At 70.7% G+C, this 52,563-nt stretch carries 55 protein-coding genes and 1 pseudogene; 42 read left to right on the top strand and 14 right to left on the bottom strand.

The window, feature by feature from the left end; translation table 11 throughout:
- Positions 1-179: 179 nt before the first annotated feature.
- The gene (locus tag DDV73_RS11700) at positions 180-566 is read left to right on the top strand and encodes a VOC family protein (RefSeq protein ID WP_109507425.1); all 387 of its coding nucleotides are present in this window, start codon (positions 180-182) and stop codon (positions 564-566) included.
- On the opposite strand, the gene DDV73_RS11695 is transcribed toward DDV73_RS11700, so the two are convergent.
- Both DDV73_RS11695 and DDV73_RS11690 read right to left on the bottom strand, forming a co-directional pair.
- A complete protein-coding gene (locus DDV73_RS11695; protein ID WP_109507424.1) occupies positions 563-985 on the bottom strand; it encodes an SRPBCC family protein in 423 nt (140 codons plus the stop codon). The genes DDV73_RS11700 and DDV73_RS11695 overlap by 4 nt on opposite strands.
- Entirely contained in the window at positions 982-2,175 is a 1,194-nt protein-coding gene (locus DDV73_RS11690; protein WP_154402736.1) for a hypothetical protein, read from the bottom strand. Before DDV73_RS11690 ends, DDV73_RS11695 begins: the two co-directional genes overlap by 4 nt.
- A 107-nt stretch (positions 2,176-2,282) precedes the next feature.
- Between DDV73_RS11690 and DDV73_RS11685 the strand changes: the two genes are divergently transcribed.
- Together DDV73_RS11685 and DDV73_RS11680 are read left to right on the top strand one after the other, a co-directional pair.
- Positions 2,283-3,461, top strand: coding sequence for a sensor histidine kinase (locus DDV73_RS11685; protein WP_109507422.1), 1,179 nt, complete (start codon positions 2,283-2,285; stop codon positions 3,459-3,461).
- Entirely contained in the window at positions 3,458-4,126 is a 669-nt protein-coding gene (locus DDV73_RS11680; protein ID WP_109507434.1) for a response regulator transcription factor, read from the top strand. The genes DDV73_RS11685 and DDV73_RS11680 overlap by 4 nt, the downstream gene beginning before the upstream one ends.
- On the opposite strand, the gene DDV73_RS11675 is transcribed toward DDV73_RS11680, so the two are convergent.
- Positions 4,093-4,464, bottom strand: coding sequence for a hypothetical protein (locus DDV73_RS11675; RefSeq protein ID WP_154402735.1), 372 nt, complete (start codon positions 4,462-4,464; stop codon positions 4,093-4,095). The genes DDV73_RS11680 and DDV73_RS11675 overlap by 34 nt on opposite strands.
- A 276-nt stretch (positions 4,465-4,740) precedes the next feature.
- Between DDV73_RS11675 and ffh the strand changes: the two genes are divergently transcribed.
- Both ffh and DDV73_RS11665 read left to right on the top strand, forming a co-directional pair.
- A complete protein-coding gene (ffh, locus tag DDV73_RS11670) occupies positions 4,741-6,321 on the top strand; it encodes a signal recognition particle protein (protein WP_109507420.1) in 1,581 nt (526 codons plus the stop codon).
- A gap of 354 nt (positions 6,322-6,675) precedes the next feature.
- Positions 6,676-7,044 (top strand): hypothetical protein, encoded by a 369-nt coding sequence (locus DDV73_RS11665; protein WP_206050824.1) that lies wholly within the window; start codon positions 6,676-6,678, stop codon positions 7,042-7,044.
- A gap of 1 nt (position 7,045) precedes the next feature.
- Here the strand turns inward: DDV73_RS11665 and DDV73_RS11660 are convergent, their stop codons facing one another.
- Complete coding sequence (locus tag DDV73_RS11660) at positions 7,046-8,224, bottom strand: ROK family transcriptional regulator (protein ID WP_240617250.1); 1,179 nt, start codon at positions 8,222-8,224, stop codon at positions 7,046-7,048.
- A 182-nt stretch (positions 8,225-8,406) separates the two neighbouring features.
- Between DDV73_RS11660 and DDV73_RS11655 the strand changes: the two genes are divergently transcribed.
- From DDV73_RS11655 to DDV73_RS11645, 3 genes are all read left to right on the top strand, one after another.
- Complete coding sequence (locus DDV73_RS11655; protein ID WP_109507418.1) at positions 8,407-10,410, top strand: glycoside hydrolase family 3 protein; 2,004 nt, start codon at positions 8,407-8,409, stop codon at positions 10,408-10,410.
- 130 nt (positions 10,411-10,540) lie between these two features.
- Positions 10,541-11,152, top strand: coding sequence for a hypothetical protein (locus tag DDV73_RS11650; RefSeq protein ID WP_109507417.1), 612 nt, complete (start codon positions 10,541-10,543; stop codon positions 11,150-11,152).
- A 75-nt stretch (positions 11,153-11,227) separates the two neighbouring features.
- The gene (locus DDV73_RS11645; RefSeq protein WP_109507416.1) at positions 11,228-12,301 is read left to right on the top strand and encodes an amidohydrolase family protein; all 1,074 of its coding nucleotides are present in this window, start codon (positions 11,228-11,230) and stop codon (positions 12,299-12,301) included.
- A gap of 13 nt (positions 12,302-12,314) precedes the next feature.
- Here the strand turns inward: DDV73_RS11645 and DDV73_RS11640 are convergent, their stop codons facing one another.
- Both DDV73_RS11640 and DDV73_RS11635 read right to left on the bottom strand, forming a co-directional pair.
- Positions 12,315-12,734: a hypothetical protein gene (locus DDV73_RS11640; RefSeq protein ID WP_161962364.1), complete on the bottom strand. Its 420-nt coding sequence runs from the start codon at positions 12,732-12,734 to the stop codon at positions 12,315-12,317.
- A 145-nt stretch (positions 12,735-12,879) separates the two neighbouring features.
- The gene (locus tag DDV73_RS11635; protein ID WP_109507414.1) at positions 12,880-13,431 is read right to left on the bottom strand and encodes a hypothetical protein; all 552 of its coding nucleotides are present in this window, start codon (positions 13,429-13,431) and stop codon (positions 12,880-12,882) included.
- A gap of 193 nt (positions 13,432-13,624) precedes the next feature.
- On the opposite strand from DDV73_RS11635, the gene rpsP reads away from it, so the two are divergent.
- The 14 genes from rpsP (at position 13,625) to DDV73_RS11565 (ending at position 25,084) form a co-directional block, all read left to right on the top strand.
- Complete coding sequence (gene rpsP, locus DDV73_RS11630) at positions 13,625-14,176, top strand: 30S ribosomal protein S16 (protein ID WP_109507413.1); 552 nt, start codon at positions 13,625-13,627, stop codon at positions 14,174-14,176.
- 5 nt (positions 14,177-14,181) lie between these two features.
- Positions 14,182-14,421, top strand: a complete 240-nt coding sequence (locus tag DDV73_RS11625; RefSeq protein WP_109507412.1) for an RNA-binding protein — start codon at positions 14,182-14,184, stop codon at positions 14,419-14,421.
- Positions 14,422-14,591: 170 nt separating this feature from the next.
- Complete coding sequence (gene rimM, locus DDV73_RS11620) at positions 14,592-15,155, top strand: ribosome maturation factor RimM (protein WP_206050823.1); 564 nt, start codon at positions 14,592-14,594, stop codon at positions 15,153-15,155.
- Between the two features lie 2 nt (positions 15,156-15,157).
- Positions 15,158-16,324 carry a tRNA (guanosine(37)-N1)-methyltransferase TrmD gene (trmD, locus tag DDV73_RS29705; RefSeq protein ID WP_109507411.1) on the top strand — a complete coding sequence of 389 codons (1,167 nt, stop codon included), beginning with the start codon at positions 15,158-15,160 and terminating at the stop codon, positions 16,322-16,324.
- Positions 16,325-16,528: 204 nt separating this feature from the next.
- Positions 16,529-16,879, top strand: coding sequence for a 50S ribosomal protein L19 (gene rplS, locus DDV73_RS11610; RefSeq protein ID WP_109507410.1), 351 nt, complete (start codon positions 16,529-16,531; stop codon positions 16,877-16,879).
- 131 nt (positions 16,880-17,010) lie between these two features.
- Positions 17,011-17,727: a signal peptidase I gene (gene lepB / locus DDV73_RS11605; protein ID WP_240617249.1), complete on the top strand. Its 717-nt coding sequence runs from the start codon at positions 17,011-17,013 to the stop codon at positions 17,725-17,727.
- Between the two features lie 37 nt (positions 17,728-17,764).
- Positions 17,765-18,589 carry a signal peptidase I gene (gene lepB, locus DDV73_RS11600; RefSeq protein ID WP_240617248.1) on the top strand — a complete coding sequence of 275 codons (825 nt, stop codon included), beginning with the start codon at positions 17,765-17,767 and terminating at the stop codon, positions 18,587-18,589.
- The gene (locus DDV73_RS11595) at positions 18,586-19,296 is read left to right on the top strand and encodes a ribonuclease HII (RefSeq protein ID WP_109507409.1); all 711 of its coding nucleotides are present in this window, start codon (positions 18,586-18,588) and stop codon (positions 19,294-19,296) included. Before lepB (DDV73_RS11600) ends, DDV73_RS11595 begins: the two co-directional genes overlap by 4 nt.
- Positions 19,293-19,601, top strand: coding sequence for a DUF2469 domain-containing protein (locus tag DDV73_RS11590; protein ID WP_109507408.1), 309 nt, complete (start codon positions 19,293-19,295; stop codon positions 19,599-19,601). The genes DDV73_RS11595 and DDV73_RS11590 overlap by 4 nt, the downstream gene beginning before the upstream one ends.
- A 161-nt stretch (positions 19,602-19,762) precedes the next feature.
- Positions 19,763-20,122 carry a YraN family protein gene (locus DDV73_RS11585; protein ID WP_109507407.1) on the top strand — a complete coding sequence of 120 codons (360 nt, stop codon included), beginning with the start codon at positions 19,763-19,765 and terminating at the stop codon, positions 20,120-20,122.
- The gene (locus tag DDV73_RS11580; protein WP_109507406.1) at positions 20,122-21,714 is read left to right on the top strand and encodes a YifB family Mg chelatase-like AAA ATPase; all 1,593 of its coding nucleotides are present in this window, start codon (positions 20,122-20,124) and stop codon (positions 21,712-21,714) included. The genes DDV73_RS11585 and DDV73_RS11580 overlap by 1 nt, the downstream gene beginning before the upstream one ends.
- On the top strand, positions 21,711-22,913 hold the full coding sequence (gene dprA / locus DDV73_RS11575; protein WP_109507405.1) for a DNA-processing protein DprA: 1,203 nt from the start codon (positions 21,711-21,713) through the stop codon (positions 22,911-22,913). The genes DDV73_RS11580 and dprA overlap by 4 nt, the downstream gene beginning before the upstream one ends.
- Before the next feature lie 39 nt (positions 22,914-22,952).
- Positions 22,953-24,089, top strand: a complete 1,137-nt coding sequence (locus tag DDV73_RS11570) for a phospholipase D-like domain-containing protein (protein WP_109507404.1) — start codon at positions 22,953-22,955, stop codon at positions 24,087-24,089.
- Between the two features lie 26 nt (positions 24,090-24,115).
- The gene (locus tag DDV73_RS11565) at positions 24,116-25,084 is read left to right on the top strand and encodes a tyrosine recombinase XerC (RefSeq protein WP_109507403.1); all 969 of its coding nucleotides are present in this window, start codon (positions 24,116-24,118) and stop codon (positions 25,082-25,084) included.
- On the opposite strand, the gene DDV73_RS11560 is transcribed toward DDV73_RS11565, so the two are convergent.
- Positions 25,032-25,721: a M23 family metallopeptidase gene (locus tag DDV73_RS11560; RefSeq protein ID WP_109507402.1), complete on the bottom strand. Its 690-nt coding sequence runs from the start codon at positions 25,719-25,721 to the stop codon at positions 25,032-25,034. The two genes, DDV73_RS11565 and DDV73_RS11560, sit on opposite strands and share 53 nt — an antisense overlap.
- A 435-nt stretch (positions 25,722-26,156) precedes the next feature.
- Here DDV73_RS11560 and rpsB point away from each other — a divergent pair.
- The 9 genes and pseudogenes from rpsB to rlmN all read left to right on the top strand — a co-directional run.
- Positions 26,157-27,062: pseudogene (gene rpsB / locus DDV73_RS11555) on the top strand (30S ribosomal protein S2); the annotation flags it as partial.
- 219 nt (positions 27,063-27,281) lie between these two features.
- Positions 27,282-27,419, top strand: a complete 138-nt coding sequence (locus tag DDV73_RS29800) for a sunset domain-containing protein (protein WP_476703544.1) — start codon at positions 27,282-27,284, stop codon at positions 27,417-27,419.
- 95 nt (positions 27,420-27,514) lie between these two features.
- The gene (gene tsf, locus DDV73_RS11545) at positions 27,515-28,327 is read left to right on the top strand and encodes a translation elongation factor Ts (RefSeq protein ID WP_109507401.1); all 813 of its coding nucleotides are present in this window, start codon (positions 27,515-27,517) and stop codon (positions 28,325-28,327) included.
- Between the two features lie 104 nt (positions 28,328-28,431).
- Positions 28,432-29,178 carry a UMP kinase gene (gene pyrH / locus DDV73_RS11540; RefSeq protein ID WP_154402733.1) on the top strand — a complete coding sequence of 249 codons (747 nt, stop codon included), beginning with the start codon at positions 28,432-28,434 and terminating at the stop codon, positions 29,176-29,178.
- A 42-nt stretch (positions 29,179-29,220) separates the two neighbouring features.
- Entirely contained in the window at positions 29,221-29,775 is a 555-nt protein-coding gene (frr, locus tag DDV73_RS11535; protein WP_206050826.1) for a ribosome recycling factor, read from the top strand.
- 23 nt (positions 29,776-29,798) lie between these two features.
- On the top strand, positions 29,799-30,695 hold the full coding sequence (locus DDV73_RS11530) for a phosphatidate cytidylyltransferase (RefSeq protein WP_109507399.1): 897 nt from the start codon (positions 29,799-29,801) through the stop codon (positions 30,693-30,695).
- Positions 30,696-30,711: 16 nt separating this feature from the next.
- Positions 30,712-31,029 carry a hypothetical protein gene (locus DDV73_RS11525; RefSeq protein WP_109507398.1) on the top strand — a complete coding sequence of 106 codons (318 nt, stop codon included), beginning with the start codon at positions 30,712-30,714 and terminating at the stop codon, positions 31,027-31,029.
- Between the two features lie 53 nt (positions 31,030-31,082).
- On the top strand, positions 31,083-31,424 hold the full coding sequence (locus tag DDV73_RS11520; protein ID WP_109507397.1) for a hypothetical protein: 342 nt from the start codon (positions 31,083-31,085) through the stop codon (positions 31,422-31,424).
- Positions 31,425-31,457: 33 nt separating this feature from the next.
- Complete coding sequence (rlmN, locus tag DDV73_RS11515) at positions 31,458-32,612, top strand: dual-specificity RNA methyltransferase RlmN (RefSeq protein ID WP_109507396.1); 1,155 nt, start codon at positions 31,458-31,460, stop codon at positions 32,610-32,612.
- An 18-nt stretch (positions 32,613-32,630) separates the two neighbouring features.
- On the opposite strand, the gene DDV73_RS11510 is transcribed toward rlmN, so the two are convergent.
- Positions 32,631-33,392: a hypothetical protein gene (locus tag DDV73_RS11510; RefSeq protein WP_154402732.1), complete on the bottom strand. Its 762-nt coding sequence runs from the start codon at positions 33,390-33,392 to the stop codon at positions 32,631-32,633.
- 347 nt (positions 33,393-33,739) lie between these two features.
- Between DDV73_RS11510 and DDV73_RS11505 the strand changes: the two genes are divergently transcribed.
- A complete protein-coding gene (locus DDV73_RS11505; protein ID WP_109507394.1) occupies positions 33,740-34,927 on the top strand; it encodes a glycosyltransferase family 4 protein in 1,188 nt (395 codons plus the stop codon).
- Positions 34,924-36,297, top strand: coding sequence for a UDP-glucose dehydrogenase family protein (locus DDV73_RS11500; RefSeq protein WP_109507393.1), 1,374 nt, complete (start codon positions 34,924-34,926; stop codon positions 36,295-36,297). The genes DDV73_RS11505 and DDV73_RS11500 overlap by 4 nt, the downstream gene beginning before the upstream one ends.
- A 100-nt stretch (positions 36,298-36,397) precedes the next feature.
- Here the strand turns inward: DDV73_RS11500 and DDV73_RS11495 are convergent, their stop codons facing one another.
- Genes DDV73_RS11495 through DDV73_RS11480 form a run of 4 tightly spaced genes read right to left on the bottom strand, consistent with a single transcriptional unit; the run spans position 36,398 to position 39,710 of the window.
- On the bottom strand, positions 36,398-37,522 hold the full coding sequence (locus tag DDV73_RS11495; protein ID WP_109507392.1) for an LOG family protein: 1,125 nt from the start codon (positions 37,520-37,522) through the stop codon (positions 36,398-36,400).
- Between the two features lie 9 nt (positions 37,523-37,531).
- Positions 37,532-38,215, bottom strand: a complete 684-nt coding sequence (gene bluB / locus DDV73_RS11490; RefSeq protein ID WP_109507391.1) for a 5,6-dimethylbenzimidazole synthase — start codon at positions 38,213-38,215, stop codon at positions 37,532-37,534.
- Complete coding sequence (locus tag DDV73_RS11485) at positions 38,157-38,813, bottom strand: class I SAM-dependent methyltransferase (protein ID WP_240617247.1); 657 nt, start codon at positions 38,811-38,813, stop codon at positions 38,157-38,159. Before DDV73_RS11485 ends, bluB begins: the two co-directional genes overlap by 59 nt.
- Before the next feature lie 21 nt (positions 38,814-38,834).
- A complete protein-coding gene (locus DDV73_RS11480; RefSeq protein WP_109507390.1) occupies positions 38,835-39,710 on the bottom strand; it encodes a serine protein kinase RIO in 876 nt (291 codons plus the stop codon).
- A gap of 243 nt (positions 39,711-39,953) precedes the next feature.
- Here DDV73_RS11480 and DDV73_RS11475 point away from each other — a divergent pair, with 243 nt between their 5' ends.
- From DDV73_RS11475 to ispG, 7 genes are all read left to right on the top strand, one after another.
- On the top strand, positions 39,954-40,589 hold the full coding sequence (locus DDV73_RS11475; RefSeq protein WP_161962363.1) for an AMP-binding protein: 636 nt from the start codon (positions 39,954-39,956) through the stop codon (positions 40,587-40,589).
- On the top strand, positions 40,586-42,004 hold the full coding sequence (locus tag DDV73_RS11470; RefSeq protein WP_109507388.1) for a M1 family metallopeptidase: 1,419 nt from the start codon (positions 40,586-40,588) through the stop codon (positions 42,002-42,004). Before DDV73_RS11475 ends, DDV73_RS11470 begins: the two co-directional genes overlap by 4 nt.
- A gap of 51 nt (positions 42,005-42,055) precedes the next feature.
- Positions 42,056-43,477, top strand: coding sequence for a M1 family metallopeptidase (locus DDV73_RS11465; RefSeq protein WP_109507387.1), 1,422 nt, complete (start codon positions 42,056-42,058; stop codon positions 43,475-43,477).
- A gap of 165 nt (positions 43,478-43,642) precedes the next feature.
- Positions 43,643-44,377, top strand: coding sequence for a lysophospholipid acyltransferase family protein (locus DDV73_RS11460; protein ID WP_109507386.1), 735 nt, complete (start codon positions 43,643-43,645; stop codon positions 44,375-44,377).
- A gap of 53 nt (positions 44,378-44,430) precedes the next feature.
- Entirely contained in the window at positions 44,431-45,567 is a 1,137-nt protein-coding gene (locus DDV73_RS11455) for a 1-deoxy-D-xylulose-5-phosphate reductoisomerase (protein ID WP_240617246.1), read from the top strand.
- A complete protein-coding gene (locus DDV73_RS11450) occupies positions 45,564-46,913 on the top strand; it encodes a M50 family metallopeptidase (RefSeq protein WP_109507385.1) in 1,350 nt (449 codons plus the stop codon). Before DDV73_RS11455 ends, DDV73_RS11450 begins: the two co-directional genes overlap by 4 nt.
- 7 nt (positions 46,914-46,920) lie before the next feature.
- A complete protein-coding gene (gene ispG, locus DDV73_RS11445) occupies positions 46,921-48,072 on the top strand; it encodes a flavodoxin-dependent (E)-4-hydroxy-3-methylbut-2-enyl-diphosphate synthase (protein ID WP_109507384.1) in 1,152 nt (383 codons plus the stop codon).
- Here ispG and DDV73_RS11440 read toward each other — a convergent pair.
- Together DDV73_RS11440 and DDV73_RS11435 are read right to left on the bottom strand one after the other, a co-directional pair.
- On the bottom strand, positions 48,069-49,067 hold the full coding sequence (locus tag DDV73_RS11440; RefSeq protein WP_420818473.1) for a glycosyltransferase family 2 protein: 999 nt from the start codon (positions 49,065-49,067) through the stop codon (positions 48,069-48,071). The two genes, ispG and DDV73_RS11440, sit on opposite strands and share 4 nt — an antisense overlap.
- Positions 49,068-49,117: 50 nt before the next feature.
- Positions 49,118-50,410: a UDP-glucose dehydrogenase family protein gene (locus tag DDV73_RS11435; RefSeq protein ID WP_109507383.1), complete on the bottom strand. Its 1,293-nt coding sequence runs from the start codon at positions 50,408-50,410 to the stop codon at positions 49,118-49,120.
- Positions 50,411-50,531: 121 nt separating this feature from the next.
- Here DDV73_RS11435 and DDV73_RS11430 point away from each other — a divergent pair, with 121 nt between their 5' ends.
- Together DDV73_RS11430 and DDV73_RS11425 are read left to right on the top strand one after the other, a co-directional pair.
- Complete coding sequence (locus tag DDV73_RS11430; protein WP_109507382.1) at positions 50,532-51,368, top strand: CHAD domain-containing protein; 837 nt, start codon at positions 50,532-50,534, stop codon at positions 51,366-51,368.
- 44 nt (positions 51,369-51,412) lie between these two features.
- Positions 51,413-52,384 carry a hypothetical protein gene (locus DDV73_RS11425; RefSeq protein WP_154402731.1) on the top strand — a complete coding sequence of 324 codons (972 nt, stop codon included), beginning with the start codon at positions 51,413-51,415 and terminating at the stop codon, positions 52,382-52,384.
- Positions 52,385-52,563 lie beyond the last annotated feature (179 nt).

Raw genomic sequence — 52,563 nt, 5'->3', positions numbered from 1 at the left:
CGAACTCAACGACAGGCCCCGCAAACGCCTCGACTACGCTCGCCCCTCAGAGGCCATCCAAGACCTCTTGTTGCGTTGACCGCCCGAACTCGCCCAAGGTACCCAGTGAATCCGTCCCACCCCGTCGGAAACATCCAGCGGGTTGGGACAGTTTCGGACGGGGACTAGGGTCGATGGGCATGGGCATCGCGTTCAACCACACCATCGTCCAGGCTCGGGACAGGCGAGAGTCGGCCGAGTTCCTCAGTGACCTGTTCGGCCTCGCCGCGCCGTCGTCGTACGGGCCGTTCGCCGTCGTCGAGCTCGACCACGGCGCCAGCCTCGACTACGTCCAGGTCCCGTCCGGCACCGAGATCCACCCGCAGCACTACGCGTTCCTGGTCTCCGACGAGGACTTCGACGCGATCTACGGCCGGATCCGCGAGTCCGGGCTCGACCACTGGGCCGACCCGTTCCACAGCCAGCCGGGCGAGATCAACCACAACGACGGCGGCCGCGGCGTCTACTTCCCGGACCCGTGCGGCCACAACCTCGAGATCATCACCGTGCCGTACGGCGGGAACTAGCCGGCCTCGACGCGGCGCTTGAGCGCTCCCACCTCGGTGTCGATGTAGCCCCGGATCTTGCCGCCGAGCAGCGGCCGGAGCAGCGGACCGAGCAGCCCGCCGACCGAGAAGCCGAGCGTCACCGCGCTGCCACCCTCGCGCTCCTCGACGACATGGTCGGCGGTGAGTACGACGCCGATCTGACGCGCCTCCCAGGTGAACGAGCGGCCCGCGGCCAGCGCGGTCACGACGTACGTCGCGGCGCGCTGGCCGGGCTGGGTCACCTTCACTCGCGTACCTGTGGCGAGTGGGCCATCGGGCTCGACCAAGGTCATCGTCGGCGTCCACGCCGGCCACTGCTCCACGTCCGCGAGCACCGCCCAGACCCGGTCGATAGGTGCGTCGATGTCGATCCGGCTGGTCCAGTGGGGAGTGCTCACGCGGCCACGCTATCGACGCCGGCCGCCTCGCCGGCACCCGCTCCGCCCTGGCCACACTGACCGCACCGGCCGCGGTACCGCAGGTAGTAGGCGTACGCCGCGAGCATCAGCGCCGGGCCCCAGATCGGGAACGGCAGCGCCGCCACGATCAGCCAGTCCTCCGGCTTGCCCTCGTAGATGACCTGCTGCACCATCGACCGCCCGGCCACCGCCATCACCACGCCCACGGTGCCGGCGGTCAGCGTCGGGAACAGCACCGGCACCACGCGGCCGCCGAAGAACGGCATCCAGCTCGGGAAGATCCGGCCCCAGCGTCGCAGCAGCCCGATCGTGAGCGTCGCTCCGGCCAGGCCGGCGAGCCCGAGCAGGATGCCCATCACCCGGATCCCGGGCTCGGCGTCCAGCTCGGAGTCGGGCATCCCGATCGGCCAGTCCGTGAACCAGGTCAGCCGGATCAGCCCGTAGGGCAGCGCGCAGGCCGCCGCGAGCAGGGTGACCGGTGTCGCCCAGCGCGCGGCCGAAGGACCGCTCCCGTCGCCGCGTCCACAGGCCACGCACGCGCGCCGCACGGCGCGCCGCTCGGCGACGGCCGCCCAGGCCCAGGTCAGCCCGTGCGCGATCAGTACGGCGACGACCAGGTGCGAGAGCACGTTGTTCTTCAGGCCGGTGACGATGCCCGAGCCCAGGTTCCGCATCGCCTCGCCGTCGAACGCGCCGCTCAGCACCACGACCAGGGGGAGTGCGACCACGATCAGCCCGACCGCCATCCGGGCCGCTCGGCTCCGGTGGGCGCCCCAGGCGAGCGCGGCGACCAGCAGCACCGGGAACAGCAGCGCCATCAGGTAGCCGAGGATGATCAGTACGCCGATGTCGCCGGCGACCACGGTGAAGAGCAGAGCCTGGGCGATCCCGAACCAGATGAACTCGCGCCCGTGCGACCGGAGCGCCGCGAAGCCGGCCAGTGCGCAGCCGATCGCGATCGCGCCGGCCACCTCCTGCGGGATCAGCGTGAGCAGCGACAGGCCCTCGCGGTCGCCGTACCGCTCGAAGAACCAGAACGTGTCGCCCATCAGCCAGGACATGCCGAGCAGCGCGATCACCGTCGAGGAGACCGCGACAGCGATCCGGGACCGCGTGGGCGTCGGAGTCGATGAGGCGTAGATCAGAGGTGGAGGCGTTGATGTCGTCATGCCGCCAGCCTGTTCGCCCGCGCGGGTGGCCCGCCTCGCTCCGGAGGGTGAGCGGCCTCCCTCCTGCGAGGGATTCGTCGCGACAGCGGGCCTGACACGATGGAGCCGTGCTCAGCCGTATCGCCCGCCGCCTGCTCGGGTCCCGCGCCCTGCTGGGGCTGGCGTTCCTGATGCTGGGCGGGGCGCTGGCCACGGCGTTCGCACTGCTCACGATCGGCCTGCTGACGCCGCTGCTCGACCCGGTGCAGGACGTGCCTGCCGCGGTGTCCATGGTGGTCGGCGCCGTGATCGGGGTACTGCTGGTCGGGCTGGTTGGCGCACTGCCGGCGGTACGCCGGATCGAGGGCGTCGCGACCGAGTCGCTGCTGGGCGTCGCCTTCCCCGGTGGTACGCCGCGGGCCGCCGCTCGCTGGGACGACCGGTTCCGCAGCGTGGCGTGGCTGTGGGCGCACCTGGTCGCCGGCGCGACCTTCGTGTTCGGTGCCGCGGCGCTGCCGGTCTTCCTCGGTGACCTGCGCTGGTGGCTGTTCCCGGTCGGCCTGGTCGTGTCGGTCGTGGGCGGTGCCGCGCTGGTCGCCGGCCTCCGGCTGGTCGCGCTGCCGCTGCTCGGCGCCTCGGTCCACGAGCGGATCGCCGCCCTCGAGCGGCAGACCGCCGAGCTGGGCGCTCGCAACCGGATCGCCCGCGAGATCCACGACAGTGTCGGGCACGCGCTCAGCCTGGTCACCGTGCAGGCCGCCGCTGCGCGACGGGTGCAGACCCGCGACCCGGCATTCGTCGCCGACGCGCTCGCCGCCATCGAGGACGCCTCACGCCAGGCGGCCGCCGAGCTCGACCACGTCCTCGGCCTGCTCCGCGCCGACGAGGCGCCGCGGCACACCACGCCCGACCTGACGGCGCTCGGCGACCTGGTTGCCGCTACCCGGCGGGCCGGCCTCGACGTCACTCTCGACGACAAGCTGGGCGCGGAGGACGTCGCCGAGCTGTCGCCGGTCGCGTCGCGCGAGCTCTACCGGGTCGCCCAGGAGGGGCTCGCCAACGTGCTCCGGCACGGCTCCGGCCCGTGCCGGATCCGGCTCGGCCGCCGCAGCGCCGAGGTGGAGCTGGAGATCACCAACGAGATCGGTACGCCGACAACCCGGTCGGGCCGGCCGCGGCGCCGTACCGGCAGCGGGGTGGCCGGCATCGTGGACCGGGTGGAGGCGATCGGCGGCCGGGCGACCGTCGGCCCCGCCGACGGCGGCCGGTGGCAGCTGCGCGCCGTGCTCCCGTGGGTGGCCCGATGACCATCCGGGTGCTGCTCGTCGACGACGAGCTGCTGGTGCGCACCGGGCTACGGGCGACCCTCTCCTCCGAGCCGGGCATCGAGGTGGTCGGCGAGGCCGGCGACGGTGCCGAGGCGGTGTCCGAGGCGCGGCGGCTGCGACCCGATGTGGTGCTGATGGACGTCCGGATGCCGCGCGTGGACGGCATCTCGGCCACCCGCCTGGTGGTCGAGGGCAACGACAGCGACGGGCAGCCGCCGGCCGTGGTGGTGCTGACCACGTTCGAGAACGACGACTACGTGTACGACGCGCTGCTGGCCGGCGCGCGCGGCTTCCTGCTCAAGCGGGCGCCGGTCGAGGACCTGCTGGCCGCCGTACGGATGGCGGCCGAGGGCGACGCGCTGCTGTTCCCCGCCAAGTTGCGCGACCTGGTGTCGGCGCGAGACGGCCGCGCGGCCGAGCCGTCGGAGCGGCCGCCGCTGCCTCCGCTGTCGGAGCGCGAGGCGGACGTGCTGCGGGCGATGGCCCGCGGTCTCTCCAACGCCGAGATCGCCGCCGAGCTCTACGTCGGGGTGGAGACGGTTAAGACCCACGTCGGGTCGCTGCTGGCCAAGCTGCGGGTCCGCGACCGCACCCAGGCGGTGATCCGCGCCTACGAGTCGGGGTTCGTCGCGCCCGGGCTCTGACGCCTCAGGAGCACGGTTCGCGGCATCCCGTCCCGGCCGTTGAGCAGCGTGAACGGACCGTCGTCCGGGTCATCGTCCTTCGCCGGGCTGGGGGCCGCTTTCCGCTTCTGGTCCTTGATCTCCTGCGTCGCCCGGTAGCCGGCCGGGTGGAACAGCTCCACCAGCGGCCCGAGCGCGTCGCCGATCCCGCCCATGCCGTCGCGGCCGCCGGGCTTGCCGAGGCCGCGCTGGTAGCGCGCGACCGCCAACCCGGTCACCACCAGGATCAGCGTGACGCCGATCAGCGTGAACAGGTAGGGAGGAATCAGGTCCGGCACATTGGGTCCAACGTCCGGCACCCGCGAAAGGTTGCCTAAGCCCGGATGCGCCGATGGCCGCCTACTGCGCGCCACCATGCAGGCGCGCTGGCTGCGTTGGCGTCGCTCGACGGGCCGCCGGCCCGCCTTCGCTCCGCCGCCTTGCCATCACACCCGCCTGGCGGCGCGCAGCTCACGGCGTCCATCGGCGCATCCGGCCTTTCGTGGTCCCTGACCCGGCCCGGTTAGGCTGGAGCCTCTGTTCGACTGTCCTGCCCTGTCTTGATTCCTTAACTGTTTCCAATACGAGGACCGCCCTTGTTCGCCACACTCTCCGACCGTCTTGCCGACACCTTCAAGAACCTCCGCGGCAAGGGACGGTTGTCCGAGGCCGACATCGACGCGACCGCGCGCGAGATCCGGATCGCGCTGCTCGAGGCCGACGTCGCGCTGCCGGTGGTCAAGGAGTTCGTCGGCGCGATCAAGGAGCGGGCGCGCGGCGAAGAGGTCAGCCAGGCGCTGAACCCCGCCCAGCAGGTCCTCAAGATCGTCAACGAAGAGCTCGTCAACATCCTCGGCGGCGAGACCCGCCGGCTGCGGTTCGCCAAGACCGGACCGACCGTGATCATGCTCGCCGGCCTTCAGGGCGCCGGCAAGACCACGCTCGCCGCCAAGCTCGCCCGCTGGCTCAAGGAGCAGGACAAGACGCCCGTCCTGGTCGCTGCCGACCTACAGCGGCCCAACGCCGTCACTCAGCTCCAGGTCAACGGCGAGCGGGTCGGCGTACCCGTCTTCGCGCCGGCCCCCGGCAACGGCGTCGGCGACCCGGTGGCCGTGGCCCGGGAGTCGATCGCCCACGCCAAGCAGAAGCTGTACGACGTCGTCATCATCGACACCGCAGGCCGCCTCGGCGTCGACGCCGAGATGATGCAGCAGGCCGCGAACATCCGGGACGCGGTCAACCCCGACGAGGTGCTCTTCGTCGTCGACGCGATGATCGGTCAGGACGCAGTCAACACCGCGCTGGCCTTCGAAGAGGGCGTCGGGTACGACGGCGTCGTACTCACCAAGCTCGACGGCGACGCCCGCGGTGGTGCCGCGCTGTCGATCGCCTCGGTCACCGGCAAGCCGGTCATGTTCGCCTCAGCCGGCGAGAAGATGACCGACTTCGACCTGTTCCACCCAGACCGGATGGCCTCGCGCATCCTCGACCTGGGCGACATGCTCACCCTGATCGAGCAGGCCGAGAAGGCGTTCGACCAGGAGCAGGCGCTCAAGGCCGCCGAGAAGCTCACCGGCAAGGGCGGCGAGTTCACCCTCGACGACTTCCTGGCGCAGATGCAGCAGATCCGCAAGCTCGGCTCGCTCTCCAAGATCATGGGGATGCTCCCCGGGATGAGCCAGTTCCGGGACCAGATCGACAACTTCGACGAGCGCGAGATCGACCGGATCCAGGCGATCATCCAGTCGATGACGCCCAAGGAGCGGGCCAACCCGAAGCTCATCGACGGCTCCCGCCGCGCCCGGATCGCGAAGGGCTCGGGCCGCCAGGTCTCCGACGTCAACCAGCTGGTCGACCGGTTCTTCGAGGCCCGCAAGATGATGCAGCAGATGGCCCGCGGCGGCGGCATGCCGGGGATGCCCGGCATGCCCGGGATGCCGGGTGTCGGCGGTCCGGGTGGCGGCAAGCGGGCCAAGGCCAAGCAGCAGGCGAAGAAGGGGAAGGGCAAGCGGGTCTCCGGGAACCCCGCCAAGGCCGCCCAGCAGGCGAAGGCGCAGAAGGAGAAGGCAGCCTCGGCGGGCAGCAACCCGTTCGGTCAGCCCGCGAACGACGTCGACTTCGAGCAGGCGGCCAAGGAGTTCGAGCTGCCGCAGGACTTCTCGAAGTTCCTCAAGTAGTCAGGTGGATGAAGGGCCTAGGGCGCGGGCGGCCCGACCTCGGCCGTCCCCGGGCGCTGCGGCGGCGCGTCGCGCGCGTGGCCGTGACTCTTGGTTGCGCGCCGTCGGCGCGCGCCGCGGCCAAGCCGCTTGACGCCGCCCGCGAACGTCCGACGTCGAACCGCCCGCGCGGGGATGCCCCTTCGTGTCGGGGCGCCGGACGTCAGGCGGTCGGCATCGATAGCTCACGGCTTGGATGACGTCCCTCGGTGCGTCGTACGAGGCGCAACCGACAGGTGACGGATCGGATGACGTCCGTGCCGCTGCGCCTCCCAAACCCGCAGGACCTCCGGAGTGCCCACTAGCCTGAGCCACGTGTCCACAGTCCTCGTCGTCGATGCCGCCAACGTGGTCGGCAGCAACCCGGACGGGTGGTGGAAGGACCGGGCCGGTGCCGCGCGGCGGCTGCACGAGCGGCTGCTGGTCGCCGACCTGCCGCACGACGTCGTGGTCCTCGTCCTGGAGGGTCAGGCCAAGGGCGGTGTGCCGGCCGGGCGCGACAGTCACGTCCGGACCGTGCACGCGAAGAGGTCCGGCGACGACGCGATCGTGGCCGAGATCCGGCGCGCCGCCGACGCGGGAGACCGGGTCACCGCGGTGACCGCCGACCGGGGGCTGCGGGCGGCCGCGGAGGTCGCGGGCGCGACCGTGTTCAGCCCGTCCTGGCTGCTCGACCAGCTCTGACCTAGATCGCGCCGACCCTCGCTACGGCGAGCGCGACCGCGCCGACCACCTCGGCCCGGTCGCCGAGCTGGCCGGACACCACCCGGACCGCGGCCGCGGTCGCAGGCTGCGCATAGCGGTCCAGCGACGCCCGGATCCCCTCGACCATCGCGGGGGAGGAGCCGAGCGAGCCGCCCATCACGATCATCTCCGGGTTGAGGCTGTTGCACAGGTCGGCGAGGGCGCGGCCGATAGTGCGGCCGGCGTCGCTGAGCACCCGCCGTACGCCGGCGTCCCCGAGCAGGTCGAGCTCCAGCACCCGCTCGGTGGTCAGGTCGTCGTCGTACGCCGGCCGCAGCAGGCTGAGCAGCCGCGGCGCGGACGCCTCGGTCTCCAGGCATCCTCGGTTGCCGCAGCGGCAGACCCGGCCGTCCTCGTGCAGCTGGACGTGGCCGATCTCGCCGGCGATGCCGGTGGTGCCGCGGTGCAGTCGGCCGCCGAGGATGATGCCGGCGCCGAGCCCGCTGGCGACCTTCACATAGATCACGTCGCTGGTGCCGTGGCCGGCGCCGTGGTGGAGCTCGGCGAGCGCGCCGAGGTTGGCGTCGTTGTCGGCGACGACGGGGATCTTGAGCCGCCGCTCGAGCTCCTCGGACGGGACCAGGTCCCGCCAGCCGGGCAGGATCCCGGAGGAGATCTGGGCCGAGCGGCGGTCGATCGGCGCGGGTACGCACATGCCGACCGCCTGCAGGTCGGTCATCGGGATCTCGGCCTTCCGGGCCATCGCCCGGACCATCTTCGCGGCCTCGTCCAGCGCGCCCGCGCCGTGTGCGTCGACGTCGACCGCGGTCTCCGCCTCGGCGAGGATGGCGCCGGAGCGGTCGGCGACCGCGACCCGGACGTGCCGGTGGCCGACGTCCACACCGGCGACCCCACCGGACGGCGTGGCCAGCCGCACCAGCAGCGGCGGCCGCCCGCTGCCGCCCTTGTACGGCGTACCTCGGTCCTCGGTCTCGACGACATGGCCGGACTCGATCAGGTCGCGGACCAGGCTGGAGACCGTGGTCCGGGACAGGCCGGTGCCGCGCGCCAGGTCGGCCCGGCTCAGCGGGCCCTCGGTGGCTAGCAGGCCGGTGACCGCGCGTCGGTTGCCGGTGCGCAGCCGCTCCAGGGAGCCGCGTCGTTGGGTGCTACCGCTCACGTGAGGGAGGCTACGGCAATTCATCCGAGAAATGCACTAAAAACGCGCGCAGAGCGAATCTTTTGGCATTGACGCGACGAAATCGCGGCTCCTACGTTGAGCGGACGCGGCACCCGCGTGCCCCCGGCCGGCCACAACCTGATCGGGCCGGGGTCTCGAACCGTCAGGGAGGCCAGTCCTAGATGTCAGCCACCAAACCAGTCAGTCCACCTCGTCGGCGCGGGCGCCTAGCCGCGCTGGCGACCGTCACAGCCGGCGTACTCGCCGCCGCGCTCCTTCCCGCACAGACCTCCGCCCAGCCGAGCCAGGCCGACGAGGAGCGGGTTCCCGCCTACCGCGACGCCTCGCGGTCGGTCACGGTCCGCGTCGCCGACCTGCTCGGCCGGATGACGCTCGCCGAGAAGGTCGGGCAGATGACCCAGGCCGAGCGCCAAGACGTCGTCGGCGACCCGTCCGAGATCACCGAGCTGGGCCTGGGCAGCGTGCTGTCCGGCGGCGGCTCGGTGCCCACCCCGAACACGGCCGAGGCATGGGCCGACACGGTCGACACCTTCCAGCAGGCCGCGCTGGACACCCGCCTCGGCATTCCGCTGATCTATGGCGTGGACTCCGTGCACGGTCACGCCAACCTGTACGGCGCCACCGTGTTCCCGCACAACATCGGCCTCGGCGCCACCCGCAACCCGCGGCTGCTGGAGAAGATCGGCCACGCCACCGCGATCGAGACCCGGGCCAGCGGCCCGCAGTGGAACTTCTCGCCGTGCGTCTGCGTCGCCCGCGACGACCGGTGGGGCCGCACCTACGAGAGCTTCGGCGAGGACCCGAAGCTGGCCGCCTCCCTGGCCACCGTCATCGACGGCCTGCAGGGCGGCCGTGGCGACCTGAAGGACTCCGACCGGGTGCTCGCCACCGCGAAGCACTACGCCGGCGACGGCCTGACCGCCTGGGACACCGGTGAGGGCGACTACACCCTCGACCAGGGCATCACCCGGGTGAGCCGCCGCGACTTCGCCAAGCTCGCGCTGTCGCCGTACCCGGCCACGATCAAGCGGCACAAGGTCGGCTCGGTCATGCCGTCGTTCTCCAGTGTCGACTGGACCGACGACGGCCTCGGCAACCCGGTGAAGATGCACGCCCACAAGGAGCTGGTAACCGGCGAGCTGAAGGGCCGGATGGGCTTCGACGGCCTGGTGATCTCCGACTGGCGCGGCCTGCACCAGATCCCCGGCGACTTCGACGACCAGGTCGAGGCCTCGGTCAACGCGGGCCTGGACATGTTCATGGAGCCGTACTCCGGCAGCACCGTGGGCTACCCGCAGTTCATCGAGACCCTGATCGGGCTCGTCGAGGAGGGCCGGGTCTCGACGGCCCGCATCGACGACGCGGTGTCGCGGATCCTGAAGGTGAAGTTCGAGCTCGGCCTGTTCGAGAAGCCGTTCACCGACCGCAGCAACTTCGACGAGATCGGCAGCCGCGAGCACCGGGCCCTGGCCCGCAAGGCGGTGTCCGAGTCGCAGGTGCTGCTCAAGAACGCCGACCGCACGCTGCCGCTGAAGAGCAGGCACCGCCCGGTGTACGTCGCCGGCTCCAACGCCGACAACATCGGCAACCAGGCCGGTGGCTGGACGCTGACCTGGCAGGGCGGCTCGTACCACGAGCTCCCGGGTGACACCATCCTGGACGGCATCGAGGGCAACGCCAGTGACGTGACCTTCAGCGTCGACGCGTCAGCGCCGATGCCGCGCGGAGCGCACGGTGTCGTGGTGGTCGGCGAGACGCCGTACGCCGAGGGCTTCGGCGATGTGGGCGGGCCGCGCTGGGCCTGGGACCCAGGGGACAACGGCGTACCGCGGCCGGCGAAGACAATGGAACTGTCGGACGCCGACAAGGCCGCCATCCAGACGGTCTGCGACGCCGCGGCCAGCTGCACGGTCCTGGTGGTGTCCGGCCGGCCGATGATCATCGACCCGCCGCTGCTGAAGAAGATCGACGCGCTGGTCGCCTCGTGGCTGCCGGGCAGCGAAGGCACCGGTGTGGCCGACGTGCTGTTCGGGCGCCGCTCGTTCACCGGGAAGCTGCCGGTGACCTGGCCGCGCACGGTCGCCCAGGAGCCGATCAACATCGGTGACCGCAACTACGACCCGCTCTACCCGTTCGGCTGGGGGCTGCGTACATGGGGCCACTAGAGGGAGCTGCCGCCAGCACTCTGTGGGTCACTCTGTAGGTCACACGGAACTCTCAGGTGACCTACAGAGTGCTGGCAGGCTCGGCCGACACCATCGATGTCGTACTCGCTGACGTGACGAGAGGACAACGATGGACAAGAGCACAGTGATCCGCACCGCGATCGCCGCCGGAGTCGCCGCTGCCGGCCTGTCTGTGGGTGGGGTGGCACTGGCGGCGGCCGACGACGATGGCTCGCCCGAGTCGAAGCCGGAGGCGGGGGTCCGTCACGCGTTCCACGACGACTTCGCCGAGCGGCTGGCGGAGGAGCTCGGGGTCCCTGAGGAGGACGTCGAGGAGGCGCTCGACGAGGTGCGCGACGAGCTGGTGCCGAACGTGGACGACCTCAAGGAGCGGTTCGAGAAGCGCTTCGGGGACGGCGAGCGGCCGGACCGCGACGACTTCCCGGAGCCGCCGTCCGAGGAGGAGATGGAGCAGCACAAGCAGGAGTTCGAGAAGGCGCTCGCCGAGGCTCTCGGCATCTCCGAGGACGAGCTGAGCGACGCGTTCAAGGAGCTGCGCGAGGCCGCCGAGAGCGGGATCCGCGGGGACCTCGAGGAGCGGCTGGACAGCGCTGTCGAGGACGGCGACCTGACCGAGGCGGACAAGGAGTCGGTGCTCAAGGCGTACGACGCCGGCGTGATCGGCTTCCCCGGCTTCGGCAAGGTCTTCGGAGGCCCCGGGCTGCACTTCGACCACCGCTGAGGCGGTTGGAAGGAAGCGGCCGGCGTGGACGATGCCCCGCCGCGCCGGCCGCTGTTCAGCAGGTAGTTTCGGGGCATGCCCGCACAGAGGTTCCGTGGCCCGGTCCTGCCCGACGGTGAGACCCGTGACCTGTACGTCGTCGACGGCCGGGTCACCTACGAGAAGGCGGCCGGCGCCGAGCTGGTCGCGGAAGGCTGGATCGTGCCGGGCCTGGTCGACGCCCACTGCCACGTCGGCCTGGACGCGCACGGCGCCGTCGACGACGCGACCGCCGAGCAGCAGGCGCTGACCGACCGCGACGCCGGGGCGCTGCTGCTGCGCGACTGCGGCTCGGCCGCGGACACCGCCTGGATCCACGACCGCGAGGACCTGCCCCGGCTGATCAGGGCCGGCCGGCACATCGCCCGGACCAAGCGCTACATCCGCAACTTCGGCCACGAGATCGAGCCCGACGAGCTGTCGGCGTACGTCGCCCGCGAGGCCGAGCGCGGCGACGGCTGGGTCAAGCTGGTCGGCGACTGGATCTCGCGTGAGGAGGGCGACCTGGCGCCGTCGTTCCCGGCCGACGCCTTCGCGGACGCGATCCGGGTCGCCCACGAGCACGGCGCCCGGGTGACCGCGCACGTGTTCGGCGAGGCCGTGCTGCCAATGCTGATCGACGGCGGAATCGACTGCATCGAGCACGGCACCGGGCTGTCGATCGACCTGATCGAGTCAATGGTGGCGCAGTCAACCGCGCTGGTCCCGACCGTGCTGCAGCTCAACAACTTCCCGGGGTACGCCAAGGCCGGCGAGGAGAGGTTCCCGAAGTACGCCACCCACATGCGCGACCTGCACTCACGGCGCCGCGAGACGATCATGGCGGCGTACGACGCCGGCGTCGCGATGTTCGCCGGCACCGACGCGGGCGGCGTACTCGGCCACGGCAACATCGCCGGCGAGGTGCTGGAGCTCGCGGCGTACGGCATGCCGGCGGAGTACGCGCTGGGCGCCGCATCCTGGCGGGCCCGCGAGTGGCTCGGCTGGAACGCCGACCTCAGCGAGGGCGCGCCGGCCGACTTCGTGGTCTACGACCGTGACCCGCTCGCCGACCTCACCGTGCTGCACGAGCCGGCGCGGATCGTGCTGCGCGGCAACGTCGTCGGCTGAGCCGGATGCTCTTTCAGTCGAGGCCGGGCTGACGGAGTGGGCGCCGAGTGGCGTACCGGATCCCGGTGACGACGAGGATCAGCCCGCCGATTCCACCAAGCACCAGCGATCCGAAAATCGGAAACATCACCTTCAAGACGTCGATCGGACCGGCCGGTGGACCGATGCGCATCAGCGTTTCTGCTTCTCCAGTACAGGTGACTGTCAGGTCGCCGTCGCCTGAGTCGAAGCTCGCCAGCCCGCGCCACACGCCGTCGCCGTTGTCGACCGTCACCCGAACACCGAGCTCCTCCAGGTCGCGCGCGCTGCCGGTCCCGTCGATGACCGTGCAGTCAGGGTCGGAAGACGCGCTCTTGTCGACGAAGAGCATCCGTTTCTGGTGGGCGGGCGAGGTGACGGATACGGCTTCGCCGACGACGAACGTGCCGTCCACCTCGGACATGTTGTTCATCGTCCGGATCATTCCGACTGCGAGCACGGGAAGGGACAGCACGACCAAGGCACCACCGAGGACGAACCACCACTTGCTGGGCCGGCGTCGTACGGTCGGCTGCTGCGAGTCGCTCATCGCTAGGCCGCTAGGCCGACGCTCGCGGGCGGGTCAGATAGAGGACGGTGGTGACCAGCAGGATCAGGCCACCGATGGTGCCCAGGATCATCGGACCCACGATCGAGATCACCAGCCCGGCGGCGAAGCCGAAGCCGAGCGGCGCGCCGACGCGCATCTCGGTGCCGGGGTCGGTCGCCGTACAGGTGATGGTCAGGTCGCCGTCACCGGAGTCGAAGGAGGCGATCCCGCGCCAGTCGCCGCTGCTGTTGCCGACCGTGACCCGACCGGTGACGTCATCGAGGTCGCGCTCGGCGCCGCTGCCGTCGGTGACGGTGCAGGTCGGCTCGGTGGCCGTGCCGTCGGGCATGAACAGCATCCGCTTCTCGTCGGCGGGGGAGGTGACCGAGGCGGGCTGGCCGTCCGCGTCGAAGGTGCCGTCGGTCTTTGACGCGCCCATGATCGTCCAGATCAGGCCGCCGACGAAGACCGCCACGGCGAGCACCAGCAGCGCGCCGCCGACCACGAACCACCACTTGCTGGGACGGCGCTTCTGCGGGGTGGGCGGCGGCGGGTAGCTCATGGCTCTCCTCGGGTACGGCGCGGGCACGGGCGCGATTTCTGGGCCGCTGGCCGAGTCTGGCACAATGTCGCGCTGAGTCCTGCGCATTCGGACCCTCTCACCTGAATGCGCAGCGCCCATCGAGGAACCCCACCCGGACCCCACCTGGCAGCGGGCGCCTCACCACAACAACTTTCGAGGAGACACCACAAACGTGGCCGTCAAGATCCGTTTGAAGCGCCTGGGCAAGATCCGGGTGCCGCAGTACCGCATCGTCGTCGTCGACTCCCGCAAGAAGCGGGACGGCAAGGTGATCGAGGAGATCGGCAAGTACCACCCCAAGGAGGACCCGTCGTACATCGACGTCGTCTCCGACCGGGCGCAGTACTGGCTGGGTGTCGGCGCGCAGCCGACCGAGGCCGTCGAGGTCATCCTCAAGATCACCGGTGACTGGCAGAAGTTCAAGGGCGAGCCGGGCACCGAAGGCACCCTCAAGGTGGCCGAGCCGAAGCGCGACAAGCTCGAGATCTTCAACGAGGCGCTCAAGGAAGCCCACGGCGACGCCAAGGCCTCCGCCACGACGAAGAAGTCTTCCAAGAAGGCCGAGAAGACCGAGGAGGCGCCGGCTGAGGACAAGCCGGCCACCACCGCGAAGGCTTCGAAGAAGAAGGCCGACGATGAGAAGCCGGCCGAGGCTGCCGAGGAGACCCCGGCTGAGGCGCCCGCTGAGGCCGCCGAGGCTGCGACCGAGAGCGCCGAGGCCTGAGCGCGATGCTGGCCGACGCGTTGGAGCACCTGGTCCGCGGGGTCGTCGACAACCCGGACGACGTCACCGTCCGCGACAAGCAGCTGCGCCGCGGGTCGGTCCTCGAGGTCCGGGTGCACCCCGACGACCTCGGCAAGGTCATCGGCCGCGGCGGCCGCACCGCCACCGCGTTCCGCACGGTGATCTCCGCCCTCGCCGGCCGCGGCGGCGCCCGCGTCGACTTCGTCGACGTCGACCGCCGCTGACCCGTCGTACATCCAGTCAGGCGCGCCCCTCGGGGCGCGCCTGACTGCATTTCCGGCGACATCCCGGACAGGGTTAGTGGGCTCTTCCTGACGTTGTGGGGTGTTGCAACGGCCCACAACGTCAGGAATCCCCGGTCGGCCGGGGATTCCACCACGTCTACGCTGACCCCGTGGAGAGCATCGAGGTTGTGATCGGCCGGATAGGGAAGCCGCACGGGATCCGGGGCGAGGTCACCGTCGACGTCCGCACCGACGAGCCGGACCGCCGGTTCGCGGTCGGCTTGACGCTGCGCGCCGCGCCGCCGAAGGGCTCCCACAGCAGTCTCCGTGCCCTCACCGTCAAGGCCACCCGCTGGCACCAGTCGGTGCTGCTGGTCACGTTCGAGGAGCTCGCCGACCGCAATGCCGCCGAGGCCGCCCGCGGGATCGTCCTGCACGCCACCATCAGCGCCGACGAGTCGCCCGAGGATCCGGACGAGTACTACGACCACCAGCTGGTCGGGCTGGCGGCGTACGACGTCAGCGGTGACCACCTCGGTGAGGTCACCGCACTGGTCCACGGCGCGGCCCAGGACCTGCTGACCATCCGCACCCCGGACGGCCGGAACACGCTGGTGCCGTTCGTGGGCGCGCTGGTCCCGGAGGTCGACCTCGATGCGAGGCGGGTGGTGATCGCCGACCGGCCCGGCCTGGTCGCGCCGCACCCCGACGACGTACAGCCCGAGCAGGCCTAGCCATGCGGATCGACATCGTCTCGATCTTCCCCGACTACCTCGCGCCGCTGGAGCTGTCGCTGGCCGGCAAGGCCCGCGCGAAGGGGCTGCTGGAGATCCAGATCCACGACCTGCGCCAGTGGACCCACGACCGTCACCACACCGTCGACGACACGCCGTACGGCGGCGGCGCCGGGATGGTGATGAAGCCGGAGCCGTGGGGCGCGGCGTTCGACGCGTTGGAGATCGAGGGCGCCACGGTCGTGTTCACCACGCCGTCCGGCGAGCCGTTCACCCAGGACCTGGCTCGCGAGCTCAGCACCCGCGAGCGTCTGGTCTTCGCGTGCGGCCGCTACGAAGGCATCGACCAGCGGGTCGTCGAGCACGCACGTACCCGGGCCGAGGTCCGCGAGGTCTCGATCGGCGACTACGTGCTCAACGGGGGAGAGGTGGCCGCGCTCGCGATCACCGAGGCGGTGGTCCGGCTGATCCCGGGCTTCATGGGCAACCCGGAGTCGCTGGCCGAGGAGTCCCACGAGGACGGCCTGCTGGAGTACCCGTCGTACACCAAGCCACCCTCCTGGCGCGGCCTCGACGTGCCGGACGTGCTGACCGGCGGCAACCATGCCGCGATCGCCGCCTGGCGTCATGAGCAGTCGGTACGGCGGACCGCCGAGCGCCGCCCGGACCTGCTCCGGCCGGCGTCGGTCGTCGACCTGGGCGGGCTCGCCGCGCGCATCGAGCCAGCGTCGCCCGGCGACGCCGGCGAGCTGCTGACCCTGCAGCGCGCGTGCTGGATGCAGGAGCAGCTGGCCAACCCGGGAGTGAACGTCCCGGCGCTGCACGAGGACCTCGATGACGTCCGCGCGTGGCTGAAGGAGTGGACGACGTTCGTGGTGCGCGCCGACGGGCGGCTGGTCGGCGCGGTCCGCGGCCGGCGCGAGGGTGCCGACGGGACGACCTGGGATATCGGCCGAATCATGGTCGCCCCGGACCTGCAGGGCCACGGCCTCGGCCGGCTGCTGCTGGAGTACGTCGAGCGCGCGGCGCCGCCGGACGTCACGTCGTACGTGCTGTTCACCGGCGCCGGCAGCGAGCGCAACCAGCGGATGTACAAGAAGGCCGGCTACCGCCTGCGCCGCGACCTCCCGGCCCCGCACGGCGCCGTCGTCCTCACCAAGCGACGCTGACTCAATCCAAGGATTTCGAGACGTTCGCCTGCGTGTGGCAGACTTTCTCCTCGGCCCTGTCGCCACGACTGTCTGGAACCAAAATCCCGGAAGTTGTCGTGCGCACCTGCCACAGGGGGCGCGCCGTACGGCACTCCGACCGGGCCACCGAGACAATTCGATCACTACTCCGCGGCTGACCTGTGGCATTCGCGAGGAGCAGACATGACCAACGTCATTGCCGAGTTCGCCGCTGCCCAGAAGCGCGACGACATCCCGGACTTCCGCGCCGGCGACACCATCAAGGTCCACGTCAAGGTCGTCGAGGGCAGCCGCTCCCGCGTCCAGGTCTTCCAGGGCGTCGTGATCCGGATCCACGGCTCCGGCATCGGCCGCACCTTCACCGTCCGCAAGGTCTCCTTCGGCGTCGGTGTTGAGCGCACCTTCCCGATCAACTCCCCGATCTTCGAGACCATCGAGGTCGTCACCCGCGGTGACGTCCGTCGCGCGAAGCTCTATTACCTGCGCAACCTGCGCGGCAAGGCCGCCAAGATCAAGGAGCGCCGCGAGGCCTGAGTCAGGCCGCGCTCTGTCCGCGACTCCCGTACGCCGCTCGGTGGACGGGAGTCGCGTCATTTCAGGCCGGCAGCATCGGCGTACGACGTGTCCTCAGAGCGCGCTCAGGATCGCCACCTATCGTCTGGCGGGTGAGCAGCCAGCAGGGGGACCAGGGCGATGAGCGCCGTACCAAGAAGCACAAGCTGCCCGTATGGCAGGAGACCATCCTGCTGCTGGGGATCGCGCTGGTGCTGGCGATCGTGATCAAGGCGTTCTTCGTGCAGGCGTTCTACATCCCGTCGGAGTCGATGGAGCCGGGGCTGGTGAAGAACGACCGGATCCTGGTGCAGAAGGTGTCGTACTGGGGCGGCGACGGTCCGTCGCGCGGCGATGTGGTGGTGTTCAAGGACCCGGGTGGCTGGCTGGGCGATGCCGAGGCGGCCGGACCGTCGAACCTGCTGGCGAAGGGTATGGAGAAGATCGGCCTCTACCCGTCCGGCGGTCACCTGGTGAAGCGGGTGATCGGCGTCGAGGGCGACGTCATCGAGTGCTGCGACAAGCAGGGCCGGCTGCTGGTCAACGGCGAGCCGCTCGACGACGAGTCGTTCACCAAGAACGACGCCGAGTGCCAGGGGCCGATGCCCGGCGACTGCAATTGGAAGGTCGGGCCGGTGCCGGACGGCACGCTTTTCGTGATGGGGGACCACCGCGACAACTCCCGCGACTCCTCCGCGCACCTGTCCGACGAGCCGTTCGTGCCGGTCGACCTGGTGGTCGGCAAGGTGCAGACTCTGGTGTGGCCGTTGGGCCGGTTCGACTGGGTCGGAGACGAGGGCTCGTTCGACGACATTCCGGACGCGTCCTGAATGAGGATCCGTCAGGGTCAGTGGTTAGGCTCTGCGGGTGACCACGAACGAGCCCGACTCCGCTACCGCGGCGAGCACTCTCGCCGCTGAGTCGACCAGCGAGTCCAGCTCGACCGGCGGCCGCCGTGCCAAGCCATCCCGGAGGGCCAAGCAGCCCAAGGAGAAGCGCAAGCAGCTGCCGGTGTGGCAGGAGACGATCCTGCTGCTCGGGGTCGCGCTTGTGCTGGCGATCGTGATCAAGGCGTTCTTCGTGCAGGCGTTCTACATCCCGTCGGAGTCGATGGAGCCGGGGCTGATCAAGAACGACCGGATCCTCGTGCAGAAGCCGGCGTACTGGGGGAGCAAAGGTCCGTCGCGCGGTGACGTCGTGGTGTTCAAGGACCCGGGCGGCTGGCTGAACGAGGCCGAGACCGCCGGGCCGACCAGCCTGCTCGCGAAGGCCCTGGAGAGGATTGGCCTCTACCCGTCCGGCGGTCATCTGGTGAAGCGGGTGATCGGCGTCGAGGGCGACACCATCGTGTGCTGCGACAAGCAGGGCCGGATCAAGGTCAACGGGGTCGCGCTCGACGACGAGTCGTTCACCAAGAACCTCAAGGACTGCCAGGGGCCGATGACCGGCTGCAAGTGGAAGGCCGGACCGGTGCCCGAGGGCGAGCTGTTCGTGATGGGCGATCACCGCGACAACTCCGCAGACTCCACCGTCCACCGCTGCCGCAAGGGCGACACCGAGTGCGTCCCCGGCAACGAGTACGTCCCGGTGGATCTCGTGGTCGGCAAGGTGTTCGCACTCGTGTGGCCCAGCAGCCGGTTCAGCTGGGTGAAGCGTCCCGACGCCTTCGAGGACATCCCTGATCCAGCATGAGTGAGTTGCCGCGCGGAGTGACCGTACGCCGCGACGCCGGGCTCTACGGCTACGAGCGGGCGCTGCGGCGGGTCGGCCTGGAACCGATCGCCGGTGTTGACGAGGCCGGCCGGGGAGCCTGCGCCGGGCCGCTCGTCGCCGCGGCAGCGATCCTGCCGCCCGGCAAGGCCGGCGTGGTTCCCGGGCTCGCCGACTCCAAGCTGCTCACCGAGAAGGCTCGCGAGCGCTGCTACACCCAGGTGGTACGGCGGGCGCTCGCGTGGTCGGTGGTGGTGATCGAGTCTGAGGAGTGCGACCGGCTCGGGATGCACGTCGCGAACGTCGAAGCGCTGCGGCGGGCGCTGGCGCGGCTCGACGTACGGCCGTCGTACGTGCTGACCGACGGGTTCCCGGTCGACGGGCTGGAGGTGCCCGGGCTGGCGATCTGGAAGGGCGACCGGGTGGCCGCCTGCATCGCGGCGGCATCGGTGCTGGCGAAGGTGACCCGGGACCGGATCATGTGCGAGCTGGACCGCGAGTGGCCGGCCTACGACTTCAAGACCCACAAGGGCTACATCACCGACGTACACGCCGAGGCGCTGACAGCGCACGGCCCGTCGCCGGTGCACCGGATGAGGTTCGTCAACGTCCGGCGGGCCGCCGGGCTGGAGCCACCCGAGTCGGGGCAGAATACGGAGGACACGTTCACCCTGGAGGAGTGCCGATGAGCGCCGAGGATCTCGAGAAGTACGAGACCGAGATGGAGCTCAACCTCTACCGCGAGTACCGCGACGTCGTGCGGATCTTCAAGTACGTCGTGGAGACCGACCGGCGCTTCTACCTCTGCAACCAGGTGGACGTGAAGGCGCGCACCGAGGCGGGCGACGTCTTCTTCGAGGTCTCGATGAGCGACGCCTGGGTGTGGGACATGTACCGCCCCGCCCGCTTCGCCAAGAACGTCAAGGTGCTGACCTTCAAGGACGTCAACGTCGAGGAGCTCGCTCCCTCCGACATCGACCCGCCCAAGCCGTAGCCAATCGCGGTGGTCGAGTAGGTCGCGCAGCGACCGTATCGAGACCACCAACGGCCCACTTTGGCCGTCTTCCTGTCCACAGGCCGTCCTCTCCACAGGCATGCACGCGCTGACGCCCTACTGTCCCCGCCGCCCGCGACGCTCGTCGCAGGAGGTCAGACATGACGACAAGGACACAGGGCCTGGGTGCGTACGGCGAGTCGCTCGCCGCGCGCCACCTGGTGGCGCAGGGGATGGTGGTGCTCGACCGCAACTGGCGGTGCGAGCAGGGTGAGATCGATCTGGTGCTGCGCGACGGCGACGTGCTGGTGATCTGTGAGGTGAAGACCCGCTCGTCGACGGCGTACGGCGAGCCGCTGGCGACGGTGACCGAGGCCAAGGCAGAGCGGCTGCGCCGGCTCGCGGTCTGCTGGCTGAGGGACCATCCGGTGCACCCGCCCGACGTACGTTTCGACCTGGTCGGGGTGCTCCGGCCGCCCAGCGGCGCGGCGACCGTCGAGCATGTGCGGGGAGTCTGCTGATGGCGGTCGCGACCGCGCGCACCGTGTCGCTGCAGGGTGCCGTGGGCCACGTCGTCGACGTTCAGGTCGACGTCTCGCAGGGAATCGTCGCGATGGTCCTGGTCGGGCGGCCGGACGCGTCGATCAACGAGGGCCGAGACCGTTGCCGGACCGCCATCGCCAACAGCGGCTACGAATGGCCGTCCACCCGCCGGGTGACGATCCTGCTCTCGCCGGCGGACCTGCCGAAGCGCGGGCCGCACTTCGACCTGGCGATGGCGGTGGGCGTGGTCGCGGCGACGACCGAGGGCTTCCCGGTCGAGTCGCTGGAGCGGACGGTGCTGATCGGCGAGCTGACCCTCGACGGCCGGCTCCGGCCGGTGCCCGGCGTGCTGCCGATGACGATGGCCGCGGCCGCCCGGGGCATCGACCGGGTGTTCGTGCCGGAGCCGCAGCTGCCGGAGGCGGCGATGGTCCCGGGGATGTCGGTGTTCGGGATGCGCTCGCTCGCCCAGGTGGTGGCCGAGCTGTGCGGCAACGAGGTGCCGGACGCGCCGCCCGTCGAGCCGCTGTCGGGCAGCCCGCTGCTGTCCTGGCGTGGCGAGGAGCGGCTCACCGACCTCGACCTGGCCGACATCGACGGGATGGAGGACGCCCGGTTCGCGTTGGAGGTGTCGGCGGCCGGCGGCCATCACCTCATGTTGAGCGGGCCGAAGGGCGCCGGCAAGACGACGCTCGCGGAGCGGCTGCCCGGGATCCTTCCCGACCTCACGCTGGAGGAGTCGCTCGAGCTGACCGCCATCCATTCGCTGGCCGGCGTTCTCGACCCAGGCTCCGGCCTGATCACCAGGCCTCCGTTCGTGGCGCCCCACCACAACGCCTCGCGCAACAGCATCCTCGGCGGCGGTTCGGGAAGGGTGCGGCCCGGCGAGGTCAGCCGGGCGCACTGTGGAGTCCTGTTCCTGGACGAGTTCGGGCTGTTCGCCACCGACATCATCGAGGGCCTGCGTCAGCCCCTGGAGAACGGCGAGGTGACGATCGCCCGCGGCGACGAGACCGCGACGTACCCGACGCGCGGGATGTTCGTCGTCGCCTCGAACCCGTGCCCGTGCGGCGACTACCACCCGATGCAGCGTGACAACAACTGCACGTGCCGGGAGGTGCAGCGCCGCGAGTACCGCGCGAAGCTCAGCGGCCCGATCGTCGACCGAATCGACATCACCCGCAACGTCACTCCGGTCCGCCAGGGTGGGCGCGGACGCGACCCGCTGGGCAACGAGCCGTCCGCGCCGGTCCGGGAGCGTGTGATGGCCGCCCGTGAACGCCAGGCGCAGCGGTACGTCGATCGCTCGTGGCGGCTCAACTCCCAGGCGCCGGGGCCGGCGCTGCGCCAGGACTGGCCGCTGACCGACGACGCCCAGCAGCTGGTCGACGACCACCTGCTGAGCGGGGCGCTCACCCGGCGCGGAGCCACGCGCGTGCACCGCCTGGCCTGGACGGTCGCGGACCTCGCGGGCCGCAACCAGCCCGGTCGCGGGGACGCCCGGACCGCGCTCGATCTGCGCCTCGGCAAGCCACTGCTGGTCTCCGCGATGCAGAGGAGGGCCGGATGAGCACCGACCCGGCAGCGGTTGCCTCGTCGGCCCCGTCAGCCCCGTCGGCAGGCCCGGAGCCTCCTCCGGGCCTCGAGCGCGACAGGCTGGCCCGGGTCGCCCTGTGCCGGCTCGCCGAACCCGGTGACCCGCGGATGGCGGGCCTGGTCGCCGAGCTCGGCGCGGTACGGGTGCACGACCATCTCGCCGGGGAACAGGACGTCGACGGCGTTCTCAAGGACGTCGCCAGCCGGCTCCGCGGGTTGGACCCGGTGCGCGAGCTGGAGCAGGCAGCCCGACTCGGCATTCGCTTCGTCGTCCCGGGCGATGCGGAGTGGCCGATCCAGCTCGGCGACCTCGACCGCGCCGAGCCGCTGCAGCAGCGCGGCGGAGTTCCGCTCGGGCTGTGGGCCAAAGGCCCGCTCCGCCTCGACACGTTCGCCGAGTCCGTGAGCGTCGTCGGCTCGCGCTCGTCGACGTCCTACGGCACCGACATCGCGCGAGACCTGGCCGCCGGCATCGCGAACGCGGACGTCGGCGTCGTCTCGGGTGCCGCCTTCGGCATCGACCAGGCCGCCCACCGCGGGGCGCTCGCCGTCCGCGGGCCCACGGCTGCGGTGCTCGCCTGTGGCGTCGACCGGGCCTACCCCAAGGCCCACAAACCCCTGCTCGACTACATCGCTGAGGTCGGCGTGGTCATCTCCGAGCTCGCGCCGGGGTGCGCTCCGATGCGGATGCGGTTCCTCAGCCGCAACCGGATCATCGCCGCCATGTCGAAGGGCACGGTCGTGGTGGAGGCGGCGATCCGGAGTGGAGCACTCAACACCGCCAACTGGGCGGAGCGGCTGAGCCGCCCGGTGATGGGCGTGCCCGGCCCGGTCACCAGCGCCCCGTCCCAGGGTGTCCATCAGCTCATCCGCGCGGGGTCAGCGATGTTGGTGACCTCCGCGGTGGAGGTGCTGGAGGTCGTCGGGGTAGCAGGGGCTCACCTGCTCGAGGACCCTCGGGCCGACACCCGGCCCCGGGATCGGCTGCGCGAACGCGAGCAGCAGGTCCTCGACGCCGTCCCGGCGGCCCGGCCCGCCGCCGTCGACTCGATCGCCCGGACCGCCGGCATCGGACTGGTCGAGGTGCGCTCCGTGCTCGGCCGCCTGCAGCAGGTCGGTCTGGTTGTCAGCACCGACACGGGTTGGGTGCTGGGCGAGGAGGCGCGGACCTGATGGCGGCGTCGTACACGCGCCACATGTCAGACTGCCGGGATGCGGAGGACGGGGGTCGGTGTGGTGGTGACCTGCATCGTCATTCTCGTGGGCGTGGCCGCCGGGATCTTCGCGTTGCGCGGGGCGGCGGACGAGAAGGGCTACGCGGAGCCGTGGACGCCGCCGCGGGGTGCGCTCTTCGGGTACCCGGTGGCGGAGCCGTCCGGCCACGCGATCGTCCGGGCACTGATCGGCAACATCGAGCACACGCCGCCCGGCGAGACGATCAGGATCGTGGGCTACTCGTTCACACTCCGCGACGTTGCCGAGGCCCTGGTCGCCGCTCACGACCGCGGCGTGCGGGTGCAGGTCGTGCTCAATGGTCACTCCAGGCAGTTCCGCGCGGTCGAGCTCCTCCTCCGTGAGCTCGGTTCTGACGCCAGCATGCGGTCGTTCCTGGTCCTGACCGGCAACTCGGCACGAGGCGCGGACGGTCGCGGCGTCACCCACCAGAAGTCCTGGTCGTTCTCGCGTACCGGCGACGCCAGGTACGTCGTCATGGCCGGCTCGATGAACCTCACCTACCTGTCGACCGGGCAGTACACCGACGTGTACTCCTACGTCGGCCGCCGCGACGTGTGGCGCGCCTTCGACGCCGTGTTCCGCCGGCAGGTGCGCGACGAGCCGATGGCGAGTCCGGCGATGACCCGCCGTCTCGGCCGCGACCGGGCGTACTTCTTCCCGGGCTTCAGTCCCGCGGAGGAGCCGATCTACCGGACGCTGCGTGGGCTACCCGACCGGGGCACGACGATCCGCGTCGTCATGCACGCCTGGCACTCCGAACGCGGACACCGACTGGCGTCGTTGCTCGCGAGCAAGGCGCGGGCCGGTGCTCGGGTGGAGGTGGTCGAGGGGCTGCACGTTGGTGGCGGCGTCCGGGCCCAGCTGCTCGCGGGTGGCGTGCGCCTGCACCCAGGGGTCTTCAAGAACGGCGACCACATCCACAACAAGCTGATGCTGGCCGACTACGTCCGCGACGGGCGCCGGCATCGGCTGGTGTCGACGGGCTCGGACAACTGGGGTCAGCTGTCGCTCTCCAACGACGACCTGGTGCTGATGCTCGACGCCGGTCCGAAGCGCTACCGCCAGTACGTCGCGTTCTACGAGCGGCTGCGAGCGCGCGCCGACACCGAGTAGGCCGCTCGGCTTCCTAGACTCGATCCATGGCCGAGGGCAACGAGTCGACGTCCGCAGGTCCGCCGGACGCGGAGTCGCCTGGGCTGCCGGAGGCGATGGTGGCCGTGCTGGGGGAGTACGAGCGCCACCTGTCCGCGGAGCGCGACCTGACTCCACATACGGTGCGGGCCTACATCGGGGACGTCGCCTCGATGCTCGACCACGCGGCCCGGCTCGGGCACGCCGACGTGACCCGGCTCGAGCTGCGCACCCTGCGCAGCTGGCTGGCCAAGCAGCAGACCACCGGCAAGGCGCGGACCACGATGTCGCGGCGGGCCACGGCTGCGCGGGTCTTCACCGCCTGGCTGGTGCGGACCGGCCGCGCAGAGACGGACGCCGGCGCACTGCTCGGCTCTCCGAAGCTGCACAAGACGCTCCCTCCGGTCCTCCGCGCCGACGAGGCGCGGTCGCTCGTGGAGGCGGCGGCCGCCTTGGCGGAGGACGGCAGCGCGGTCGGCGTACGCGACGTCGCGATCCTCGAGCTGCTCTACGCGACCGGCATCCGTGTCGGCGAGCTCTGCGGCCTCGACGTCGACGACGTGGATCGGGAGCGCAACGTCGTCCGCGTCCTCGGCAAGGGCCGCAAGGAGCGGTCGGTGCCGTTCGGTCAGCCTGCGGCTCAGGCCCTGACCCGCTGGCTGCGAGTCGGTCGGCCGCCGCTGGTCGTGGAGGGCGCGGGAGCCGCGCTCTTCCTCGGCGCGCGGGGGCGGCGGATCGACCAGCGTGCGGTCCGGTCGATGGTGCACCGGCGGATCGCGGACGTCCCCGGCGCTCCCGACATCGGTCCGCACGGGCTCCGGCACACCGCCGCCACTCACCTGCTCGAGGGCGGTGCGGACCTGCGTACCGTCCAGGAGCTTCTCGGCCACGCCTCGCTCGCGACCACGCAGCTCTACACCCATGTCACCTCCGACCGGCTTCGTCGCGCCTATCAGCAGGCGCATCCCCGAGCCTGACCGGCCACGGCCACCACGACGGCGGGTCCGGTCCGGTGATCGTCGCCGGACAGGCTGAGCCGCAGGTGTCGAGACGGCGCCAGTTTCCTCCCGATACGGGGAGTCGATCGGAAACTGGCGCCGACCCGACCCCTGGGCCACCCAGGAACGGCAGCAGCCGGACCGGACCGGCGCCGACCAGGTCGAGCGGATCGAGGTAGACCTCGCCCCGCAGCCAGCCCCAGTGCAGGCAGACCGACGGGAAGCAGTGGGAGCCCGGGCGCTCCAGCCGGCCTAGCTGGTCACCGGCGACCACTTGGTCACCGACCGACACCGCCGCGGCGACCGGCTCGTAGGTGGTCCGGGTGTCGCCGTGGCTGACCACGACGACGCCGCGGCCCGCGAGCCGGCCGGCGTAGCTGACCGTCCCGGCCAGCGCCGAGCGGACAGGCTGCCCGACCGCGCCGACGAGGTCGACACCACGATGTCCGGAGCCCCACGGCACGTCCGGCGGGTCGAAGCCGCGCGCGACCTCGGGAACCGGGTCGAGCGGCCAGACGCCGTCGCGGGGGACGGTGTCGTCGGACGCGGCCGGCCGCGACGGACAGAGAAACAGCAGCGCGGCGAGGGCCAGGAGCGGGAACACGGAAGGACGCATGGGAGAAGCGTGCTGTGAGGTGCCGACGGTTGGGGGAGGGGACGGTCGGGCCTGTGGAGAAATCGAGGGGTTGAAATCTGTGGACGGTTAGTGGGCGGCGGGTCCGAGTGGTGCCGTACGCCGCTGTCGGGATTGGCGAGAAGCGGAGAGCGTGGACTACTCTGACCCGTGCAAACCCCTCGGGGTTTGACTTCGCACGCTCGCAGACCGCGACGAGGCTCCTGGGCCTCGATCACCCGTGGGCGACGATCCTCAGTTCCGTCACAGCCACCCAGCTCCGTCTGGGAGCCGGACGGGTCGGATCGCGCGCGGCGTCAGGGCAGTCGGCACCCGCCGGCTGTGGCAACTGAAAACAACAGGAGAAGGTGCTCCGGTTCGCCCTGACTGAAGGGTGAGCGTCAACGGTGTGCCCTCCACACACAGGAGAGAACCACCATGGCAGTCGTGACTATGCGCCAGCTCCTCGAGAGCGGCGTCCACTTCGGACACCAGACCCGACGCTGGAACCCGAAGATGAAGCGCTTCATCATGACCGAGCGCAACGGCATCTACATCATCGACCTGCAGCAGTCGCTGGCCTACATCGACCGCTCGTTCGCGTTCATCAAGGAGACCGTCGCCAAGGGCGGCACCGTGATGTTCGTCGGCACCAAGAAGCAGGCCCAGGAGGCGATCGCCGAGCAGGCGACCCGCGTCGGCATGCCCTACGTCAACCAGCGCTGGCTGGGCGGCATGCTCACCAACTTCCAGACCGTGCACCAGCGGATCAACCGCCTCAAGGAGCTCGACGAGGTCGACTTCGACAACGTCGCCGGCTCGGGTCGCACCAAGAAGGAGCTCCTGCAGATGAAGCGGGAGCGCGACAAGCTGGACAAGACCCTCGGCGGTATCCGCGAGATGACCCGCACGCCTGCGGCCGTGTGGATCGTGGACACCAAGAAGGAGCACCTCGCCGTCGAGGAGGCCCGCAAGCTGCGGATCCCGATCATCGGCATCCTCGACACCAACTGCGACCCCGACGAGGTCGACTACCCGATCCCGGGCAACGACGACGCCATCCGCGCGGTCGGCCTGCTCACCCGAGTGATCGCCGACGCCGTCGCCGAGGGCCTGATCGCCCGCTCCGGTGCCAAGACCGACAGCACGGAGCCCGGTGCCGCCGAGCCGCTGGCCGACTGGGAGCGCGAGCTTCTGGAGACCCCGGCCGAGGCCCCGGCTGCCCCGGCTGCTCCCGTCGAGGCGGAGGCCGCGGCTGCCGCTCCGGCCGAGGCGCCCGCTCCGGTCGCCGTCGCCGAGGTTCCGGCCGAGACGACCGAGGCGCCCGCCGCCGAGGCTGCGACCGAGGCTGCGACCGAGGCTGCGACCGAGGCTGCGACCGAGGCTGCGACCGAGGCTGCGACCGAGGCTGCGACCGAGGCTGCGACCGAGGCTGCGACCGAGGCTGCGACCGAGGCTGCGACCGAGGCTGCGACCGAGACCGCCGAAGCACCCGCGGAGGCTCCGTACGGCGCCGACTCGGCCGCCCCGCTCGAGGACGGCTCGGCTCCCGAGGGCTTCGAGATCAAGGGCAACGCGGACTCGATGAAGTTCCACGCGCCGACTAGCCCGTGGTACTCGCGGACCAAGGCCGAGGTGTGGTTCCGCACCGCCGAGGCTGCCGAGGCCGCTGGCTTCGTCAACGCCGAGCACAAGGACTGACCAAGTCCCCGGACGTCATCCGAGCCGTGCCCAATAACGACCGGCTCGGATGACGCCCGCCACACGACGTACCCACACTTCGAGGAAGAAGGAACATGGCTAACTTCTCCGCTGCCGACGTGAAGAAGCTCCGCGAGCTCACCAGCGCCGGCATGATGGACTGCAAGAAGGCGCTCGACGAGACCGACGGCGACTTCGACAAGGCGGTTGAGCTGCTGCGTGTGAAGGGTGCCGCCAAGGCGGCCAAGCGCGGCGCCGAGCGCGAGGCGTCGGCTGGCCTGGTTGCCGCCGCCGGTGGTGCGCTCATCGAGCTGAAGTCGGAGACCGACTTCGTGGCCAAGAACGACGACTTCATCGCCGCTGCGCAGAAGATCGCCGAGGCCGTCGACGCCGCGAAGGCGACCGACACCGAGGCCGCCAAGGCGGTCGCGCTCGACGACAGCACCGTCGGCCAGGTCGTCGAGACCCTGGCGATCACGATCGGCGAGAAGATCGAGCTCGGTCAGGTCGCCTACTTCGAGGGCCCGACCACCGTGTACCTGCACAAGCGTGCGGCCGACCTGCCGCCGGCCGTCGGCGTCCTGATCGCGTACGACGGCGATGAGGCTGCCGCGCGGGGTGCCGCGATGCAGGTCGCCGCGCTCAAGGCGCAGTACCTCACCCGCGACGAGGTCCCTGCGGACATCGTCGCGGCGGAGAAGGACGTGCTCACCAAGAAGACCCTCGAGGAGGGCAAGCCCGAGGCCGCGGTCGCCAAGATCGTCGAGGGCCGTCTGGGTGGCTTCTTCAAGGAGGTCGTGCTGCTCGAGCAGGAGTCGGTGAGCGAGAGCAAGAAGACCGTCAAGGCCGTTCTCGAGGCCGCGGGCACCACGGTCAAGCAGTTCGCGCGCTTCGAGGTCGGCGCCTGAGCACGAAGCAGTAGGGTTTGCCGAGGTTCGCTCGGAGCCGCAAGACCTTGAGGAGGCCGGTCCATGATCACGACGTCACGTGATCGCGGGGCCGGCCTCCTCGCATGTGCCGTCAGCCGTACGAAGGGAAGTTCGTGACCGCCTACAACCGTGTCCTGCTCAAGCTGTCCGGCGAGGTGTTCGGCGGTGGCAAGGTGGGCGTCGACCCCGACGTCGTCCACAAGATCGCCGACGAGATCGCTGCGGTCGCGGAGGCCGGGGTGCAGGTCGCGGTGGTCACCGGTGGCGGCAACTTCTTCCGGGGCGCCGAGCTGCAGCAGCGCGGCATGGACCGGGTGCGCGCCGACTACATGGGCATGCTCGGGATCGTGATGAACTGCCTGGCGCTGCAGGACTTCCTGGAGAAGCGCGGCATCGACACCAGGGTCCAGACCGCGATCACGATGGGCCAGGTCGCCGAGCCCTACATCCCGCGGCGCGCGATCCGGCACATGGAGAAGGGCCGGGTCGTGATCTTCGGCGCCGGCATGGGCATGCCGTTCTTCTCGACCGACACCGTCGCGGTGCAGCGGGCGCTGGAGAGCAAGTGCGACGTCGTACTCGTGGCCAAGAGCGGGGTCGACGGGGTCTACTCCGCCGACCCGCACAAGGACCCGACCGCGACCAAGTTCGACCACCTCACCTACGACGAGGCGATCAGCCGGGGTCTGCGGATCATGGACCAGACCGCGTTCGCCCTCTGCGGTGAGAACAAGCTCCCGATGGTGGTGTTCGGTATGGAGCCCGAGGGCAACATCCTGCGCGTCGTCCAGGGTGAGAAGATTGGCACGCTGGTCAGCGCCCAAAACTAGGCGCCGACCGGACCGAAATACATTCGAACAGGAGTAGCCGTGATCAACGAGGTCCTCAACGAGGCCGACGAGAAGATGGACAAGTCGGTGGAGGCGACGCGCGAGGAGTTCGCGGCCATCCGCGCCGGGCGAGCCCACCCGAGCATGTTCAGCAAGATCACCGCCGACTACTACGGCACCCCGACCCCGCTGCAGCAGCTGGCGTCGTTCACCGCGCCCGAGGCGCGGGTCATCCTGATCTCGCCGTACGACCAGGGCGCGATGGCCGCGATCGAGAAGGCGATCCGCGACTCCGACCTCGGCGTCAACCCGGCCAACGACGGCAAGGTGCTGCGCTGCGTGTTCCCGGAGCTGACCGAGGAGCGCCGCAAGGAGTACATCAAGGTCGCCAAGGCGAAGGCCGAGGACGGCCGGATCTCGGTCCGCAACGTACGCCGTACCGCCAAGCAGGCCCTCGAGAAGCTCGGATCAGACGGCGAGGCCGGCAAGGACGACGTCACCGGCGCGGAGAAGCGGCTCGACGCCTCCACCAAGAAGCACACCGACGCCATCGACGACATGCTGAAGAACAAGGAAGCCGAGCTGCTGGAGGTCTGAGGACCTCACCCAGCACCTACCCCATGACGAACACCACTCCGCCGGCAGCGCCCCAGAAGGACCCTGGCAAAGACCACGGCCGCGCCGGCCGCAACGTCCCGATCTCGATCGCGTCCGGGGTGGTGCTGCTGGCCGTGATCGGCGCGTCGCTCTACTTCTGGAAGCCGGCCTTCATCGCCGTCGTCCTCCTCGCTCTGCTGATCGCGGTCTGGGAGTTCGAGCAGGGCTTCAAGCAGAAGGGCATCGACCTACCGCGCGAGCCGATCCAGGTCGGCGGGATGGCGATGATCCTGGTGGCATTCGTCTGGGGCACCCCGGCGCTGGTCACCGCGACCGCGATGACCGCCCTGGTGAGCATGCTCTGGATCCTCAGACGCGGTGTGGACGGCTACGTCCGCGACGCCAGCGCGTCGATCTTCACACTGGTCTATCTGCCGTTCCTGGCGTCGTTCGTGGCGCTGATGCTGGCCGAGGACGGCCGTCCGGGCTGGGCCGAGAGCGGCGGGCACTTCGACTACGGCTCGCTCGGCGTGATCACCTTCATCCTGGTCACGATCGCCTCCGACATCGGTGGCTTCTGCGCCGGCGTGCTGTTCGGCAAGCACCCGATGGCGCCGGTGATCAGCCCGAAGAAGTCCTGGGAGGGCTTCGCCGGCTCCACGCTGGCCTGCGTGGCCGTCGGCTGGGCGACGGTGCACTACCTGCTCGAAGGCGACTGGTGGGTCGGCGTGGTGCTCGGCCTGATCGCGGTCGTGATGGCCACCCTCGGCGACCTGTGCGAGTCCGTCATCAAGCGCGACCTCGGGATCAAGGACATGTCGCAGATCATTCCCGGCCACGGTGGCCTGATGGACCGCCTGGACTCGCTGCTGGCGACCATCGCCCCGACCTGGCTGCTTCTGCACTACCTCGTCTTCTGACGCGGCCCGGGTCCTGATGCGGTACGACGAGCCCTCCGGCGCAACGCTCGCGCGCCAGCGTGGGCCGCTCGCGTTCGGCTTCATGTGCGGCCCGGCCGCGGTGGCGCTCTGCTACTTCGTCGGCATGCGGCTCGACCTGATGCGCACCAACTCCGGGCTGGTCGGTGCCGTCGTGGTGCCGTTCGTGCTGCTGGTGCCGTTCCTGGTGTGGCCGCGCACCCGACGCCCGGCCCTGCTCTTCGGCGCGGGCGCACTGCTCGGCGTCGTACTCACCGTGGCGTTCGTGGTCGGCCTGATCAGCCTGCTGGCCTTCCTGCTGTCCGATCCCGCGTGACCCGGGCGGGCGGGTCCGCGACTTCACCCTTGACCCCCGGTAGCCTGCTGAGGGTGAACGACAGTGAGGTGGCCGAGTCCGACGAGGAGTACGACGTCGTGCCCGACCACCGGGTGCGCGACGCGGCACTCGGCTTCTTCGCCGGCGCCAGCTCGGCGATCCTGGTCCCCGGCATCTGGAGCACGATCGTCGCCGCGCTCTTCGACACCGACACCGCGACCAAGGCGTTCTGGGCGGTGCTGTTGTTCCTGCTGGTGCCGGCGTACCTGATCTACCGCGAGCCGAGCCGGCGGTTCGGCTGGTCGATGCTGCTGGGCATCACGGTCACGATCGTGGCGGTCGTGGTCGCGGTCGTGATCTTCCTGATGGTGCTGACCGCCGGCGAGAATGTCTGACCTTCCGGCTCGGGGTGGGATGATCGGGGCCTGATGTCCGACGCCTCCACGCCCCCGACCGCCCCGTCCGGCGCCACCGCGCTCCCGCTCGTCTTCGACGAGCCGCGCGGACGCCGCAAGCCTCCGCGCCATCTCGCCGACCTGACCGAGGCCGAGCGCAAGGATCTGCTCACCGAGCTCGGTCTGCAGGGCTTCCGCGCCAAGCAGCTGTCCAACCACTACTTCGCGCGGCTGGTCGACGACCCCGACGAGATGACCGACCTGCCCGCGGCCCAGCGCGCCGAGCTGGTCGCGGCACTGCTGCCACCGCTGATGACGCCGCTGCGGACGATGGAGGCCGACAAGGGCACCACCCGCAAGACCCTGTGGCGGCTGTTCGACGGCGCGCTGGTCGAGTCGGTGCTGATGCGCTACCCGGACCGGGTCACGATGTGTGTCTCCAGCCAGGCCGGCTGCGGGATGGCGTGCCCGTTCTGCGCCACCGGCCAAGGCGGGCTGCAGCGCAACATGTCCACCGCCGAGATCGTCGAGCAGGTCGTGGCCGGTGCCCGGTCCCTGGCCCGCGACGAGGTCCCGGGTGGACCGGCCCGGGTCTCGAACGTGGTCTTCATGGGGATGGGCGAGCCGCTCGCCAACTACAAGGCCGTGATCGGCGCCGTACGCCGGCTCACCGACCCGTCACCCGCGGGCCTCGGTATGTCCGCGCGCGGGGTGACTGTTTCCACTGTTGGCCTGGTGCCGCGGATCAGGCAGCTCACCGACGAGGGCATCCCGGTCACGCTCGCGCTCTCCCTACACGCGCCGGACGACGAGCTGCGCAACGAGCTGGTGCCGATCAACACCCGGTTCTCGGTTGCGGAGACCGTCGATGCCGCCTGGGACTATGCCCGGGTCACCAAGCGCCGGGTCTCGATCGAGTACGCCATGATGCGCGGCATCAACGACCAGGCGTGGCGCGCCGACCTGCTGGGCGACGTACTCAACGGGTACGGCGACTGGGGCTGGGTGCACGTCAACCTGATCCCGCTCAACCCGACGCCGGGGTCGAAGTGGACCGCGTCGGACCCGAAGGACGAGCGCGAGTTCGTACGCCGGCTGGAGGCCAAGGGCATCCCGACCACCGTGCGCGACACCCGAGGCCGCGAGATCGACGGCGCCTGCGGCCAGCTGGCCGCGACCGAGAGCTGACCGGCCGCACGCAGCCGATCAGCGGCGCGGCAGCACCTTCGTCGTACCCGCTGTCTTGACGCCTCCGCGCGCGATCACCGTCCAGCGTGCGGTGCCCGGCGGGAGCTTGCGGAAGACCACGGTCACCGGCATCCGGCCGACCTTGGTGATCGTCCGCCAGACGGGCTTGCCGGTCTTCGCCGGCACCAGCCGGACGGTGACAGGGGTGGGCCGGGTCACCGAGACCTTCAGCGTCAGCGTGGTCCGGCCCGCCGCCGCCTTGGCCCGGATCCGCAGCGGACTGACCGGCGGCTTCGGCTTCGTGGTCGGCGTGGTGGTCGTCGCCGACGCGGTGGGGGACGGCGAGGTGGTCGGCGTCTGGCTCGCGGTCGGCGTGGAGTTGGCGTTCTTGGCCTGGTCACCGTCGTCGTCGCGCACCAGGGTCAGCACCCAGGTGAGCAGACCGACCACGAGCGCCACGGCGATGACGGTGCCCACCACGGCCCATGCCGTGCCGCCGTTCGACCGCCCGGCCGGTCGCCCGGCCACGGCCTGACTCGACCCGCGAGCACTGGGCGGGGCGGTGCTGAACCTGAGGTCTTCGTCGCGGCCGAGGGGCTCGACGTCGCTGGTTGCACCGTTCGGGTGCACGAGGAGGCGGTGGCTCGCGCCGCCGTGAATCACGATGGTCGGCACCGGTCGCTGCATGACCCGCGCGAAGCGGAGCGCGACCGCGCGTACGCCGACTCCGATGAGGTCGCCGGTGCCGTCGTGCTCCACCGGCTGAGCGTTGACAGTCACCCGCTGCCCGACGATATGAACGACCACCACGGGCTCGGTTGGGTCCTGCGAGTTCTCCATCCGCGCTTCGCTTCTCCTCCCACGAAGGTCGCGGCGCACGCCGCGGGGCCCCAGGCTACGGCTAGATACCGGAAAGCGCTCATTCCGAATTATTCGGCATGCCCAAACACCGCCCAACCAGCGTGTGAACAGGGCCCTCGTCCCGACGTACGCGGTTCATGTGGAGTCCATGTCGACCTCCGGGTGCGTTTCGGTCTGCTCCCTACCGTCCGAAGCGGATGATGCACCACTCCGAGAGGAACAAGATGCGAATCCGAAGGTCCAGAGTCGAACGACACAGGGCTCCGATGCGGAACCTGGTCCACCTTCGGCCCGCGACAGTCGCGGGGCAGCCCCCGCGGTTGCGGGTGCTGGTGGTCTCCGAGTCGTTCCTTCCCCAGATCAACGGCGTGACCAACTCGGTACGCCGCGTGCTAGAGCACCTGGCGGCGGAGGGCCACGAGGCCGAGCTGGTCGCGCCGACCGGCCCCGCGACGTACGCCGGGTTCCCGGTCACCATCGCTAACGGCACCAGTCTCCCGTTCTACAAGGACTTCCGGATCGGCCTGGAGACCCGCAGCCGGCTGCGCCGGGTGATGCTGCGCTTCCAGCCCGACGTGGTCCACATCGCCTCGCCGGCGACGCTCGGCTACCAGGCCGCCAAGGCGGCTCGCGACCTCGGGATCCCGACCGTCGCGATCTACCAGACCGACCTGGTCGGCTTCGCGGAGCGCTACGAGATCCCCGGTGGGATCCGGGCGATGGGCTACCTGACCCGCAAGATCCACGTCGCCGTCGACCGCACCCTCGCACCGTCCACCGCGAGCCTGACCCAGCTCGAGGAGATGGAGATCCCCGGGCTTGCGCGCTGGCCGCGCGGTGTCGACCTCGAGCTGTTCGGCCCCTCCCGCCGCTCCGAGACGTTGCGCGCCGAACTGGCGCCCAACGGCGAGAAGCTGGTCGGCTACATCGGGCGGCTCGCGCCGGAGAAGGAGCTGGAGCTGCTGGCGCACGCAGCCGAGCTGCCGGACGTGCGGATGGTGATCGTCGGCGGCGGCCCCGAGGAGGAGCGGCTGCGCGGGATCCTGCCGAACGCCGCGTTCCTGGGCGTGCTGCACGGCGAGGAGCTCGCCGCGGCGTACGCCTCGCTGGACGTGTTCGTGCACACCGGCCGGCACGAGACCTACTGCCAGGCCGCGCAGGAGGCACTCGCCAGCGGCGTCCCGGTCGTCGCGCCGCGCGCCGGCGGCCCGATCGACGTGGTCGACGAGGGCGCGGGCTTCCTCTACGAGCCGGGCAGCGGGCCTGCGCTGGCGTCGTACGTCGCCCGCCTGGTCGAGGACCAGGGCCTGCGCTTCCGGATGGCCCTCACGGCCCGGCGCAGCGTCGACGGACGGTCCTGGGCCGCGGTCAACGCCGCCCTGGTCCGTCACTACCGAGAAGTCCTGGCCGCCCACCGCGGTGACCAGGCAGGCGCTTCCAGGAGGATCGCGTGACCGCACGGATCTCAGTCATCGGCACCGGGTACCTCGGCGCCACCCACGCCGCCGGGATGGCCGAGCTCGGCTTCGAGGTGATCGGTGTCGACACCGATGCCGCCAAGATCCGCTCGCTCTCGGCGGGGACGGTGCCGTTCTACGAGCCCGGGCTGCCCGAGCTGCTGTCCAAGCACGTCGCGGCCGGCGCGCTGCGGTTCTCGACCTCGATCGAGGAGGCCGCGGAGTTCGCCGACGTCCACTTCGTGTGCGTCGGTACGCCGCAGACCCCGGGCGGCGCGGCCGACCTGAGCTACCTGCACGCCGTGATCGACGCGCTGGTTCCGCGGCTGACCCGCAACTGCCTGATCGTCGGCAAGTCGACGGTGCCGGTCGGCACCGCGGAGGCGCTGGCCACCCGGATCGAGGCGCTCACGCCGGCCGGGGTCACCGTCGAGCTGGCCTGGAACCCCGAGTTCCTGCGCGAGGGGCACGCGGTCTTCGACACCCTGCACCCCAACCGGCTGGTCTTCGGCGTCACCACGCCGGGTGCCGAGTGGGAGCTGCGCCAGGTCTACGCCACGCCGATCGCTGAGGGCGCTCCTGTCGTGGTCACCAACCTGCCGACGGCGGAGCTGGTGAAGGTTTCGGCCAACGCGTTCCTCGCGACCAAGATCTCGTTCATCAATGCGATGGCCGAGCTGTGCTCGATCACCGGCGCCGACGTCACGTTGCTGGCCGATGCACTCGGTCACGACGATCGGATCGGCCGGAAGTTCCTGGGCGCGGGTCTCGGGTACGGCGGCGGCTGCCTGCCGAAGGACGTGAAGGCCCTGATCGCACGTGCCGAGGAGCTCGGCGCCGGCGAGTCGGTGGAGTTCCTGCACGGCATCGAGGGCGTGAACCAGCGTCGTCGCGACACGGTGGTGACCGAGACCCTGGCCGCGCTGGACCGCAAGGACGACCGCGCCTACGGCCGGGTCGCGGTGCTCGGCGCGGCGTTCAAACCGCTCAGCGACGACGTCCGCGAGTCGCCTGCGCTCGAGGTCGCCAAGCGGCTCCACGACGCCGGCGCGCTGGTCACCGTCTACGACCCGGAGGCGTCGGTGCCGGCCCGCTCGGTCGCCCCGCAGCTGCGGTACGCCGCGAGCGTCGAGGCCGCGCTGCGCAAGGCCGACGTCGTACTCCATCTAACCGAGTGGCAGGAGTTCCGCGAGCTCGACCCGGTGTGGGTCGGCGAGCTGACCGCCGGCCGGGTGATCATCGACGCCCGCAACGTCCTCGACCCCGAGCCGTGGCTCGCCGCGGGCTGGAACTTCAAGACCCTCGGCCGCCTGGTCGAGCCCGCCGCGGCCGCCGTACCGTCGCGGGATCGGGTGGAGTCGGCCTAGCGCGCGGCGGCGCGGCCGGCGGGAGTGCGTCATACGCTCCGGTCGCTACTGATGCCGCTACGTATGACGTCCCACGGGACGTCATACGAAACATGCGCTATCACGAACGGTTCGTATGACGTCGCTCCGATGCCGAGGTCCCCGCACCGGAGACCACACCAGCAGCCTCCTCGAGGGTGTCGACGAGGTGCACGTGCGGCTCCATCGGGCGGCCCTTGGCGAGTGCCCGGAGCAGCGGCCAGGCGGGCACCTGCTCGGTCCAGTAGGCCTCGCCGACCAGCACCATCGGCGCGACCGAGGACTCGTCGGCGTAGTAGTTCTCACAGGCGTCCTGGAAGATCTCCTGCACGGTGCCGCCGGCGCCGGGGAGGAAGACGATGCCGGCGTCGCAGATCTCCAGCAGGATCGCCTCGCGGGTGGCGTTGCGGAAGTACTTCGCGATCGCCGACGCGAACGGGTTGGGCGGCTCGTGGCCGTAGTGCCAGGTCGGGATGCCCAGCGACTCTCCGCCGTCCGGCCACTTGTCGAGTACGGCGAACGCGGCCTCAGCCCAGGCACCGATGTCCGGCCGGAACGACGGCACCTCCGCGAGCATCCCCAGCGCCTCGTCGAGTACGCCGCCCGGCTGGCGTGACAGCCAGGCGCCCAGGTTGGCGGCCTCCATCGCACCCGGCCCACCGCCGGTGGCGACCACCAGCGAGCCGCCGAGCGCGTGTCCGAGCCGCGCGGCATCGGCGTACCCGACCTCACCGCGCGCCAGTGCATGCGCGCCCATGACGCCGACCAGCCGGCGATCCTTCACCCAGCGGCCGAGCGCTTCGTCGACCGCGTGGTCGTGCAGCGCCTGGGCGAGCGCGGAGTCCGGGTCGGCGGGCCGCTGGGACCAGGCGTGGGCGCGGGCGTCGAACGAGCGGTCGTACGGCGTGACGTCGTACAGGTCGCGCGCGGTGTAGAGCTTGGAGCGGTAGCTGTCGACCGGGGCGTCCGGGATGGTCGGGAAGACGACGGCTCCCCGGTCGCGCATCGCTCCTTCGTCGCCGTCGCCGAACTGGCAGCCGAGGAACAGCGCTCCCGCGACCTCGACCTTCCCGAGGATCGGTCCGCGCGAGGTGAGGTCGAGCCCGCGCAGGTGCCAGCCGTCGAGGGACCGGACCCCGCGCGCCAGCCGCAGGTCGAAGGCCGCCAGCGAGTCCACCTCGACGACCCGTCCGCGCGTGTGCTTCATGGCCCGAACCTACCGAGGCAGGTAGCGGTCCTGGTGCACCACGGACGCCAGCGGGGACCGGTGCCGCCAGCCGAACCGCTCCAGATCCGGTACGTCGGGCAGTTCGGCGACCGCGCCGACGCAGAGCCAGGCGACCGGCCGGACGTGGGCGGGGAAGCCGACCAGGTCGCGCAGGAACTCTTCGCGGTAGAAGCTCACCCAGCCGACGCCGAGGCCCTCGGCGGTCGCCGCGAGCCAGAGGTTCTGGATGGCGAGGCAGACCGAGTAGAGGCCGGCATCGGCAATCGCGTGCCGGCCGAGGACGGCCGGGCCGCCGCGGGACGGGTCGTAGCCGACGACCACGCCGAGCCCGGACTCCATGATCCCCTCGACCTTGATCCTCGCGAATGTGTCCGCACGCTCCCCGGCGAGCGAGGACGCGAAGATCTCGCGCTCCGCGGCCACGTGATCGCGGAACTCCTCGCGGAGCCCGGCGTCGCGGACAAGCACGAAGTCCCAGGGTTGCGACATGCCCACGCTCGGCGCGGAGTGGGCGGCGGCCAGCACCCGCTCCAGCACGTCGTCGGACACAGGTGAGCCCGTGAACTCGGCGCGGGTGTCGCGGCGGCGCCGGACGGCGTCGTACAGGTCCACGTCAGGTACGGCGCAGCTCGGCCCGCCACAGCGGGAAGCTGTCGGGCTGAGCGAGCTCATCGACCGAGACCAGCGACAGTCCGTCGCCGGCGAAGGCGTCGATGTCGGACCGGGTGAACGGCCACGGGGGACCGGAGCCGTCGTCGTCGGCCGGCAGGATCGCCTCGATCGCCAGCAGCTGGCCGCGCGGCGCGACCAGGTCGCGGATCGCGGCAGTCGCGCGAGACCGGAGGTCGCGGGGGAGTGCCTGAGCGGTGAAGATCTCCACGACCAGGTCGAACCTCTGGCGCCACTCCGGCGGCAGCGCAAAGAGGTCGGCGACGTGGTAGTCGACGCTCGACTCGGGGTGCCGTGCCCGAGCTGTGGCCACCGCTGTCTCCGAGATGTCGAACGCGGTGGTGGCGAAGCCGAGCGCGGCGAGGTGCTCGGCGTCGCCGCCGAGCCCGCAGCCCACGACCAGCCCCCGGGCACCCTCGGCCGCGGCCCTGCCGTGGGACCACTCCTGCAGCGCCCAGTGGGGCTGGTCGCGGTCCCACGGCATGCTCACCTCGCCCGCGACGCCGGCGGCGTACAGCGTCTCGAACCAGGCCGTCGGGTCGTCGGTCGCGGCGGCGAGCCGGTCGGCCTCGCTCTGCCAGTCACGGGGCTCTGTAGTCACGCCCCGAACCTAGATGACGGGTCAGAACGCCGTGGACACGAGGTCGCCGAACAGCGTGTGCTCGTCGGCGAGCTCGGGAGACAGCCCCTTGTGCCGGAACCAGTTGCAGATGTTCGCGCAGTCGCGCATCAGGAAGTCCATACCCTGCGGATTGCCGATCACGTCCACCACCTGCGGCAGGTCGATGATCACCAGCCGCTCGCCCGCCGCGAGGATGTTGTACGCCGACAGGTCGCCGTGGACCACGCCGTTCTGCACCATGGTCGCCATCGACTCCCGCAGCTGCCCGAACCAGTGCTCCAGCCGCGGGTCACCGGCCTTCATCTGGGCCAGCCGGGGCGCCGTCTCGCCGTCGACGGTGATCCACTCCATCAGGATCTCGGTGCCGTCGATCTGGACCGGGTAGGGGACGGGCAGCCCGAGGTTCCAGAACCGGACCAGCGCGTCCCACTCGGCCATCGCCCACTGGCCGGCCGCGACGGCCCGCCCGAAGGCGGACTTCTTGGCCATCGCCCGGGTGTCGCGGCTGTTGCGGACCCGCCGGCCCTCGGTGTAGGCCCCGGAGCGGTGGAAGTCGCGGTGCTCCTCGCCGCGGTAGCGCTTGGCCGCCATCACCACAGACGGCCCGTCGGGTACGGCGCGTTCGAGCAGGAAGACGTCGCCTTCCTTGCCGGTCTTGAGTACGCCGAGCTCGGTGTCGATCGCCGCCTGTGAGGTGATCACCCAGTCGGGCCGGGGCTCGGGGCCGCGGCAGAGTGGTTCGACGTTCAGCCAGGTGGACCAGCGCTGGCCGTCGCCAAGGTCGTCGTACGCGGTGAAGTCGAAGACGAAGCGCGGGTCGATCCCGTCGAGGTCAGGTTCGAGCTGCTCGCTCGAGGAGAAGAACTGTGAAGACATCGGTGGTGGTGCTCCAGATCTGAGAGGGACGGTCTGAGGACAGGCCGAAGACAGTCGTAGCCATGTCACTGCTCCTCTCGGACGGGGCACCGGCCGATGCCGGGGCGCTCCGGAGCAGGCTCCCAGGCCGGTCGTCGGCGGCGCAACCGAATTACCTGTGGACGCCGGGTTCGCGGTTTGTCGGAGCGGCCGTCTACCCTGCAAGGCGTTCGAGTAGAGAGCCGGTCGAGAGGGGGAGTCGCCATGGACCTGACCTGGTTCCGCCAGCCCGGCGACGGCCGGTCCGGCTCGCTCAACCTCTGCTTCAACGCTGTCGACCGTCACGTCGTGCACGGCGCCGCCGAGGAGCCCGCGCTGCTGCTGACCGACGGCTCGGTCGACTTCGCCAACCTGCTCGAACGGGTCGGCGCGCTGGCGGGGGCCTTCCGCGCGCTCGGGGTCGGTGTCGGCGACCGGGTGGTGCTGGCACTGACCGACCCGCAGGACGTGGTCGTCGCCGAGCTCGCGTGCGCCCGCCTTGGTGCGGTGTACGCCGCGGCCCTAGCAGCTGACCTCGCTGCCGTCGTCGACCTCTACCAGCCGGTGCTGGTGGCGACCGCGCACCCACCCGTCTTCGGCGCCCATACGCCGAGCGTTTGCCTCGTGCGCGGCGTCGAGCCGGTCGATCTGCGCCGCGACCTCGACTGGGAGGCCGCGCTGGCCGCCGGCCGCACCGACGCCGCGCCCTGCGCCGAGGTCGGCCCCGACGCCACGGCGTACTCCGTGGCCGGCAGCGACGTTGTCGTACGTGATGCCTTCGACCAGGCCACACCACCGGGTCAACGACTCGAGCGACTCGCCTCCCGCACGCCGCTCGACCTAACAGGGGGAACCACATGATTGGCAGGAGGATGGCCGCCGCAGCGGCGGCCGTCGTACTCGCCGGATCGATCGCCTCGGGCGCGGTCGGCCAGGCCCCGGCCCCGCGCCCCGGGGCCGCAGGCATCGGCGACCCGTACTTCCCGAAGGACGGCAACGGCGGGTACGACGTCGGGCACTACGACGTACGCGACACCATCCGCATGTCCGACCAGCGGCTGACCGGCACCACCAAGGTCACCGCCCGGGCCAAGCACGGGCTGACCCGGTTCAACCTCGACCTGGTGCTGCGGCCAACGTCGGTCAAGGTCAACGGGGTCAAGGCGCGCTTCCGCAAGACCAGCCAGCGCGAGCTACAGGTCACCCCGGCCAAGCCGATCGCGGCCGGGAAGACGTTCACCGTGTCGGTGAAGTACACCGGGTACCCGGGCAGGATCAAGTGGGGCGACGAGCAGCCGTTCTGGGCCAACTCCAAAGAGGTGCTGGCCCTGAACGAGCCTCACAGCGGGGCCTGGTGGTTCGCCGCTAACGAGCACCCGCGCGACAAGGCGAGGTTCGACGTCCGGATCACCGCGCCCAACGGCCGGGAGGTGGTCTCCAACGGCGTGCTGGCCGGCAAGAGGACCGCGGGCGGCCAGACCACCTGGCACTGGAACGGCGCCGGCACCATGGCTACCTACGCCGCGTTCTTCGCCGTTGGCGACTACACCATGAAGTCGGGCACCAGCCACGGACGGCCGTACACCATCGCGGTGTCGCAGCGGCCTCCGAAGAGCCAGCAGGACCAGTCGATGACGCTGCTGGCGAAGACGCCGGAGGTCGTGCAGTGGCTGACGACCAAGCTCGGTCCCTACCCGTTCCGGACGACCGGCGGCTTGGCCACCGGGTTCAACCTGGGCTTCGCGCTGGAGACACAGACCCGTCCCGTCTATCCGCCGGGCTGCGGTCTGTTCTGCTTCTCCGTCGTGGTCCACGAGCAGGCGCACCAGTGGTTCGGTGACCTGGTCTCGGTGCACGGCTGGCGCGACATCTGGCTCAACGAGGGCTTCGCGACCTTCATGGAGAAGCTCTACGACGAGGAGCACGGCGGGCCGACAGCTCAGGACTGGCTGCTCGCCACCTACGACGACTTCGGATCATCGGCACCGTTCTGGGACGTCAAGATCGGGAACCCGGGCGCGACGAAGCTGTTCGACATCGCCGTCTACGACCGGGGCGCGATGACTGTGCAGGCGCTTCGGCACCGGATCGGCGAGGACGACTTCAGCGACCTGATCCGCACCTGGCTGCGCAACAAGCGCAACGGCAACGGCTCGGTCGCGAACTTCCGGCAGCTGGCCGAGGTGGTCAGCGGTGAGCAGCTCGGCGGCTTCTTCAACGCCTGGCTGCTCAGCACCAACAAGCCCGCCAAGACCCAGGCCAACGGCCTGCTCTGATCCTTCGCACATGCATGCATCCACCAGACCTCGACTAGCAGGAGAGACCACATGATCCGACGCCGACTTGCCGCCGGCGTGGCTGCCGTCGTACTCGCAGGATCGATCGCCTCGGGCGCGGTCGGGTTGGCGCAGGCGCCGCCGCGGCCCGGCTCGGAGGGGATCGGTGACCCCTACTTCCCGAAGGACGGCAACGGCGGGTACGACGTCGGCCACTACGACATCCGCGACACCTTCCGGATGTCGGACTCCCGGCTGACCGGGACCACCAAGCTCACCGCGCGGGCGCTGCACCCGCTGTCCCGGTTCAACCTCGACCTGGTGCTGCGGCCGACGTCGGTCAAGGTCAACGGCACGAAGGCGAAGTTCCGCAAGACCAGCCTTCGCGAGCTGCAGGTCACGCCGGCCAAGCCGCTGTGGAAGGGCCAGTCCTTCACCGTCGAGGTCGCGTACGTCGGGTACCCGTCGAAGATCAAGTGGGGCAGCGAGCAGCCGTTCCTCGCCAACCGGCACGAGGCGCTCGCGCTCAACGAGCCCCACAGCGGCGCCTGGTGGTTCGCCGCCAACGAGCACCCGCGCGACAAGGCGACCTTCGACGTCAAGATCACCGCTCCCAAGGACCGGCAGGTGGTCTCCAACGGGACCCTGGCCAGCCGCCAGACCGTCGGCAACCAGACCACCTGGCGCTGGCGCGGCGCCGGCAAGATGGCGACCTACCTCGCCTTCTTCGCGGTCGGCTCCTACAACATCAAGAGCGGCACCAGCAACGGGCTGCCCTACACGCTCGCTGTGTCCCGCAGGCTGTCCAAGAGCCAGCAGGACGAGTCGATGGCGCTGCTCAAGCGCACCCCGGCCGTGGTCAAGTGGCTCACCAAGCAGCTCGGGCCGTACCCGTTCAAGTCGACCGGCGGCCTGACCACCGGCTTCTCGCCCGGCTTCGCGCTGGAGACCCAGACCCGCCCGGTTTACCAGTACTGGGGCGGGCCGGAGGAGGTCTACGTCGTGGTCCACGAGCAGGCCCACCAGTGGTTCGGCAACTCGGTCTCGGTGCGCAACTGGCGCGACATCTGGCTCAACGAGGGCTTCGCGACGTTCATGGAGGCCCGCTACAACGAGGGCCACGGCGGTCCGACCGCGCAGCGCTGGATGCTGAACCTCTACAACGCGCTGCCGGCCTCCGACGTCTTCTGGGACGTCAAGGTGGCGCGTCCGGGCGCCGGCCGGATCTTCGACCAGGCGATCTACTTCCGCGGCGCGATGACCGTGCAGGCGCTCCGGCACCGGATCGGCAACGCCGACTTCACCCGGCTGGTGCGCACCTGGCTGCGGCAGAAGGCCAATGCCAACGGTTCGGTCGCAAGCTTCCAGCAGCTCGCCGAGAACGTCAGCGGCGAGCGGCTCGACGGCTTCTTCCGCGCCTGGCTGTACTCCTCGGACAAGCCGGCGAAGACCAAGGCCAACGGGCTCCGGTGACCAAGGGCTGACCTAGTGGTCGTCGGTCGCGGCCGCCGCGGCCGCCGCGGCCCAGGCGGCACGTCGCTGCGTTCTCCTCGGTCGACGTGGCTGCGCGACGCCTTCCCTCGTCGGCCTTGCGCTGCACACACCTGGACCACGGCTGCCATCGACTAACCTCCATCGATGACCACTGCCAGGCTCAGCCACGAGGAGGCGCACCGGATCGCTCGCGAACGCGGGATCAGCGGTCCGGCGTACTTCCTCGCGCGGCTGGTCTTCGTCCCGCTGCTGCGGATCGTGTTCCGGATGCGGGTGACGGGGGCCGACCTGGTCCCGAAGACCGGGCCGGTGGTGATCACGCCCAATCACAAGAGCTTCTGGGACGCGTTCTTCGTCGCGATGCCGGTCCGCCGGCGGGTTCACTTCATGGGCAAGGCCGAGCTCTTCCAGGGGCCGTTCGGGCGACTCTTCCTGGCACTCGGCGGATTCCCGGTCAAGCGTGGGGAGTCCGACCAGGAAGCCCTTGCGACGGCGCAGGCGATTCTGGCCCGCGGCGACGTGCTGGCGCTCTTCCCCGAGGGCACCCGGGTACCCGACCCGGACTCGCTCGGCCGGCCCAAGCGAGGTGCGGCCAGGCTCGCGATCGAGGCCGGCGCCCAGCTGGTGCCGGCCGCGATCACCGGCACAGAGAAGCGGCGGCTGCCGCTTCCGCGCCGGGTCCAGGTCGCCTTCGGCGAGCCGATCCCGATGACCGACCTGGAGGCCACGCCCGAGCTTGCCGGAGCGCTCACCGACCAGTCGGTGTGGCCGGTGATCACCGATGAGTACCACCGGCTGCGGGCCCGCCCGGGCCTGATCGCGGCCGGGCTGGCGGCGGTTGGGGTCGGTTACCTGGTGCGCCGCCGGATGCGCGGCTGACGTCCGCGGGACGTGGATTCGGGCGTGGCGCGGTCGGCTGGGAGACTAGAGGCGTGACTGCCAGGCGCGACATCGTCATCCTCGGGTCGACGGGTTCGATCGGCACCCAGGCGCTCGACCTGGTGCGGGCCAACCCGGACTGGTTCCGGGTGGTCGGACTGTCCGCCGGCGGGTCCAACCCGGAGCTGTTCGAGAAGCAGGTCGCCGAGTTCCGGCCGGCTCGTTCCGGCCTCGGCGAGGCCGTGTCGACCGAGCTCGCGGGGCTCGCGTGCGACGTCGTACTCAACGGCATCACCGGCGCGGTCGGCCTCCGGCCGACCCTGGCCGCGCTGGAGGCCGGCAACACCCTGGCGCTGGCCAACAAGGAGTCGCTGATCATCGGCGGCCCGATCGTGACCTCGCTGGCCAAGCCCGGCCAGATCGTGCCGGTCGACTCCGAGCACTCCGCGATCGCCCAGTCGCTGCGCGGCGGCTCGGCCGACGAGGTACGCCGCCTGGTGCTGACCGCGAGCGGTGGCCCTTTCCGTGGCCGCACCCGTGACGAGCTGGTCGGCGTGACCCGCGAGCAGGCGCTGGCCCACCCCAACTTCGCGATGGGCCCGGTGATCACGGTCAACTCCGCCACCCTGGTCAACAAGGGGCTGGAGGTGATCGAGGCGCACCTGCTGTTCGGGGTGGGCTTCGACCGGATCGACGTCGTCGTGCACCCGCAGCAGCTGATCCACTCGATGGTCGAGTTCTACGACGGCTCCACGATCGCGCAGGCCTCGCCGCCCTCGATGCTGATCCCGATCGCGCTGGGCCTGGCCTGGCCGGACCGGGTTCCCGGCGCGGGCCCCGGCTGCGACTGGACCAAGGCCGACACCTGGGAGTTCTTCCCACTCGATGACGAGGCGTTCCCCGCCGTCGCGCTCGCCCGCGAGGCGGGCCAGCGGGGCGCGACCGCGCCGGCGGTCTACAACGCGGCAAATGAGCACTGTGTGCAGGCGTTCCTCAACGGACGGCTCCCGTTCGTGGAGATCGTGCCCACCGTCGCCAGCATCGTTGCGGCCCACGACGTACCCTCAGAGGAGCAAGAACTCACCGTGGACGACGTACTCACCGCGGACGCCTGGGCGCGGGCTGAGGCAGCCCGACTGCTCCCGGTGCCGGACTCCGAAAGCACACAAGAAGGGGCCACCAGCCGATGACGGCGGTCTACTACACGCTCGGCGTGCTGTTCTTCGTGTTCGCGATCCTCGCGTCGATCGGACTGCACGAGCTCGGCCACATGATCCCGGCGAAGAAGTTCGGCGGGAAGGTGACCCAGTACTTCATCGGGTTCGGCCCCACCGTCTGGTCCAAGAAGAAGGGCGAGACCGAGTACGGCGTGAAGGCGATCCCGCTCGGCGGCTACGTCAAGATCGTCGGCATGCTGCCGCCCGGCAAGGACGGGGACAAGCGCACCCACGAGGCCGAGATGGACGACGAGGGCAACATCCTGGTCCGCAAGTCCAACACCGGCCTGTTCACCCAGCTGATCTCCGACGCCCGCGCCGCCGAGTGGGAGACGATCAGCAAGGCCGACCACGACCGGCTGTTCTACAAGATGGCCTGGTGGAAGAAGGTCGTCGTGATGGCCGGCGGGCCCACGGTGAACATCCTGATCGCGTTCGCGATCTTCGGCAGCCTCTACGCGACGTACGGCAACATCGCCGACACCCACGCGACGAGGACCGTCGGCGTGGTGTCCGAGTGCGTGCTGCCGGCGACGGAGGCCAACCGTGACTGCACGGCGGCCGACCCGAAGGCTCCGGCCGCCGCCGCCGGCCTGAAGCCCGGCGACAAGCTGCTCGCGCTCAACGGCACCGAGCTCACCAGCTGGGAGCAGGCGCAGAAGCTGATCCGCGGCAACGACAACGGCGAGCTCGTGATCACCTACGAGCGCGACGGCGTCATCAGCACCGCCACGACCAACACCACCGTGACCGCCCGGCGGACGTCGGAGACCGACGAGACGCTACGCGAGGTCGGGTTCCTCGGCGTCGCGCCGACGCTCACCGACCCGAAGGTGGGCGGCCCGCTCTACACCCTGGACCAGATGGGCACGATGACCGTGGACACGGTCAAGGCGCTCGGCCAGCTGCCGGTCAAGGTGTTCGACGTTGCCCAGGCTCTCGTCGGCCTCGAGGAGCGTGCCGAGGACAGTCCGGTAAGCATCGTCGGCGGCGGCCGGATCGCCGGCGAGGTCAGCTCCCACGAGGGGTTCCCGGTCAAGGAGAAGCTCGTCATCCTGCTGATGCTGATCGCGGCCTTTAACTTCTTCATCGGCATGTTCAACTTCGTGCCGCTCCTGCCCCTCGACGGCGGTCACATCGCCGGTGCCCTCTACGAAGCGGCCCGCCGCGGCGCCTCGCGGCTGCTCGGCCGGCCGGACCCGGGCCACGTCGACGTCGCGAAGATGCTGCCGGTGGCGTACGTCGTGGCCATCTCGCTGGCGGTGATGGGCCTGATCCTGATCGTCGCCGACCTCGTCATCCCCGTTCACGTCACCTAGGAGATTCATGACCTCGGTCAGCCTCGGAATGCCCGCCGCACCGCCGCCGGTGCTCGCACCTCGCCGCAAGACCCGCCAGATCCAGGTGGGCAAGGTCGGCGTCGGCAGCGACCACCAGGTGTCGGTGCAGTCGATGACGACCACGCTCACCGCCGACGTCAACACCACGCTCCAGCAGATCGCCGAGCTGACCGCCGCCGGCTGCGACATCGTCCGCGTCGCCTGCCCGAGCCAGGACGACGCCGAGGCGCTGCCGGAGATCGCGCAGCACTCCCAGATCCCGGTCATCGCCGACATCCACTTCCAGCCGAAGTACGTCTTCGCCGCCATCGACGCGGGCTGTGCCGCGGTCCGGGTCAACCCGGGCAACATCCGCCAGTTCGACGACCAGGTCAAGGAGATCGCAGCGGCGGCTCGCGACCGCGGTACGTCGATCCGGATCGGCGTCAACGCCGGCTCGCTCGACAAGCGGCTGCTGGCCAAGTACGGCAAGGCAACGCCCGAGGCGCTGGTCGAGTCCGCGGTGTGGGAGGCGAGCCTGTTCGAGGAGCACGACTTCCACGACTTCAAGATCTCGGTCAAGCACAACGACCCGGTCGTGATGGTGCGTGCCTACGAGCTGCTCGCCGAGGCCGGCGACTGGCCGTTGCACCTCGGCGTCACCGAGGCCGGGCCGGCCTTCCAGGGCACGATCAAGTCGTCGGTGGCGTTCGGTGCCCTGCTGAGCAAGGGCATCGGCGACACGATCCGGGTCTCGCTGTCCGCGCCGCCGGTCGAGGAGGTCAAGGTCGGTCTGCAGATCCTGCAGTCGCTGAACCTGCGCGAGCGCAAGCTCGAGATCGTCTCCTGCCCGTCCTGCGGCCGGGCCCAGGTCGATGTCTACAAGCTCGCCGACCAGGTCACCGCCGGGCTGGAGGGCATGGAGGTGCCGCTCCGGGTCGCGGTCATGGGCTGTGTCGTCAACGGCCCCGGCGAGGCGCGCGAGGCCGACCTCGGCGTCGCCTCCGGCAACGGCAAGGGCCAGATCTTCGTCAAGGGCGAGGTCATCAAGACCGTCCCCGAGTCGCAGATCGTCGAGACCCTGATCGAAGAGGCGATGCGGATCGCCGAGGACATGGAGCCGGTCGAAGGCTCCACCGCCGAGGTCACCGTCTCCTAGCGGCGCCTGGAGCGGGGGATGGAGCGGAGGAAGCCCCATCCCCACGACAGGTGCATGGTGGCGATCACCACCGGCAGCAGCAGCCGCGACTTCGGGCTCAGGCCGCGGCCCATCGGCACCGACGCGGCCAGCACGCCCAGGGCGTAGCCGACCGGTGCCAGGAACCCGGCGTACAGCCAGGGCCAGCCGAGGACCATGCCGAGTACGCCGAGCAGGGTGCCGACCGCGATTCCGGCAGTGGCGATCGGCGCGGCGAGGTAACGGAAGCTGGCCGTTTCCGGGTACGCCGCGACGATCTGACGCCGCCACTGACCGGAACCGCGGAACTGGCGGGCCAGCGCGCGCAGGTTGCGGCGCGGGCGGTACATCACCGACAGGTGCGGGGTGAACCAGACAGTCTCGCCGGCCTGCCGGATCCGGTAGTTGAGCTCCCAGTCCTGGGCCCGCAGGAAGTGCTCGTCGAAGCCGCCGAGCTTCTCGAGGACCTCCCGCCGGAACGCCCCGAGATAGACCGTGCGCGCCGGACCGGGCTCGCCGCCGACGTGGAACTTCGAGCCGCCGATACCCAGCGGCGAGGACATGGCGCGGGCGACGGCGTGGCCGAAGGCGTTCTCGCCCTCGCCCCGCATCATCCCGCCGACGTTCGCGGCACCGGTGGTGTCGAGCAGCCGGACCACCTCGCGCAGGTAGCCGTCGGGGAGGAAGCCGTGCGCGTCGACGCGGACGACGTACGGGTGCGACGAGGCGGCGAGGGCAGCGTTGAGGGCGTGCGGCGTGGTTCCGGGAGGATTGGGTACGACGATGACCCGGGGCTCGGCGGCGGCGAGCTTCTCGGCGATCTCTTCGGTCCGGTCGTGCGACGGCCCAACCGCCAGCACGATCTCCAGCTCGCCGTCGTACTCCTGGGCGAGCACCCGGTCGACGGAGTCAGCGAGGTAGCGCTCCTCGTTGAGCACCGGCATCACCACCGACACCGGTGTGGTGGTCGGCAGCAGGGTCGGCTCGTCGACGGCCGGGGCTACCTGGTCGTCGGACGTGGACGCGCTCACGCCACACCGAGCCCGACGTAGCTCCAGCCGGCGGCCCGCCAGCGCTCGCGGTCCAGGCAGTTGCGGCCGTCGATCACCTGCCGGCGGGCGACCTGCGTGCCGAGCGCGGCCGGGTCGGCAGCCCGGAACTCCGGCCACTCGGTGAGGTGCAGGACCACCTCGGCCTCGTGGACGGCCTCGCCGAGCGTGTCGGCGTACTCCAGGTGCGGCGCGACCCGGCGCGCGGACTCGGTGGCGACCGGGTCGTAGACCCGGACCTCGGCACCCAGCTCGACGAGCCGCCGGGAGACGTCGAGCGCGGGGGAGTCGCGGACGTCGTCGGAGTGCGGTTTGAAGGAGACGCCGAGTACGCCGATCCGGCGCCCGGCGACGTCGCCGTCCAGGGCCTCCGCAGCCAGCGCGAGCACCCGCTCCCGGCGGCGCAGGTTGACCGCGTCGACCTCGGCGAGGAACTTCAGCGAGTCGCCCACGCCGAGCTCGGTGGCCCGGGCCTGGAAGGCGCGCACGTCCTTGGGCAGGCAGCCGCCGCCGAAGCCGAGGCCGGCGCCGAGGAACTTGCGGCCGATCCGGGCGTCGTGCCCGATCGCGTCGGCGAGGGTGGTGACGTCGGCACCGGTGACTTCGCAGATCTCCGCGATCGCGTTGATGAACGAGATCTTGGTGGCGAGGAACGCGTTCGCGCTGGTCTTGACCAGCTCGGAGGTGGGCAGGTCGGTCACCACCACCGGGGTGTCGGCGGCGATCGCGTCGGCGTACACCTGCCGCAGTATGACCTCGGCGCCACCCCCGCGGACGCCGAAGACGAGTCGGTCGGGGCGCAGCGTGTCCTCGACGGCGTACCCCTCGCGGAGGAACTCCGGGTTCCACGCGAGCTCGGCTCCGGTCGCCTCGACCAGGTCGGCGATTCGCGCCGCGGTGCCGACAGGGACGGTGGACTTGCCGACGACCAGCGTGCCCGGCCGCAGGTGCGGCAGCAGCGAGCCGACGGCGGCGTCGAGATAGGTGAGGTCGGCGCCGGGGCCGTCGCTGCGCTGCGGGGTGCCGATGCACAGGAAGTGGACTGACGAGCCGGCGGCCGCGGCAAGGTCGGTGGTGAAGGTGAGCCGAGAGCCGACGTGCTTGCGCAGCAGCGGCTCCAGCTCCGGCTCGTAGAACGGCGCCCTGCCGTCGGCGAGCGCGGTGACCTTGGCGGCGTCGACGTCGATGCCGACCACCTCGAACCCGAGCTCGGCCATGCCCGCAGCATGCACCGCACCGAGGTATCCCGTGCCGATCACGGAAATGCGCACGATCTGCCCCTCCTACGTGTCGAGGCTGACCGTGAATCCGGACAACCTTTGTTAAGTCTAGTGGTTTAGGAGACTTTAAGGCCAGCCGGGTTCCACTGGGCGAGTCCGTCACACTGGTGCGATGGCCTCGCCAGCGACCGCTCCGGACCTTCTGCGCGGGTACGTCGCGCGCCAGCTCGCCGAGCTCGAGGCGGCGCTTCCGCGGCTCGACGAGACCGAGCCGGTCCACCAGTCACGGGTCCGGCTGCGCCGGCTGCGCAGCGTGCTGGCGTCGTACTCACCCGTGGTTCCGGACACCGGGTGGCCGCGGCTGCGCCGTGAGCTGCAGTGGCTGGGCTCGGAGATCGGGCCGGTCCGCGACCTCGACGTCCTCGCGGCGAGCCTGGCCGGGCACCCCGAGCTGGTCGGCTACCTCGCCGAGCGCCGCGCGGGGGAGTACGACGCTGCGCGGGCCGCGGCGGACGGCGGCCGGGCACGGCGGCTGCTCGACCGGCTGACCGCGCTGGCCGAGCCGGACGCATGGACGGCCGCCCCGCAGGTGGCGGCGACGAAGGCTGCCGAGGACGCCATCGCCCGCGAGACCTCGCGGGTGCTGGACCGGGCGGACGCCGCGGACGAGGTGGCCGACGACCCGCACGAGCACGATGAACGGCTGCACGACGTCCGCAAGGCGGCCAAGCGGCTCCGCTACACCGCCGAGGCGGCGGCCGAGGTCGTCGACTCGGCCGCCGAGACCGCGGAGCGCGCGGAGCGGGTCCAGGAGGTGCTCGGCGCCCGCAACGACGCCGTACTCACCATCGCCTGGCTGGACGAGACCGCGGCGCGGGAGCCGGCGCTGGCGGCTGCCTGTGCCGAGGCGGCCGAGGGGCGAAGGGCGCAGCTGGGCACCGACCTGGCGGCCTACCAGGAGGCACTCGCGGCGCTGCGCGGGCAGACCGGGCATACGGCTGCGCCTTAGCGGGTTGCAACCACCGATGACGGATGATGAACGGGGATCGGGGTGTGTCTGTGTTCGAGTCGTGGCGTGAGTCGAGGATGCGTGCGCGGCGCGAGCGCGCCATGCTCAAGCGGCTGCGTGAGCTGGACCGGCTCGACCGCAAGCATGGCCTGGGCGCCTACCCGCAGCGCGGCTACCTGCCCGACGACGCGCGCCGGCCGGCGCCGTACCAGGACGGCGAGCCGGTGCCGGGTAGTCGAGGTGGTCGGGGGCGTCGCAGAGGCGGCGGCTCGCTGGTCGCGGCGATCCTCGCGCTGACGGTGACGCTGGGCGTGGTCGCCTGGAGCCCGGATGCGGCGACGTCCGAGGTGCGCAGCCTGATCGGGCTCGGCCCGGAGCCGCTCGGCCGACCGCCGTTCCTGGAGGACACCAACGGTCCGTACGCGTTCATGAAGACCCAGCCGGGCCGCGACGACCAGCCCGTGACCTGGTCGCCGTGCCGCAAGATCCGGGTCGCGATCAACCCCGACGGCGCGCCCAACAACTACGAGGACCTGGTGCGCACCGCCGCCGACCACATCACCGACCAGAGCGGCCTGCAGTTCGACTTCGTCGGCGAGACCGACGAGCGACCTGACGACGACGGTACGGCGGGTGGCTCGGGCGACGGTGGCCGTGACCCCGAGGACTGGCCTCCGGTGCTGGTGGCCTGGGCGACCGCCGACGAGGTGCCGCGACTGGGCGGCGACGTCGCCGGTCTCGGCGGCGCCACCTCGATCCGGATCCGCCCCAACTTCGAGCAGTACGTCACCGGCAGCGTGGTGCTGGACCGGGCGACGTACGACAACCTCGGCCGAGGCTACTTCGGCAGCCGTGAGGCCCAAGCCATCATCGACCACGAGTTCGGCCACCTGGTCGGCCTCAACCACGTCAGCGACCGCGGCGAGCTGATGGCCGCCGAGAACACCGGCCGCTCCGGGTGGGGCCCCGGCGACAAGAAGGGCCTGGCCCTCCTCGGCTCCGGCAAGTGCCGGTGAGGCGGGCAGTTTCACTAGGTACCTAGTGAAACTGTCCCACCCCGTCGGAAACTTCGCGTGGGCTGGGACAAATTCACTAGGTACCTAGTGAGGCGCACGTGAAGTTCGCTAGATAAGTCGTAGGATGTGGACATGCCACGATCAGGACGTCCGAAGGCCGAGTTGACCCTGACTCCGCA

The organism is Nocardioides speluncae (genome assembly GCF_003121585.1).
Classification (GTDB): Bacteria; Actinomycetota; Actinomycetes; order Propionibacteriales; family Nocardioidaceae; genus Nocardioides; species Nocardioides speluncae.
The sequence above is the reverse complement of the archived record's forward strand: the minus strand, read 5'-3'. Positions and strand labels throughout refer to the sequence as shown.

Coding starts and splice junctions, on each gene's coding strand:
- DDV73_RS11700 (WP_109507425.1), top strand. CDS start 180: ATGGGCATCGCGTTCAACCACACCATCGTCCAGGCTCGGGACAGGCGA.
- DDV73_RS11690 (WP_154402736.1), bottom strand. CDS start 2,175: ATGACGACATCAACGCCTCCACCTCTGATCTACGCCTCATCGACTCCG.
- DDV73_RS11680 (WP_109507434.1), top strand. CDS start 3,458: ATGACCATCCGGGTGCTGCTCGTCGACGACGAGCTGCTGGTGCGCACC.
- DDV73_RS11655 (WP_109507418.1), top strand. CDS start 8,407: ATGTCAGCCACCAAACCAGTCAGTCCACCTCGTCGGCGCGGGCGCCTA.
- DDV73_RS11650 (WP_109507417.1), top strand. CDS start 10,541: ATGGACAAGAGCACAGTGATCCGCACCGCGATCGCCGCCGGAGTCGCC.
- DDV73_RS11645 (WP_109507416.1), top strand. CDS start 11,228: ATGCCCGCACAGAGGTTCCGTGGCCCGGTCCTGCCCGACGGTGAGACC.
- DDV73_RS11635 (WP_109507414.1), bottom strand. CDS start 13,431: ATGAGCTACCCGCCGCCGCCCACCCCGCAGAAGCGCCGTCCCAGCAAG.
- DDV73_RS11625 (WP_109507412.1), top strand. CDS start 14,182: ATGCTGGCCGACGCGTTGGAGCACCTGGTCCGCGGGGTCGTCGACAAC.
- trmD (WP_109507411.1), top strand. CDS start 15,158: ATGCGGATCGACATCGTCTCGATCTTCCCCGACTACCTCGCGCCGCTG.
- rplS (WP_109507410.1), top strand. CDS start 16,529: ATGACCAACGTCATTGCCGAGTTCGCCGCTGCCCAGAAGCGCGACGAC.
- DDV73_RS11595 (WP_109507409.1), top strand. CDS start 18,586: ATGAGTGAGTTGCCGCGCGGAGTGACCGTACGCCGCGACGCCGGGCTC.
- DDV73_RS11590 (WP_109507408.1), top strand. CDS start 19,293: ATGAGCGCCGAGGATCTCGAGAAGTACGAGACCGAGATGGAGCTCAAC.
- DDV73_RS11585 (WP_109507407.1), top strand. CDS start 19,763: ATGACGACAAGGACACAGGGCCTGGGTGCGTACGGCGAGTCGCTCGCC.
- DDV73_RS11580 (WP_109507406.1), top strand. CDS start 20,122: ATGGCGGTCGCGACCGCGCGCACCGTGTCGCTGCAGGGTGCCGTGGGC.
- dprA (WP_109507405.1), top strand. CDS start 21,711: ATGAGCACCGACCCGGCAGCGGTTGCCTCGTCGGCCCCGTCAGCCCCG.
- DDV73_RS11570 (WP_109507404.1), top strand. CDS start 22,953: ATGCGGAGGACGGGGGTCGGTGTGGTGGTGACCTGCATCGTCATTCTC.
- DDV73_RS11565 (WP_109507403.1), top strand. CDS start 24,116: ATGGCCGAGGGCAACGAGTCGACGTCCGCAGGTCCGCCGGACGCGGAG.
- DDV73_RS11560 (WP_109507402.1), bottom strand. CDS start 25,721: ATGCGTCCTTCCGTGTTCCCGCTCCTGGCCCTCGCCGCGCTGCTGTTT.
- tsf (WP_109507401.1), top strand. CDS start 27,515: ATGGCTAACTTCTCCGCTGCCGACGTGAAGAAGCTCCGCGAGCTCACC.
- pyrH (WP_154402733.1), top strand. CDS start 28,432: ATGTGCCGTCAGCCGTACGAAGGGAAGTTCGTGACCGCCTACAACCGT.
- DDV73_RS11530 (WP_109507399.1), top strand. CDS start 29,799: ATGACGAACACCACTCCGCCGGCAGCGCCCCAGAAGGACCCTGGCAAA.
- DDV73_RS11525 (WP_109507398.1), top strand. CDS start 30,712: ATGCGGTACGACGAGCCCTCCGGCGCAACGCTCGCGCGCCAGCGTGGG.
- rlmN (WP_109507396.1), top strand. CDS start 31,458: ATGTCCGACGCCTCCACGCCCCCGACCGCCCCGTCCGGCGCCACCGCG.
- DDV73_RS11505 (WP_109507394.1), top strand. CDS start 33,740: ATGCGGAACCTGGTCCACCTTCGGCCCGCGACAGTCGCGGGGCAGCCC.
- DDV73_RS11495 (WP_109507392.1), bottom strand. CDS start 37,522: ATGAAGCACACGCGCGGACGGGTCGTCGAGGTGGACTCGCTGGCGGCC.
- bluB (WP_109507391.1), bottom strand. CDS start 38,215: ATGAGCTCGCTCAGCCCGACAGCTTCCCGCTGTGGCGGGCCGAGCTGC.
- DDV73_RS11480 (WP_109507390.1), bottom strand. CDS start 39,710: ATGTCTTCACAGTTCTTCTCCTCGAGCGAGCAGCTCGAACCTGACCTC.
- DDV73_RS11475 (WP_161962363.1), top strand. CDS start 39,954: ATGGACCTGACCTGGTTCCGCCAGCCCGGCGACGGCCGGTCCGGCTCG.
- DDV73_RS11470 (WP_109507388.1), top strand. CDS start 40,586: ATGATTGGCAGGAGGATGGCCGCCGCAGCGGCGGCCGTCGTACTCGCC.
- DDV73_RS11465 (WP_109507387.1), top strand. CDS start 42,056: ATGATCCGACGCCGACTTGCCGCCGGCGTGGCTGCCGTCGTACTCGCA.
- DDV73_RS11460 (WP_109507386.1), top strand. CDS start 43,643: ATGACCACTGCCAGGCTCAGCCACGAGGAGGCGCACCGGATCGCTCGC.
- DDV73_RS11450 (WP_109507385.1), top strand. CDS start 45,564: ATGACGGCGGTCTACTACACGCTCGGCGTGCTGTTCTTCGTGTTCGCG.
- ispG (WP_109507384.1), top strand. CDS start 46,921: ATGACCTCGGTCAGCCTCGGAATGCCCGCCGCACCGCCGCCGGTGCTC.
- DDV73_RS11430 (WP_109507382.1), top strand. CDS start 50,532: ATGGCCTCGCCAGCGACCGCTCCGGACCTTCTGCGCGGGTACGTCGCG.